Origin of the sequence: Enterobacter sp. PL1 (assembly GCF_945957325.1) — a bacterium.
Lineage (GTDB): Bacteria > Pseudomonadota > Gammaproteobacteria > Enterobacterales > Enterobacteriaceae > Enterobacter > Enterobacter roggenkampii.
Genome location: NZ_CAMFKT010000006.1, coordinates 1 through 57,671, shown reverse-complemented (window position 1 = coordinate 57,671; position 57,671 = coordinate 1). Strand labels below are relative to the sequence as shown.

The 57,671-nt window shown below is 54.5% G+C and carries 45 protein-coding genes and 2 pseudogenes (1 of these 47 running past the window's edge); 18 read left to right on the top strand and 29 right to left on the bottom strand.

Features of this window, described 5'->3' with window-relative positions; translation table 11 throughout:
- On the bottom strand, positions 1–468 hold the 5' portion of the coding sequence (gene pcoA, locus N6P30_RS07440; RefSeq protein WP_001378117.1) for a multicopper oxidase PcoA. 1,350 nt of this gene lie to the left of the window's left edge; 468 of the gene's 1,818 nt are visible here — the first part of the coding sequence; its start codon is at positions 466–468; its stop codon lies beyond the left edge, outside the window.
- A gap of 234 nt (positions 469–702) precedes the next feature.
- Here pcoA and N6P30_RS07435 point away from each other — a divergent pair, with 234 nt between their 5' ends.
- Entirely contained in the window at positions 703–1,152 is a 450-nt protein-coding gene (locus tag N6P30_RS07435) for a copper resistance protein (RefSeq protein WP_001023257.1), read from the top strand.
- Positions 1,153–1,440: 288 nt separating this feature from the next.
- Entirely contained in the window at positions 1,441–2,178 is a 738-nt protein-coding gene (locus N6P30_RS07430; RefSeq protein ID WP_000287501.1) for a peptidoglycan DD-metalloendopeptidase family protein, read from the top strand.
- Positions 2,179–2,211: 33 nt separating this feature from the next.
- Here the strand turns inward: N6P30_RS07430 and N6P30_RS07425 are convergent, their stop codons facing one another.
- The 7 genes from N6P30_RS07425 to silC all read right to left on the bottom strand — a co-directional run bounded on the left by N6P30_RS07425 (position 2,212) and on the right by silC (position 11,880).
- Positions 2,212–2,409, bottom strand: coding sequence for a DUF2933 domain-containing protein (locus N6P30_RS07425; protein WP_000843494.1), 198 nt, complete (start codon positions 2,407–2,409; stop codon positions 2,212–2,214).
- 40 nt (positions 2,410–2,449) lie between these two features.
- Positions 2,450–4,897 carry an Ag(+)-translocating P-type ATPase SilP gene (gene silP / locus N6P30_RS07420; RefSeq protein ID WP_001353604.1) on the bottom strand — a complete coding sequence of 816 codons (2,448 nt, stop codon included), beginning with the start codon at positions 4,895–4,897 and terminating at the stop codon, positions 2,450–2,452.
- A 126-nt stretch (positions 4,898–5,023) separates the two neighbouring features.
- On the bottom strand, positions 5,024–5,464 hold the full coding sequence (locus tag N6P30_RS07415; protein ID WP_000758224.1) for a DUF411 domain-containing protein: 441 nt from the start codon (positions 5,462–5,464) through the stop codon (positions 5,024–5,026).
- Positions 5,465–5,550: 86 nt separating this feature from the next.
- A complete protein-coding gene (gene silA, locus N6P30_RS07410) occupies positions 5,551–8,697 on the bottom strand; it encodes a Cu(+)/Ag(+) efflux RND transporter permease subunit SilA (RefSeq protein ID WP_000574029.1) in 3,147 nt (1,048 codons plus the stop codon).
- Between the two features lie 10 nt (positions 8,698–8,707).
- On the bottom strand, positions 8,708–10,000 hold the full coding sequence (gene silB / locus N6P30_RS07405; RefSeq protein ID WP_000157620.1) for a Cu(+)/Ag(+) efflux RND transporter periplasmic adaptor subunit SilB: 1,293 nt from the start codon (positions 9,998–10,000) through the stop codon (positions 8,708–8,710).
- A 113-nt stretch (positions 10,001–10,113) separates the two neighbouring features.
- The gene (gene cusF, locus N6P30_RS07400) at positions 10,114–10,467 is read right to left on the bottom strand and encodes a cation efflux system protein CusF (protein ID WP_001246155.1); all 354 of its coding nucleotides are present in this window, start codon (positions 10,465–10,467) and stop codon (positions 10,114–10,116) included.
- A 27-nt stretch (positions 10,468–10,494) separates the two neighbouring features.
- Positions 10,495–11,880: a Cu(+)/Ag(+) efflux RND transporter outer membrane channel SilC gene (gene silC / locus N6P30_RS07395; RefSeq protein ID WP_000475506.1), complete on the bottom strand. Its 1,386-nt coding sequence runs from the start codon at positions 11,878–11,880 to the stop codon at positions 10,495–10,497.
- A gap of 189 nt (positions 11,881–12,069) precedes the next feature.
- Here silC and silR point away from each other — a divergent pair, with 189 nt between their 5' ends.
- The 4 genes from silR to N6P30_RS07375 all read left to right on the top strand — a co-directional run bounded on the left by silR (position 12,070) and on the right by N6P30_RS07375 (position 15,397).
- The gene (gene silR / locus N6P30_RS07390; protein ID WP_000697968.1) at positions 12,070–12,750 is read left to right on the top strand and encodes a copper/silver response regulator transcription factor SilR; all 681 of its coding nucleotides are present in this window, start codon (positions 12,070–12,072) and stop codon (positions 12,748–12,750) included.
- Positions 12,743–14,224 (top strand): copper/silver sensor histidine kinase SilS, encoded by a 1,482-nt coding sequence (silS, locus tag N6P30_RS07385; RefSeq protein ID WP_001377740.1) that lies wholly within the window; start codon positions 12,743–12,745, stop codon positions 14,222–14,224. The genes silR and silS overlap by 8 nt, the downstream gene beginning before the upstream one ends.
- A 244-nt stretch (positions 14,225–14,468) precedes the next feature.
- Positions 14,469–14,900, top strand: coding sequence for a silver-binding protein SilE (silE, locus tag N6P30_RS07380; protein ID WP_000790485.1), 432 nt, complete (start codon positions 14,469–14,471; stop codon positions 14,898–14,900).
- A gap of 146 nt (positions 14,901–15,046) precedes the next feature.
- Positions 15,047–15,397 (top strand): DUF305 domain-containing protein, encoded by a 351-nt coding sequence (locus N6P30_RS07375; protein WP_000647571.1) that lies wholly within the window; start codon positions 15,047–15,049, stop codon positions 15,395–15,397.
- A 168-nt stretch (positions 15,398–15,565) separates the two neighbouring features.
- Here N6P30_RS07375 and N6P30_RS07370 read toward each other — a convergent pair.
- From N6P30_RS07370 to N6P30_RS07355, 4 genes and pseudogenes are all read right to left on the bottom strand, one after another.
- A pseudogene (locus tag N6P30_RS07370) lies at positions 15,566–15,691 on the bottom strand (ATP-dependent endonuclease); the annotation flags it as partial.
- Positions 15,691–16,824 (bottom strand): annotated as a pseudogene (locus N6P30_RS07365) (hypothetical protein); the annotation flags it as partial. The pseudogenes N6P30_RS07370 and N6P30_RS07365, both read right to left, overlap by 1 nt.
- Complete coding sequence (locus N6P30_RS07360) at positions 16,811–17,653, bottom strand: TnsA endonuclease N-terminal domain-containing protein (RefSeq protein WP_000090707.1); 843 nt, start codon at positions 17,651–17,653, stop codon at positions 16,811–16,813. The gene N6P30_RS07360 and the pseudogene N6P30_RS07365, both read right to left, overlap by 14 nt.
- A 143-nt stretch (positions 17,654–17,796) precedes the next feature.
- Positions 17,797–18,999, bottom strand: coding sequence for an NAD(P)/FAD-dependent oxidoreductase (locus tag N6P30_RS07355; RefSeq protein ID WP_023294754.1), 1,203 nt, complete (start codon positions 18,997–18,999; stop codon positions 17,797–17,799).
- 228 nt (positions 19,000–19,227) lie between these two features.
- On the opposite strand from N6P30_RS07355, the gene pitA reads away from it, so the two are divergent.
- Both pitA and N6P30_RS07345 read left to right on the top strand, forming a co-directional pair.
- Complete coding sequence (gene pitA, locus N6P30_RS07350) at positions 19,228–20,727, top strand: inorganic phosphate transporter PitA (protein WP_008503116.1); 1,500 nt, start codon at positions 19,228–19,230, stop codon at positions 20,725–20,727.
- Positions 20,728–20,906: 179 nt separating this feature from the next.
- Positions 20,907–21,314 (top strand): hypothetical protein, encoded by a 408-nt coding sequence (locus tag N6P30_RS07345; RefSeq protein WP_023294755.1) that lies wholly within the window; start codon positions 20,907–20,909, stop codon positions 21,312–21,314.
- A gap of 43 nt (positions 21,315–21,357) precedes the next feature.
- On the opposite strand, the gene uspB is transcribed toward N6P30_RS07345, so the two are convergent.
- A complete protein-coding gene (gene uspB / locus N6P30_RS07340; protein WP_003861224.1) occupies positions 21,358–21,693 on the bottom strand; it encodes a universal stress protein UspB in 336 nt (111 codons plus the stop codon).
- Positions 21,694–21,975: 282 nt separating this feature from the next.
- Here uspB and uspA point away from each other — a divergent pair, with 282 nt between their 5' ends.
- The gene (gene uspA / locus N6P30_RS07335; protein WP_003861223.1) at positions 21,976–22,413 is read left to right on the top strand and encodes a universal stress protein UspA; all 438 of its coding nucleotides are present in this window, start codon (positions 21,976–21,978) and stop codon (positions 22,411–22,413) included.
- A gap of 91 nt (positions 22,414–22,504) precedes the next feature.
- Here the strand turns inward: uspA and rsmJ are convergent, their stop codons facing one another.
- Both rsmJ and prlC read right to left on the bottom strand, forming a co-directional pair.
- Positions 22,505–23,257: a 16S rRNA (guanine(1516)-N(2))-methyltransferase RsmJ gene (rsmJ, locus tag N6P30_RS07330; protein WP_021242153.1), complete on the bottom strand. Its 753-nt coding sequence runs from the start codon at positions 23,255–23,257 to the stop codon at positions 22,505–22,507.
- Between the two features lie 7 nt (positions 23,258–23,264).
- Positions 23,265–25,307, bottom strand: a complete 2,043-nt coding sequence (prlC, locus tag N6P30_RS07325) for an oligopeptidase A (RefSeq protein ID WP_023294757.1) — start codon at positions 25,305–25,307, stop codon at positions 23,265–23,267.
- 207 nt (positions 25,308–25,514) lie between these two features.
- Between prlC and N6P30_RS07320 the strand changes: the two genes are divergently transcribed.
- The 3 genes from N6P30_RS07320 (at position 25,515) to N6P30_RS07310 (ending at position 29,614) form a co-directional block, all read left to right on the top strand.
- Positions 25,515–26,357: a 23S rRNA (adenine(2030)-N(6))-methyltransferase RlmJ gene (locus N6P30_RS07320; protein ID WP_021242151.1), complete on the top strand. Its 843-nt coding sequence runs from the start codon at positions 25,515–25,517 to the stop codon at positions 26,355–26,357.
- Between the two features lie 71 nt (positions 26,358–26,428).
- Positions 26,429–27,781, top strand: coding sequence for a glutathione-disulfide reductase (gene gorA, locus N6P30_RS07315; protein WP_023294758.1), 1,353 nt, complete (start codon positions 26,429–26,431; stop codon positions 27,779–27,781).
- 183 nt (positions 27,782–27,964) lie between these two features.
- Positions 27,965–29,614 carry an alpha,alpha-trehalase gene (locus N6P30_RS07310; protein ID WP_008503121.1) on the top strand — a complete coding sequence of 550 codons (1,650 nt, stop codon included), beginning with the start codon at positions 27,965–27,967 and terminating at the stop codon, positions 29,612–29,614.
- A 59-nt stretch (positions 29,615–29,673) separates the two neighbouring features.
- Here the strand turns inward: N6P30_RS07310 and N6P30_RS07305 are convergent, their stop codons facing one another.
- Positions 29,674–31,263: an STY4199 family HEPN domain-containing protein gene (locus tag N6P30_RS07305; RefSeq protein ID WP_023294759.1), complete on the bottom strand. Its 1,590-nt coding sequence runs from the start codon at positions 31,261–31,263 to the stop codon at positions 29,674–29,676.
- Between the two features lie 147 nt (positions 31,264–31,410).
- Between N6P30_RS07305 and N6P30_RS07300 the strand changes: the two genes are divergently transcribed.
- Positions 31,411–31,950 (top strand): GNAT family N-acetyltransferase, encoded by a 540-nt coding sequence (locus N6P30_RS07300; protein WP_023294760.1) that lies wholly within the window; start codon positions 31,411–31,413, stop codon positions 31,948–31,950.
- Positions 31,951–32,021: 71 nt separating this feature from the next.
- A complete protein-coding gene (locus tag N6P30_RS07295) occupies positions 32,022–32,360 on the top strand; it encodes a lysozyme (RefSeq protein ID WP_008503124.1) in 339 nt (112 codons plus the stop codon).
- On the opposite strand, the gene N6P30_RS07290 is transcribed toward N6P30_RS07295, so the two are convergent.
- Complete coding sequence (locus N6P30_RS07290; RefSeq protein ID WP_023294761.1) at positions 32,339–32,941, bottom strand: response regulator transcription factor; 603 nt, start codon at positions 32,939–32,941, stop codon at positions 32,339–32,341. The genes N6P30_RS07295 and N6P30_RS07290 overlap by 22 nt on opposite strands.
- 154 nt (positions 32,942–33,095) lie before the next feature.
- Positions 33,096–33,854 (bottom strand): SDR family NAD(P)-dependent oxidoreductase, encoded by a 759-nt coding sequence (locus tag N6P30_RS07285; protein WP_023294762.1) that lies wholly within the window; start codon positions 33,852–33,854, stop codon positions 33,096–33,098.
- A gap of 119 nt (positions 33,855–33,973) precedes the next feature.
- On the opposite strand from N6P30_RS07285, the gene N6P30_RS07280 reads away from it, so the two are divergent.
- The 3 genes from N6P30_RS07280 to N6P30_RS07270 all read left to right on the top strand — a co-directional run bounded on the left by N6P30_RS07280 (position 33,974) and on the right by N6P30_RS07270 (position 37,532).
- Positions 33,974–34,873 (top strand): LysR family transcriptional regulator, encoded by a 900-nt coding sequence (locus N6P30_RS07280; RefSeq protein WP_008503127.1) that lies wholly within the window; start codon positions 33,974–33,976, stop codon positions 34,871–34,873.
- Between the two features lie 50 nt (positions 34,874–34,923).
- Positions 34,924–35,949, top strand: coding sequence for an inner membrane protein YhjD (gene yhjD, locus N6P30_RS07275; RefSeq protein ID WP_008503128.1), 1,026 nt, complete (start codon positions 34,924–34,926; stop codon positions 35,947–35,949).
- Positions 35,950–36,209: 260 nt separating this feature from the next.
- Complete coding sequence (locus N6P30_RS07270; RefSeq protein ID WP_008503129.1) at positions 36,210–37,532, top strand: MFS transporter; 1,323 nt, start codon at positions 36,210–36,212, stop codon at positions 37,530–37,532.
- Positions 37,533–37,625: 93 nt separating this feature from the next.
- Here the strand turns inward: N6P30_RS07270 and N6P30_RS07265 are convergent, their stop codons facing one another.
- Both N6P30_RS07265 and pdeH read right to left on the bottom strand, forming a co-directional pair.
- The gene (locus tag N6P30_RS07265) at positions 37,626–39,668 is read right to left on the bottom strand and encodes an AsmA family protein (RefSeq protein ID WP_023294763.1); all 2,043 of its coding nucleotides are present in this window, start codon (positions 39,666–39,668) and stop codon (positions 37,626–37,628) included.
- A gap of 65 nt (positions 39,669–39,733) precedes the next feature.
- Positions 39,734–40,507 (bottom strand): cyclic-guanylate-specific phosphodiesterase, encoded by a 774-nt coding sequence (gene pdeH / locus N6P30_RS07260; RefSeq protein ID WP_021242143.1) that lies wholly within the window; start codon positions 40,505–40,507, stop codon positions 39,734–39,736.
- Between the two features lie 229 nt (positions 40,508–40,736).
- Here pdeH and N6P30_RS07255 point away from each other — a divergent pair, with 229 nt between their 5' ends.
- Positions 40,737–41,666, top strand: coding sequence for a sugar kinase (locus tag N6P30_RS07255; protein ID WP_023294764.1), 930 nt, complete (start codon positions 40,737–40,739; stop codon positions 41,664–41,666).
- A 57-nt stretch (positions 41,667–41,723) separates the two neighbouring features.
- Here the strand turns inward: N6P30_RS07255 and N6P30_RS07250 are convergent, their stop codons facing one another.
- From N6P30_RS07250 to bcsR, 9 genes are all read right to left on the bottom strand, one after another.
- Positions 41,724–43,217 (bottom strand): M16 family metallopeptidase, encoded by a 1,494-nt coding sequence (locus tag N6P30_RS07250; RefSeq protein ID WP_008503229.1) that lies wholly within the window; start codon positions 43,215–43,217, stop codon positions 41,724–41,726.
- Positions 43,218–43,444: 227 nt separating this feature from the next.
- Positions 43,445–44,731: a dicarboxylate/amino acid:cation symporter gene (locus N6P30_RS07245; RefSeq protein WP_058673454.1), complete on the bottom strand. Its 1,287-nt coding sequence runs from the start codon at positions 44,729–44,731 to the stop codon at positions 43,445–43,447.
- 159 nt (positions 44,732–44,890) lie between these two features.
- The gene (gene hmsP / locus N6P30_RS07240; RefSeq protein WP_023294766.1) at positions 44,891–46,897 is read right to left on the bottom strand and encodes a biofilm formation regulator HmsP; all 2,007 of its coding nucleotides are present in this window, start codon (positions 46,895–46,897) and stop codon (positions 44,891–44,893) included.
- 119 nt (positions 46,898–47,016) lie between these two features.
- The gene (gene bcsC / locus N6P30_RS07235; RefSeq protein WP_023294767.1) at positions 47,017–50,499 is read right to left on the bottom strand and encodes a cellulose synthase complex outer membrane protein BcsC; all 3,483 of its coding nucleotides are present in this window, start codon (positions 50,497–50,499) and stop codon (positions 47,017–47,019) included.
- Positions 50,481–51,587: a cellulose synthase complex periplasmic endoglucanase BcsZ gene (gene bcsZ, locus N6P30_RS07230; RefSeq protein WP_023294768.1), complete on the bottom strand. Its 1,107-nt coding sequence runs from the start codon at positions 51,585–51,587 to the stop codon at positions 50,481–50,483. The genes bcsC and bcsZ overlap by 19 nt, the downstream gene beginning before the upstream one ends.
- Positions 51,588–51,593: 6 nt before the next feature.
- Positions 51,594–54,014, bottom strand: coding sequence for a cellulose biosynthesis cyclic di-GMP-binding regulatory protein BcsB (gene bcsB / locus N6P30_RS07225; protein WP_050488817.1), 2,421 nt, complete (start codon positions 54,012–54,014; stop codon positions 51,594–51,596).
- 10 nt (positions 54,015–54,024) lie between these two features.
- A complete protein-coding gene (gene bcsA / locus N6P30_RS07220; protein WP_021242136.1) occupies positions 54,025–56,640 on the bottom strand; it encodes a UDP-forming cellulose synthase catalytic subunit in 2,616 nt (871 codons plus the stop codon).
- On the bottom strand, positions 56,637–57,389 hold the full coding sequence (gene bcsQ, locus N6P30_RS07215) for a cellulose biosynthesis protein BcsQ (RefSeq protein WP_008503236.1): 753 nt from the start codon (positions 57,387–57,389) through the stop codon (positions 56,637–56,639). Before bcsQ ends, bcsA begins: the two co-directional genes overlap by 4 nt.
- Positions 57,390–57,400: 11 nt before the next feature.
- Positions 57,401–57,589, bottom strand: coding sequence for a cellulose biosynthesis protein BcsR (bcsR, locus tag N6P30_RS07210; RefSeq protein WP_008503237.1), 189 nt, complete (start codon positions 57,587–57,589; stop codon positions 57,401–57,403).
- Between the last annotated feature and the right edge of the window lie 82 nt (positions 57,590–57,671).

Genomic DNA, 57,671 nt, shown 5'->3' with positions numbered 1-57,671 from the left:
GGCACCGTATACCCCCTCCTGTTCCTGCAGACCGGAATGGCTGTGGTACCAGTAAGTCCCGTTCTGCTTAACCTTAAAGGTGTAAACGTAGGTATCATCAGGCTCTATGCCCATAAAACTCAGCCCCGGAACACCATCCATATTGGCCGGAAGAATAATGCCGTGCCAGTGAATGGACGTCTGTTCATTAAGACGGTTTTTGACCTTCAGGGTAATGGTGTCACCTTCTTTCCAGCGAAGAACGGGCCCCGGCAGGCCTCCATTGATTGTTTTGGCCTGACGCTCACTGCCCGTGATATTGACGGCCGTTTCACCAATGGTCAGGTCAAACTGAGTACCCTGCAGGGATGCGGCAACTGGCAGGCTCAGACTGGAACGCGCATTGAAACTCCATACGCCAAGACTTCCGGCTACGCCAGAGAGGGTTAACCCCTTCAGGAAAGTTCGTCGAGACGTTTTCAACAGCATGCGCATTCCCTTATTTAAAGTATGGTTACTGACAGAATTCGAGAACCGATTTAAATTAAATTACTGGTTCATCCACTTACAATGAAATGAATCTAGCACACCTTAAGAAACAAATTCATTACAATCGTGTAATGTACATAGCTGTATTACATTTACGTCATCTTCCCCACAGGTTGATTATTTTTATATATGATCATAAGGACATCTTTTATGTACCTCAGAAGGTAATTACACATGAATATATTAATCACGACCACTGCGTTTACAGCTTTATTTTGTGGGGCAGCTTTTGCTCAGTCCAGTGATATTGCCCATGAAGCACATCGATTTGTTAATAATGCCTCAGCCGTCAGTCATGTGAATTCCTCGACGCATGAAAACTTACCGGACAGGGTTAATAAAAACAACACGCCCTCATTCTCTGAAATGAATGAACATGAAAGGGCCATTGTTGCTCATTCATTTATGAACAACAGCGCGTCCTATGCGCATCAGAAAATGATTGAGGAACATAAAAAAATGCTGTCCGGCAGTGATGCAAATTCAAAGACCTCGTCTTCTTCTTTTAACGAACTGAATGCCGGAGAAAAAGCCGCTCTCGTGCATGAGCAGGTCAATAATGCCGGTGCGGAAGCACATCAGACGCAGGCAAGAAAGCTTCGCGGGCTGTATTCGACCAGGTAACTGCAGGCGGGTTAGTGCTTAGCGTCAGGTGCGCAACAGGGCTTTACTGACGGGTTACGTAGCAGGACATGAGCCCCATATTGCTCTGCCGTAACCTGTTTCAGTCCCGTTAATCATCACCGTCGGGCTGGTCATACAGTTCCCAGAGCTTCAGGAGCAAACGGGAAACAAGATATGTTACAAAAATGACGACCATCAACGGTGCTCCCGATTAACTGACAGATGACACGCCTCCTGAAAACCCCTAGCATACGCCGCAGTGTTCATGCTAACGGCGAATTCCAGTAAATGTATTCTACCGATGTCGTAAAAGAAAATGCCTACCTTTCAGCCACCCGCTCGGGGCTGGAATCGAACGAGATCGCTACTCTTCAGCGCTCCTTGCCTTCCCGGTTTAATCTGCGGCATTTGAAAAAAAATGAATCATTAAAACTCGTACTGCAAAAGAAAGCGGGAAAATCACGTGTCGTGGCCTATAAATTTACGTCCGGTTCATTTAATTACACGGCGTATCGTATATCAGATAAAAAGTTCTATAACCTTTCCGATACTTCCGGGAAAGGCAGTCTCGATTATCCGTTACCGGCCACAGCAAGACTCAGTTCGCCTTTCAATCCTGCAAGACTTAACCCGGTATCGGGAAAAGTGAGTCCCCATAATGGCATTGATTATTCCATGCCCATGAACACGAAAATAGTCAGCGTCATCGACGGAAAAATCACCCGGGCCGAATACAACAGTACCATGGGATATTTTGTTGAAGTAACGGGAAAAGCCGGTGTTAAAACTCGCTATCTCCACCTCAATAAAATACTCGTTACTAAAGGGGCCAGGGTTACACGGGGAGGTGCTATTGCGTTATCCGGTAACAGCGGACGTTCATCCGGTCCTCATCTGCATTACGAGCTGGTCATCAATAACAACCCTGTTAACTCTCTGGCGTTCCGGGCAGCGGCACCCGCTGATAACAAACTCGAACAGCATGCCTTTGCGCATGCCAGAGACTACGAACGATACCTGGACTGATAACGGGACCGCGACGCGGCCCCGTCTGCCGGATTAATTTTTTTTATCGTTTTCACTTCCGTGATGTTGATGATCTCCATGCCCTCCGTGGCCGTGGAAAAGATGCATTAGCGGGCAGACCAGCAATAACAGATATGGCCAGTAACCTGCCACATGTGACCAGTGTTCGCGCAGGAGGGCAAATGCCGCGATCGCGGCGACAGCAATAAGCGCATAGGTGGTACTTTTCATACTGGACTCCTTCTGTTCGTAACTGACCCTTCACTCAGTGTTATTTCCCGAGCCTGACACTTTTCAGACGCAACGCATTCACAATGACGCTGACGGAGGAAAGAGCCATGGCCGCCGCCGCAATAACTGGCGACAGCAGTATTCCATACACAGGATAAAGCAGACCTGCAGCCACAGGCACGCCAAGTGCGTTGTAGATAAATGCAAAAAACAGATTCTGACGGATATTTTTCATGGTGATCTCTGACAGATGACGGGCCCTGTTCAGTATCATCAAGTCGCCTTTGAGAAGGGTGACTCCGGCACTTTCAATTGCCACATCTGTACCCGTTCCCATGGCTATACCCACGTCAGCCGCTGCCAGCGCCGGGGCATCATTCACACCGTCTCCGGCCATCGCAACCACATGGCCAGACTCTTTCAGTCGGGTTATCACTGCTTTTTTGCCATCCGGCAGAATTCCGGCTTCAACCTCATCTATTCCCAGTTTCCGTGCGACTGCTTCAGCAGTAAGCTGGTTATCCCCGGTGAGCATAACGATGCGGATCCCCGCCTGACGCAAAGCTTTAAGCGCATCCGGCGTGGTTGTTTTCACGGGATCCGAGATAGCTATCAGGCCTGCAAGGTCCCCGTCTGTGGCCACATAGATAACGGTAGCGCCTTCCATCCGCAACGTATCCGCAACGGCCTTTTGATTATCAATAACTATACTGTTTTCCTGCATAGCCAGTTCATTACCAATAACAACCCGTTGACCTTCGACATCGCCTGAGACACCTTTACCCGACGGTGCATCGAAATGAGTGACTGCGGGTATTGCGATCCCCTTTTCCTGTGCTGCTTTAACTACTGCCATACCCAGCGGATGCTGCGAGCCTTTTTCCACTGCGGCTGTTACACGCAAAAGAGATGTTTCCCCACCCGGATTGAGACTGATAATCCCTGTCACCGTAGGCGAACCTTCCGTGAGCGTGCCTGTTTTGTCGACAACCAGCGTGTCCACTTTTTCAAGACGCTCAAGGGCTTCGGCATTCCTGATTAACACCCCGGCCTGGGCTCCTTTGCCCACCCCCACCATTATCGACATCGGCGTGGCCAGCCCCAGCGCGCAGGGACAGGCAATAATCAGGACCGACACAGCCGCAATGAGACCGTGCGCCATCCTGGGCTCGGGCCCCCAGACAGACCAGATCACGAAAGCAACAACCGCGATAAGTATCACCAGAGGAACAAACCAGCCTGAAACGCTGTCAGCCATTCTCTGGATGGGGGCACGCGAACGCTGTGCATCAGCGACCATCTGAACAATTCGTGAGAGCATTGTTTCATCACCGACTTTCTCTGCACGGATGATGAGACTCCCTGTCTGATTAATGGTCCCCCCGATGACAGGGTCACCCTCCGTTTTGGTAACCGGCATAGATTCCCCGGTCACCATCGATTCATCAACGGTTGTTTTGCCTTCGATCACGATACCGTCGACCGGAATACTCTCTCCAGGTCTGATGCGGAGCTTATCGCCAGGCAGGACATCTTCCGCATTAATATCCGTTTCATGACCGTCATGATCCAGCCGTCTGGCGGTTTTGGGGGCAAGGTTCAGAAGCGCAGTAATGGCGCCTGAGGTTTGTTCCCGTGCCCGCAGCTCAAGAACCTGTCCCAGCAGAACAAGCACCGTAATAACTGCTGCGGCTTCAAAATAAACGGCCACCAGGCCATCCATGTTTCTGAACGATGCAGGAAACCAGGAGGGGAAGACGGTTGCAATGACGCTGTAAACCCAGGCTACGCCGGTCCCCATTGCAACAAGGGTAAACATATTCAGGGAGCGGTTACGTAACGACATTCCGGCCCGGGCGAAGAATGGCCAGCCACACCACAACACGACAGGGGAGGCCAGAAGCAGCTGCAGCCATGTGTTGTACTGTGGCGGTACTGTATTCCTCAACTCGGGAAACAGATGAGATCCCATTTCGAGTACCAGAACCGGAAACGCCAGCAACAACCCCAGCCAGAAGCGTCTTGTCATGTCGTGAAGTTCATCACTCGGCCCCGTGGATGCCGTAGCTACGAGCGGCTCCAGTGCCATTCCACAGACAGGACAGCTTCCGGGACCACTGCGGCGTATCTCCGGGTGCATCGGACATGTCCACACACCTTCAGAATTCTCTTTTTCCGCCTGGTGGTGAGGCTGTTTTATCTGATCAGGGCTAACTTCGTGATGATCGTGGTGATGGTGATGGGAATGTTCACTGGCATCTTCGGTAAGATAACGATCGGGATGGGCTTTAAATTTACTCTCACAGCTGGCGGAGCAGAAATAAAGTTGATGGTCCTGGTATCGAATGCTGCTGTGCGCCCTGTCGGGCAGGATGGCCATCCCGCACACGGGATCTCTCACCTTATGCAATACGTGGCCCTCGTCCGGGGATAATGTCTGCTCAGAAGCAGTCTGGTTGTTGTGTTGCACTGCATTGTCATTTTTCACAGTAACTCTCCTTATGCATACCGAAGCATCTTCTGTCTTCAGGGTATGTCATGGATGCGATTACCACGAATATCGCCGGCACAGGAGTGCCTGCTACCGGCGTCCCGTTATCAGCCGTTCCGCTGACTATTCGATTCGCTGGAAGACTTTTTTACTTCCATCCGGTGAGAATGCGATAACATCGTAAGCCTCTTTTCGGGCTCCCATCTCCATTCCAGGACTTCCTGCTGGCATACCGGGGGTGGCGAGACCGTATATACCTGAACCAGACTGCATTGCCTTATGTATCGTTGTCGCAGGCACATGGCCTTCAATGATCAAATTACCGGCAACCGCGGTATGACAACTTCGCAGTCCTGCAGGAATAGCATGCTTTTCTTTCAGGGCTGACAGCGCCTGATCATTCATGACGTGAGTTCGTACTTCAAACCCGTCTTTTTCCATCGCCTTGCCCCACAGGGAACAACAGCCACAGTTGTCAGATTTGTACATATCAATCACTTTTTCACTCGCCATCGCGGGCAGTGAAAGGCCGAGAGCCAGCGCCATCAGAACCACTTTTTTCATACTCACCTCTGTATATTATCGATTTAAACCCTGACGTCAGGGTGAATCAGTAAAGAAGGACACCCACAGGGGGTGCCCTTTCAGGTTCAGGACACGCTTTTTTTATGTCTGCGCAGCCAGATTAATTTGTAGGCGGCAGGAATAATGAACAGGGACAGCAGCGGAGCCGTGATCATCCCACCAATCATGGGTGCCGCGATACGGCTCATGACTTCTGAACCTGCACCGGTTCCCCAGAGTATTGGCAGCAGACCCGCAATGATCACCGCCACGGTCATGGCTTTCGGCCGGACACGCAGTACGGCACCATGATAGAGGGCTTCATCAAGGCCTTCCGGTGTGAACGTCTCTTTACGGGACAATTCCGGGTGCGCTTCAATGGCATGACGCAGATACATCAGCATGACCACGCCAAACTCTGCTGCCACCCCGGCCAGAGCGATAAACCCCGTTCCGGTTGCGACAGACATATGGAAGCCCTGCCAGTACAGGAACCATATCCCGCCAACCAGGGCGAACGGCAGGCTCATCAGGATCAGCAGGGCTTCATCAACCCGGCGGAATGCCAGATACAACAGGATGAAGATGATCATCACCGTCATCGGCACCATCAGCTTCAGTTTCTTGTTGGCATGCTCAAGCAGTTCAAACTGTCCGGAGAATGACACGCTGGTACCCGGTCTCAGTTTCACTTTCTGACTGATCGCCGTTTTAATGTCATTAACCACCGACACCATATCCCTGCCGCGCGCGTCAATGTAAATCCAGCTGGCTGGACGGGCATTTTCCGTTTTCAGCATAGTCGGCCCGGAAACGACCTTAATATCCGCAACATCGCCCAGCGTGATCTGCTGCTTCATCGGGGTCAGGATCGGCATCTGTTTCAGGGCCTGCGGGCTGTTCCGGTAATCCTGCGGATAGCGGATATTAATCGGGTACCGGGCCACGCCTTCAACCGTTTCCCCTACCGTCGCGCCGCCGATGGCTGATGAGATGAACAGCTGCACATCGCCCACCGTCATTCCGTAGCGGGAGGCTTTTTCCCGGTTGATATCCACATCAATGTAGCGCCCGCCTTCCAGTCGCTCTGCGAGAGCAGACACTACGCCGGGTACGGTTTTGGCGACCGCTTCGATACTCTGCGCCGTTGCATCGATATCGGACAGAACCGTTCCGGACACCTTGATACCTATCGGGCTTTTGATCCCGGTTGAGAGCATATCAATACGGTTACGGATTGGCGGCACCCAGAGGTTTGCCAGCCCCGGTAAACGGACGGTCCTGTCGAGTTCTTCAATAATCTTGTCAATCGTCATGCCTGGACGCCACTGATCCTCAGGTTTGAGCTGGATCGTGGTTTCAACCATTTCGAGCGGTGCGGAATCCGTGGCGGTCTCTGCTTTACCGGTCTTGCCAAATACAGAGGCCACTTCAGGAACGCTTTTGATTAACTTGTCCGTCGTCTGCAGGAGCGCTGCAGCTTCAGCCGGAGAGACACCCGGCAGGGTCGACGGCATATACAACAGGTCGCCCTCGTTAATCTTCGGCAGAAACTCACCGCCCACCTGGCTCAGCGGCCAGATAACGGTGAAAATGGACAAGGCCGCAACCAGCAGGGTTGTTTTTGGCCAGTGGAGAACCCGCAACAGCAATGGATGATACGCTTTGATCAGTACCCGGTTCAGGGGGTTACTGGTCTCTGCAGGAATTTTCCCCCGGATCCAGAATCCCATCAGAATCGGAATGACGATGATGGCCAGCGCGGCCGCGCCCGCCATGGAGTACGTTTTCGTGAATGCCAGCGGGCCAAACAGACGTCCTTCCTGACCTTCCAGGGTAAAGATAGGAATAAAGGACAGGGTGATGATCAGCAGGCTGATAAACAGTGCGGGTCCCACTTCAACGGAGGCATCGGTAATCACCTTCCAGCGGGTGGCGTTGTCAATCTGCTCACCCGGATGCTGATGATCCCACTCCTCAAGCCGCTTATGCGCATTCTCAATCATCACAATGGCGGCATCCACCATCGCACCGACGGCAATCGCTATCCCTCCCAGCGACATGATATTGGCGTTCAGTCCCTGGAAGTGCATGACGATAAAGGCGATACACAGACCAAGCGGCAGAGAGATAATCGCCACCAGGGCAGAACGTACGTGCCACAGGAACAGGGCACAGACGATGGCCACCACGATAAACTCTTCCAGAAGTTTGGAACTGAGGTTATCAATCGCCCGGTCGATGAGCTGGCTGCGATCGTAGGTGGTCACGATTTCAACGCCTTCCGGCAGGCTGGCCTTCAGCGTCTCAAGTTTATCCCTCACTGCCGTGATAACGTCGCGTGCATTTTTACCCGACCGCAGGATCACCACGCCGCCAGCGACTTCGCCCTGGCCGTTCAGCTCGGCAATACCACGCCGCATTTCAGGCCCGGTCTGCACGCGGGCAACATCCCGCAGATAAACCGGCACGCCGTTCTCGCCTGTTTTCAGGACGATGTTATTAAAATCATCAATGCTCTGAAGATAACCGCTGGCACGGACCATATACTCAGCTTCGGCCATTTCAACGGATGAGCCACCGGCCTCCTGGTTAGACGATTCAAGGGCCTGTTTCACTTCGGGCAGGCTGATACCATACTGAGACAATTTTACCGGATTGACCTGAATCTGGTACTGTTTCACCACGCCGCCAACCGAAGCGACCTCAGCCACGTTCGGGATGGTTTTCAGCTCAAATTTCAGGAACCAGTCCTGCAGAGAACGCAGTTCTGAAAGGTCGTGTTTTCCGCTGCGATCGACAAGGGCATATTCAAATATCCAGCCCACCCCCGTGGCGTCCGGACCGATTTCAGAACTCACACCGGCGGGCAGTTTTCCCTGTACCTGGTTCAGGTACTCCAGCACGCGGGAACGGGCCCAGTACAGATCGGTGCCGTCTTCAAAAATGACATACACATACGAATCACCGAACTGTGAAAAACCACGCACGGTTTTTGCGCCAGGCACGGACAGCATGGTGGTGGTAAGTGGATAGGTGACCTGGTTTTCTACAATCTGCGGGGCCTGGCCGGGATAGCTGGTTTTGATAATGACCTGCACATCTGACAGGTCAGGCAAGGCATCGACAGGCGTGTTAATAATCGTCCATGTGCCCCAGATGCTGAGAAACAGGGCCCCCATCATGACTAGGAAACGGTTGGCGACAGAGCGCCGGATAATCCATTCAATCATCGTCGTCTCCTCAGTGCCCTGAATGCATATTTACAGGCTGGTCAGACATTGCTGGCATACTGCTTTCTGTTTTTTCAGGGTGGCGCATACGTTCCAGTGCGCCCGTAATATTGGCTTCAGAGTCAATGAGGAACAGGCCACTGACCACCACGGTATCGCCTTCATTCAGGCCGGAGCCGATGCCGGACTGTTGCTGTGACTCATGCAGAACGTGGATCTGTTTCGGCACAAACTTGCCTTCATCATCAACAGTAATCACGCGCTGTTCTTTGCCGGTATCGATAACGGCCTGGCTTGGTATCAGCAGCATCTCCTGGCTTCTGGTATTCAGTTTCAGATAGGCATTCATGCCCGGCTTGAGAAACTCATCCTTATTAGAAACCTGGAGACGGACCTGAAGCGTACGGGTTGTCTGATCCACGCTGGGAAGAATATTCCATTTTTCGACATGGAATGTTTTATCCGGATAAGCCGGTACCGAAATTTCAAACTGCGACGTATCTTTCAGCAGATAGGCGATAGATTCTGGCACTGCAGCGCTGATCCAGACCGGGTCCATTCCCTGAATCTGAGCCACCACCTTATCTTTCGAAATATTCATGCCGGTGCGCAGGTCAAATGCAGTAATGACACCATCAATAGGTGCTTTAATGGTAAAACGGGTCTGAATGCTCCGGGTAGAACGCAGTCTCTGAATATCCTCTTCCGGCATACCTGCCAGGCGAAGCCGTTCCAGAACGCCTTTAATTTGCGTGGAAGTACCACCGGTGCTGGATAACAGAAGGAATTCACTCTGTGCTTCCACCCAGTCCGGAATGGTAATATCGATAAGTGGCGTCCCCTTCTTCACATGATCGCCAATCGTCATGGGGTAGACTTTTTCGACAAACCCGTCAGAACGCGCCTGCACAATAACAAACTGATACTCGTTATAGCTGACATTAGCCGGGATTGTCTGAGAATAATTCAGCATTCCTCGCGTGACTTTTTGCGTTTTTAATCCCAGATTCTGAACCTGGGTTGGGTCGATACGGATCCCGCCACTGCTTTTATCGCCACTGTCATCAGCATATTTTGGCACCAGGTCCATATCCATAAAGGGCGATTTTCCGGGTTTATCAAATTTGGTATCCGGTTTCATTGGGTCATACCAGAAAAGCACCTTTCGTTCCGGTGCCTTTTGTTCTGTTTTTTCTGTCTTTTGTGCTGAGTTTACATACTGCCAGGCAGTAACCGATATCAGCCCCCCTGCTATGAGGCTGCTGATAATTATTGCAGCATATTTTATCTTTAAAGAAGCCATACAATTTTCCGCTAAAAAATCAAAACACCTGGCATATGCGCCTGACGGTTAACTCACACATATACCTATGTGAATGTACAGGCGCACAGGATGTAATCGCTCCGGACAGCCAATCAGGACTGCGTCACGTTAATGCTTTTGAGTAAGGAGATATTGCCCTGCTGAATAAACGAGAAATCGACATGGTTGCCTGTTTTCAGGGCATTAATAGCATCGTCTGCATTAACAAAAGTAAAGCGCATGGTCATTGCAGGCCAGCCCACCGCTGGAATTGCTTCATGCGAAATGGTGATTTTCTTAGTATTCATATCAATGTCTTTAACGACACCGGTGCCCTTGATAACTTGCTGTACCGAAGCATCACTGGCAGTATTCATATCGCCATGCTGATGTGTTTCAGCATGAAGACCGGCAGAAAACATGACAGAGAAGGCACCAAATAAAACGGCTTTAAGTGAATTACGCATTTTAATTTCCTGATTAATTAAATAAATTTACTCTACCCAACCGCCACCCAGCGCGGTAAACAGATTAATTTCGTTAACCTGCCGGGAATAGGTAAGATCGAGAATGGTTTGCTGGGTAGCGAAGAGGGAACGTTCTGCATCCAGCACTTCGATGTAACTGACAGCACCACTTGCATACAATCCTCTGGCACGCTGGAGAGTTATCTGAAGTGAATCAAGATAACGCTGCTGTGACTCAAGTTGCTGGCTAAGGCTGTCGCGCAGCGCAAGCGTGTCGGAAACATCCTTAAAGGCTGACTGAATTTTTTGTTCGTAATTAACCACCGACTGTTGCTGGCGAATTTCAGCCAGCTTCAGATTGGCTTTATTCCTGCCAGCATTAAATATAGGAATTTCAATTTTAGGGATAAAATTCCACATTCCACTTCCTGACGTAAACAGGCTGGACAGCTCCGTACTGCTTGCGGAAAGACCACTGGTCAGGGTAATTGAGGGGAAAAAGGCCGCTCGCGCTGCGCCAATATTGGCATCAGCCGCTTTCAGCTGATATTCCGCTTCCATAATATCCGGTCGCTGCAGCAAAATTTGTGAAGACAGATTTGGTGGCAATTTTACTGGGGCTATCTCCCCGCCTTTCATCCCTTTTTCTGACGGAAGTGCGCGGTACGTTCCCAGCACCAGTTGCAGGGCATTGTTTGCCTGAGCCAGATCGCCTTCTCGTTTGGCTATTTCGGCGCGGGTACTTTCGATTTGTCCTCGCGCCTGTTCAAGTGCCAGAACGTTCGTACTCCCGGTCACGAGCTGCTGCTCAACGAAAGCATAGGACTGTTGATAATTTTTCAGCGTTTCCCGCGCAATACGAAGTTGTTCGTACGCCAGTTGCTGGCTGAAATAGCTTTGTGAAACGTTGGATACCAGCAGGATGTGTACGGCCCGACGGGCTTCTTCGCTGGCAAAGTAGTTCTGGCGATCAGCATCACTCATGTTCTTAAGTTTGCCGAAAAAATCGAGCTCATAGCTGAGCTCCAGTCTCGCGTCGTACTCCTGTGTGGTCGGCTTGTCACCTTTCAGACCACCGCTGTATGTTATCCCGGATGAGGCATTCAGCTGGGGATAACGATCTGCATCCGTGACGTTGAACTGGGCTCGGGCCTCTTCAACCTTCAGGGCAGCCATTCTCAAATCACGGTTATTAGTCAGAGCTTCACCGATCAACCGGGTAACCTGGGGATCGACAAAAAAGTTACGCCAGCCCGTATCCTGATAGCCATTTACCGCTGGCGTCAGGCTGTTATGGGACAGTGAAAACTGCTGGGGTACCGGTGCTGCGGGCCGCTGATATTCAGGCGCAAGCGACACGCAGCCTGCCAGGATGAATATCGTGCTAATGCTGAGTAATTTTAATTTGAACATAACGCTTCTCGTCCAGGCAGACCTGGTAAATGGTTCAAATGAAGTCCAGAGTATTGATAGGGGTACTTTACCTAACGCTCTCTGTTTGCCGGGTGACAGGATAATGACAATGTTGTCATTTTTGCTGTAATCCGTTGATAACGATCGTGGGCGAAATAGAATGACATTAGCAGCCAGCCGGGGAGCAAGATGAAAATATTGATCGTCGAAGACGAAATTAAAACAGGTGAATATCTCAGCAAAGGGCTTACAGAGGCAGGGTTCGTAGTGGATCACGCTGATAATGGTCTTACCGGATATCATCTCGCCATGACAGCCGAGTATGATTTAGTCATTCTGGATATCATGCTACCTGATGTGAACGGCTGGGATATCATCCGCATGCTGCGCACTGCCGGAAAGGGTATGCCGGTCTTACTGCTGACAGCCCTCGGCACGATCGAACATAGGGTCAAAGGACTGGAACTGGGTGCGGACGATTATCTGGTTAAACCCTTTGCGTTTGCCGAACTGCTCGCCCGGGTGAGAACCCTTCTGAGGCGGGGAAACACGATGATCACGGAAAGCCAGTTTAAGGTGGCTGACCTCTCGATTGATCTCGTATCCAGAAAAGTCAGTCGCGCCGGAAACCGCATTGTGCTCACCAGTAAAGAGTTCAGCCTGCTGGAATTCTTCATTCGCCATCAGGGAGAGGTTCTTCCCCGCTCCCTGATTGCCTCTCAGGTCTGGGACATGAATTTTGACAGCGACACTAATGCGATCGATGTCGCAGTAAAGCGACTCCGCGCTAAAATAGACAACGATTACGAGACAAAGCTGATCCAGACAGTCCGGGGCGTGGGCTACATGCTGGAGGTCCCGGATGCATAGCAAACCTTCCAGACGCCCTTTCTCACTCGCTCTGCGGCTGACCTTTTTTATCAGCCTGTCCACGATACTGGCTTTTATCGCATTCACCTGGTTTATGCTGCATTCTGTTGAAAATCATTTTGCCGAGCAGGATGTCAGCGATCTTCAACAAATCAGCACCACACTGAACCGTATACTGCAGTCCCCGGTGGATCCGGATGATAAAAAAATAAGCAAAATAAAGGAATCAATTGCCAGCTACCGCAACGTTGCCCTTTTGCTCCTCAATCCCAGGGGGGAAGTGCTCTTTAGCTCAGCTCAGGGGGCGGCACTACGCCCGGCAGTGAATTCAGCAGATTTTAGCGAGCACAGCCGCGCACGGGATGTCTTTCTCTGGACGGTGGAGGATCCTGCGGGACCGATGGATACCGGGTCCAAAATGAAGATGGAAACATACAGGATTATCGCCTCCTCTGGTCAGGCGATATTTCAGGGCAAACAGCAGAACTATGTCATGCTGACTGGCCTATCCATTAATTTCCATCTCCATTACCTCGATGCGCTGAAAAAGAACCTGATTGCGATTGCCGTCGTGATAAGCCTGTTGATTGTTCTGATCATTCGAATCGCTGTCCGTCAGGGGCACCTGCCCCTTCGTAATGTCAGCAATGCCATTAAAAACATCACCTCCGAGAATCTTGATGCGCGACTGGAACCGACACGCGTTCCCATTGAGCTGGAGCAACTGGTTATCTCGTTCAATCATATGATTGGAAAGATTGAGGATGTCTTTACCCGCCAGGCCAATTTCTCTGCCGATATCGCGCATGAGATCAGAACGCCCATCACCAATCTGGTGACGCAGACTGAAATCGCACTGAGTCAGGATCGAACACAGAGGGAACTTGAGGATGTCCTCTATTCCAGTCTTGAAGAGTATAACCGGATGACCAAAATGGTCAGCGATATGCTGTTCCTGGCACAGGCAGATAATAATCAGCTGATACCTGACAGGGTCATGTTTGACCTCAGAGCGGAAGTCATGAAAGTCTTCGAGTTTTTCGAAGCCTGGGCCGAAGAACGCAATATCACGCTCAAATTTAACGGGATGCCCTGCCTGGTTGAGGGAGATCCACAAATGTTCAGAAGGGCGATCAATAATCTGTTATCCAATGCCCTGCGTTATACCCCGGAGGGACAGGCAATCACCGTCTCAATAAGAGAGCAGGAGAGCTTTTTTGACCTTGTGATTGAAAATCCGGGGAAACCAATCCCTGAAGAGCATTTATCAAGGTTGTTTGACCGTTTTTATCGGGTGGATCCGTCCAGACAACGAAAAGGAGAAGGCAGCGGCATCGGCCTTGCGATTGTGAAGTCAATCGTGGAAGCACATCACGGAAGAGTGCAGGTGGAATCGGACGTACACTCAACGCGTTTTATCTTATCCGTGCCCAGACTGGAGAAAATGATTCCGGACACCCAGTGCTGGGAATAAAGATTTAAATGACAAAGATGTCATTAGCCTGTCATGCAGCAAACAGAAGCCATTCGATATAATTAGTGCAACTTATCAGGAAGGCTGGATTGCTTTATCAATATCCGGCGTCAGTGGACGCCAGGAAATGAATATCCAGTCCCCTCCCGGAGAAATAAACACTTCCGAACCTGTTTCAGTTATGGAACTGAAAACACCGGTTGTACTCCCCCGGACATCACTAATTAAGAAATGGAGAGTTATCATGAAAAATATCGTATTAGCATCCTTGCTGGGCTTTGGCTTAATTTCTTCGGCCTGGGCCACTGAAACCGTGAATATCCATGAGCGGGTCAACAATGCACAGGCACCTGCTCACCAGATGCAGTCTGCTGCGGCTCCTGTCGGGATCCAGGGGACTGCACCTCGTATGGCCGGTATGGACCAGCATGAACAGGCCATTATTGCTCATGAAACCATGACGAACGGGTCGGCGGATGCGCACCAGAAAATGGTGGAAAGTCATCAGAGGATGATGGGAAGTCAGACCGTTTCCCCTACCGGGCCGTCGAAGTCATTAGCGGCAATGAATGAGCATGAAAGAGCTGCAGTTGCCCATGAATTTATGAATAACGGTCAGTCTGGCCCACATCAGGCCATGGCCGAAGCGCATCGTCGCATGCTCAGTGCAGGCTGACGGCGAGGGAAGTATCTGTGCTGTCCTTATTTCCTTGATAGATTTTTCCGTAACCGGATATATGGCAACATCTTTGCCCCCTACAGGGGCATTTTTATCAGATTCTGCTACAGTTAACGGGCATCAACGCTAAAAGGATATTTTTTATGAAAGCCAGAAACACTTTATTTGCAGTATTAATGTTATCCCTGCCAGCGATTTCAGCAGAACATTCAGAAATGAAAATGACTGATATGTCTACCTCGGCTTCGTCACAGGAATATATGGCTGGCATGAAAGACATGCATGACAAAATGATGGCTGCCGTAAATGAGTCCGATCCCGACAAGGCTTTTGCGAAAGGCATGGTAGCGCACCATGAAGGGGCAATAGCAATGGCTGAGACCGAGCTCAAATACGGAAAAGATCCGAAAATGAGAAAGCTCGCGCAGGACATCATTAAAGCTCAAAAAGGTGAAATTGAGCAGATGAATAAATGGCTTGATAGTCAAAAGTAAACATTGTAGAAATGTCACGACAAGCGTGATTTTACATCGTTCCTGGGCGCGGGAGTCGGTTAATCTTTATATAATTCAAACCCGATTAATTTCGGGTTTTTACTACTCTGTACTCCGGTCCTTTGTTGAGGACCGGAATATATGCACCTGAGATGCTTATTTAATACATTATCTCGTCATGGATACAATGTCGCTCAGGATCTCAACCAGCTCGCTTCTCTCCTGCGTTCCGTCATGATAGGTTGATCTTGAGATGATTCTTTCTGATGTCATCTGAGGCCAGAATTTATCTAGGGAATGTGAGAACAAGGCCAATCATCATCAGTAATAGAGATTCCAAATAATCTACAATATTCTTTTTTTGGCATAAAGCAATTTGCTAACGCTTGTCGGGCGGCTCGCCATGAAGCATGGTATAAAGAAACATGAAGGCCAACAATCATTCTTGTTGCACGATCCACCACTGTATAAATAGTAGGACGCCCAATGACTTTTCGTCTGTTTAAACTCGAAATAAGATGTACATCAGCGACAGTTGAGTCTATTTCGAAAACATCACCCGGCAAAACAGTTGTATTAGCCACACTACCTAAAAGCGCCCGCATTTTGAGGTCTATTTCTTTTTTCGTGTTCTTCTTATTTATCGAGAAATCTTTAGTGAAGAGTTTTTTATTCCAGTATGAAAATTGTTTTAAAGAAGGAACATATGGAGCTCTATTTTCTAGGTTTGCTGTTTTAATTTCATCCCTAAAATACAAATCAATATGTCTCTCTAATGTTTTCTTTATCGTATCTCCGTTAACTTTATAATGATACGTAATGAGAGATTTTCTAATATTATTTATATCTCTTTCATTAAGAATGAAAACACGTGATCGTTCATTAGGTAATGCTCTGTTTTTTTTGGAATTCCCAAGTTTAATTTCATGTTTGATTCTACTTTTCCCAGCGGCGCCACAGTTCGAGAATGCGGGTAGCAATGCATAAATATCCTGCCCATGTCGCCAATACAACGCCAGAAGCGTTCTGATAGTATATTGTGATATTTTTTTATTTCTTGAGTAATCCATTAAAAGGTGCGACTTTTTATGTAATGCATAGTCGAACAGAAACATTCTGTCATCTACAAGATCTTTAATGATATTGTAATTTTCATCTCGCCTTCCTCTGTCTTTATCTGTTAATTCTTTCTCATCTACTAACATATATGAAGGATATATATAATCTTTACAAGTTATGCTATTTGATTCAATATAATATTTAAACATTGAAAATGAGAAAGGGATTGGCTTACCCGTTCTTTCTGATTTTATTTTAAACAAAATTAACAAATCGACCTTTCTGTCAAAATCCAAAACACGGTAAAGTCCCTCTGCAAGCAAATCAGTGCCTTGAGAGAGCCAGACTGAATTCCTAATAATATCCATTTGCGTTCAGTCCTATATAGTGGTCATTGGAAATTATCTTTATCAGACCGGTTTCGAGTATTGGATATGATAAATCAACATTTATCATTTTTAATCCAATCATTGCCTGCAATAACATCATCGCTTCTTGTGCATCTACCCCAAAGATTGATGAAATCATTGCACGTAGTCCTACTATGGGATAAACATCTGGTTTAAGCTTCCATAGGATTTTATCAAGAGGATATTTATCATAAAATTCAGAACCATCTCTTAATACAGAAGTAGCCCAGCAAATGTTTTTACCGACGACGTTATTGAGTTCCGAGCCAACATAAATTTGAAACTCAACATCAATCAACTGCCAAAACATCCTCTCTATTTCAAGTTTTTGGGCTTCGCGTTCAGGTATGCTCTCGTTATGTTTTACTGCTATAGCTTTGTATCGAAGTCCGCCTTCAGGAGTTCTCAAGGTCAGTAAAAAATCGGTTGTCATAACATTCAGAACTTCGACAGGTACTCCTCTTACTCCCCTCACCATAGGATGTTGAAAATGTAGATGATTTGCTATTTGTTGGGTAAGCCGGAGAGGAAAGAGTGGGAATTGTTCCCGGATATCAATCACCGAGTCATTAAACTCAGCCAGATAGAAAAAGTTACTTTCGACAGAAGAAAGGAGATGATGGTTTCGAAACGTCTTAAGGCCAAAGACTATCGAACGGTTTCCACGGGATTTAACGTCCTGAGCTCTAAGCCAGGGCTGATAACTTTGGCCATAGCCCACTCCTATGCCGTCACCTAGCGCATTTTCATAATCCAAATAGGATTTGAGACGCCTACCCCTAGCCATGATCGTACCCTAAAAACGACATTGATACGTACCTATATGTGTATTTTATAGTCTCCAACCCTATAACCACACATTCAGTAATGTATACAACATTAGCGTCGTTTTTTGAGAATGGTTACAACTTTAGTGCTTTGTGTACAACTTTATTGTCCTCGGACATCTGCCAGCGCCTGAGCACACGCCCAGGCACTTGCCCAGGCCCACTGGAAGTTATACCCGCCGAGCCAGCCGGTCACGTCCATCACTTCACCGATGAAGTAGAGCCCCGGCACGTTGCGCGCTTCCATGGTACGGGAAGAGAGTTCATTCGTGTCGACTCCGCCCAGCGTGACTTCCGCCGTGCGGTAGCCCTCCGTGCCGTTTGGCTGCACGCGCCAGTTTGTTAGCGTCTCGACCAGCGTTTCCTGCTCGCGGCTGTTAAGCTGCTTTAGCGACACGTCGGGGATCTGCCCCAGCACCTGCAAACATTCTACCAGACGCTTCGGCAGCTGCATTGCCAGGGTGTTTTTCAGGCTCTGATTCGGGTGCGCCGCACGCTGCTCGTTGAGGAAGGCATCCAGATCGCAATCGGGGAGCAGGTTAACCGTGACAAACTCCCCCGGCTGCCAGTAGCTGGAGATTTGCAGGACCGCCGGGCCGGAGAGGCCGCGATGGGTAAAGAGCAGGTTTTCGCGAAACACCGTGCCGTCTTCGGCGGTGATAACGGCGGGAACGGACACGCCAGACAGCGTCTGAAGCTGTTCCAGAAGCGGTTTATGCAGCGTGAACGGCACCAGCCCGGCGCGCGTAGGCAGGACTTTCAGGCCAAACTGCTCGGCGATTTTATAGCCGAACGGGGAAGCGCCCAGCCCAGGCATAGACAGGCCGCCGCTGGCAATCACCAGATTATCGGCGCTGACGGTTTCACCGTTGAGCTGCAGCGTGTAGCCCTGGTCATCGCGGGAAACGTCCAGCACTTCGGTGCGCAGGCGCATGACCACGCCGCCCTTCTCGCACTCGGCCACCAGCATATCGACAATCTGCTGGGCGGAGTCGTCGCAGAACAGCTGGCCCAGCGTCTTCTCATGCCATGCGATACCGTGCTTACCCACCAGGTCGATAAAGTCCCACTGGGTATAACGCGCCAGCGCAGATTTACAAAAATGACGGTTTTGGCTCAAATAGGCCGCGGGTTCAACATACAGGTTAGTAAAGTTGCAGCGCCCGCCGCCGGACATCAGGATCTTGCGGCCTGGCTTTTTACCGTTATCCAGCAGCAGCACGCGACGACCCGCCTGTCCGGCCATTGCCGCACAAAACATACCCGCCGCACCGGCGCCAATTACCACGGCATCAAACCTTTCCACGTCAAAACCCTCTTTGTTAACTGCCGCGGATTGTAAAGTTTCCTCTGTGGTCACACCAGCGTAAAAAGATATTACAAAGCCATTCCATTGAAATTTAAAGAATATCCTTTCAGGCACTTTTCTCAAATCAGGTGGTATGTCAAAAAAAGTCTATATTTCACTTTGCCCGTTGCGCATTTGTCCTGGATAATGCGCCGCGTTCATGTCCTCAAAATGGCGTAACGTCCTATGCTACATTTGTTTGCCGGCCTGGATTTACATACCGGGCTTTTACTCTTGCTTGCTCTGGTTTTTGTACTGTTTTACGAAGCGATCAACGGCTTCCACGACACTGCAAACGCAGTAGCGACGGTTATCTACACTCGCGCAATGCGATCGCAGCTTGCGGTTGTTATGGCGGCGGTATTTAACTTTTTTGGTGTCCTCCTGGGCGGACTGAGCGTTGCGTATGCGATTGTGCATATGCTGCCAACAGATCTGCTGCTTAACGTAAGTTCTGGCCATGGCCTCGCTATGGTGTTCTCAATGCTGCTTGCTGCAATTATCTGGAACCTCGGTACCTGGTATTTCGGCCTGCCTGCATCCAGTTCTCACACCCTCATCGGCGCGATTATCGGTATCGGGTTAACCAACGCCCTCATGACCGGTACATCGGTTGTTGATGCGTTAAATATTCCGAAAGTACTGGGGATCTTTGCCTCTCTCATCGTCTCCCCTATCGTGGGTCTGGTGGTGGCGGGCGGGCTGATCTTCATCCTGCGTCGTTACTGGAGCAATACCAAAAAACGCTCCCGTATTCACCTGACGCCGGCAGAGCGTGAAAAGAAAGACGGCAAGAAAAAGCCGCCATTCTGGACGCGTATTGCCCTGATCATTTCCGCTATCGGTGTGGCTTTCTCACACGGCGCGAACGATGGTCAGAAAGGCATTGGTCTGGTGATGCTGGTACTGATCGGTGTTGCTCCGGCAGGCTTCGTGGTTAACATGAACGCCTCCGGCTACGAAATCACCCGTACCCGCGATGCGGTCAACAACGTTGAAACTTATTTCCAGCAGCACCCTGAGCTGCTGAAAAAAGCGACCGGCGTTGACCAGTTAATCCCGTCTCCGGAAGCCGGTGCCACGACTGCACCTGGCGAATTCCACTGCCATCCGGCTAACGCGATTAACGCGCTGGAACGTGCCAAAGGCATGCTGGGCAATATCGAAAGTTATGACAAACTGACCGTTGAGCAGCGTGGTCAGCTGCGTCGCATTATGCTGTGCATCTCTGATGTGACGGATAAAGTGGCGAAGCTGCCAGACGTGAATGCTGACGACCAGCGTCTCCTGAAGAAACTGAAAGGCGATATGCTCAACACCATTGAGTACGCGCCAATCTGGATCATCATGGCGGTCGCGCTGGCACTCGGTATCGGTACGATGATTGGCTGGCGCCGCGTGGCGACCACCATCGGCGAGAAGATCGGTAAGAAAGGCATGACCTATGCGCAGGGTATGTCCGCGCAGATGACGGCGGCAGTGTCTATCGGTCTGGCGAGCTACACCGGTATGCCGGTATCCACCACCCACGTACTCTCCTCGTCCGTGGCAGGTACCATGATTGTTGACGGTGGCGGCCTGCAGCGCAAAACCGTGACCAACATTCTGATGGCCTGGGTGTTCACCCTTCCGGCGTCCATCCTGCTGTCTGGCGGGCTGTACTGGATTTCGCTGAAGCTGATTTAATCGGTTAAAGGCGACAAAAAAGCGGGTCAGGAAACTGACCCGCTTTTTTTATGGCTATTGTGCTACTTAATCCATTACTGTGATTAGGAAAATCTGAACACAATCTGTTCAGATTTTTACTGCACAAATAACTATTATCCCCGCGAATGATCTCAGTTCCCCTCATGACGGAAAAAACTATGCCATTCAAAACGGCGACTAAATGGATTCATCGCCTTGTTACCGTTTCGCTTCTGGCGCTGGTCATTGGATTTTTGTGGCTCAACCACCAGCCCAACCGGCAAGAGAGCGATGAATTACAACACGTTTATAAATTATCTGACAGCGTCTGGCTCTATATGACCGTGAACAATCAGGGTGACGCAACCGTACCCACAATCTACCGTTACTATCTTTCGGAAAAGATAACAGGGAAAGACACCGACATTATCCATCAGTTGGCTAAGAAGCATCCTGTCATTGAAGGTACGGGTACAATTACTGCGGCCAGCATTGATACAAACGGAGACGTTAACATCGCCTATAGCGGGAAGGTTACTTCGATTGAGACCAATATCTCCAATCTGCGGTTCTCAGTGAAGCCCTGAACCAGAGGAAAGAAGGCGGGGCTGACCCCGCCTGGTGTGGTAATCAGTGCCAAATCATCAATGCAATCATGCTGACCACGACCAGCCCGCACAGGGCACTGGTCAAAATGAACTGACGACGCAGGCGCTCGCAGCGACGGATAAATTCTTCATCGTGATGATCGCGGTAGCGCTGGTAGTAGATATATCCCACCAGACGCATCTGTTTGCTGGGCTGTCCATGCGAGGTGAAGAACCCTCCACCGTCCACATACTGATAAAGCAACGGATCGCAACCACGAAGTACCACTAACAGCGCACGTAACGATGAGAAGTAGCGCGCCATATTCACTATGCAAACTACGCATAACGCCCAAAACAATGCGACGGTGCTAATCATACATCCTCCCCGGCGTCCGCCCACGAAGCAAGGCTTCTGAGCTACCGCACCCCAATGCCCTGACAGACGTTCAGTGAAAGAATGACCAAAAGTCGATCCGGTTCGCGTTTTAATATCCGAACGGCTCATTTAATAGTGTAGGAGATCCGTTAATTTTTTTGCCACAAGGTTAATCGTTATCAACACCAAAGCTTGAAAAATATGTTTAACTGGGCCGTAATGAAAGCATCAGACGACGGCTTTCCCATTTAGTCATCGATAACTTAAGGAAGGAGTAACACTATGGCTTACAAACACATTCTCATCGCGGTAGACCTCTCCCCCGAGAGCAAAGTGCTGGTTGATAAAGCGGTATCCATGGCACGTCCCTACAACGCGAAAGTTTCGCTGATTCACGTTGATGTGAATTACTCCGACCTCTACACCGGTCTGATCGACGTCAATCTGGGCGATATGCAGAAGCGTATCTCCGAAGAGACGCACCACGCCCTGAGCGAACTGTCCACCAACGCGGGCTACCCGATTACCGAAACCCTGAGCGGCAGCGGCGACCTGGGCCAGGTATTGGTTGATGCGATCAAGAAATACGACATGGACCTGGTGGTGTGCGGTCACCACCAGGACTTCTGGAGCAAGCTGATGTCTTCCGCTCGCCAGCTGATTAATACCGTTCACGTGGATATGCTGATTGTTCCGCTGCGTGACGAAGAAGACGAGTAAGTGCAAAAAAGCCCGGTGCGCTAACGCTTACCGGGCCTACAGGCGGCACGAAATGTAGGCCCGGTAAGGCGAAGCCGCCACCCGGCTTTTTTTATTCCGGTGTCCCCGAATAAATATCAAACCGGTGCCCTTTGGTGGTCACCGCGTTGGTCGTGGCAACGTCCGCCAGAGGCGGCGCATAGTCAGGGCGCTTGACCACCACCCGCTTCGTCGCCAGCTGACGAGCCGGTTCCAGCAGGCCATCCGCATCCAGATCAGGCCCCACCAGAGACTGAAACACCCGCATCTCTTTCTTCACCAGCGCGCTTTTCTGCTTGTGCGGAAACATCGGGTCGAGATAGACGACCTGCGGGCGCGGGGTGATATCGGTCAGCGCCGTCAGGCTCGAGGCATGGATCAGCTGCAATCGTTCCTGCAACCACGGCCCGATTTCCGGGTCCGCGTAGCCACGCGTCAGACCATCGTCCAGCAACGCGGCCACCACCGGATTACGTTCCAGCATCCGCACATGACAGCCGACAGACGCCAGCACAAACGCATCGCGCCCCAGCCCCGCCGTGGCATCCACCACGTCCGGCAGATAGCTTCCTTTAATCCCAACCGCTTTCGCCACCGCTTCGCCGCGACCGCCGCCGAACTTGCGCCGGTGCGCCATGGCCCCGCCGACAAAATCGACAAAAATCCCGCCGAGCTTCGGTTCGTCGCGCTTACGTAATTCGAGATGTTCTGGTGTCATCACCAGCGCCATCAGGTTATCTTCATCGTGCTCCAGCCCCCAGCGGGCGGCCAGAACAGATAAGGCGCCGTCTCCGGCGCCTGTTTCATCCACTAAGCAGATCTTCACGTAACAATCAGCCTTTGATCCCGTAATGCTCAAGCATCGCGTCCAGCTGCGGCTCGCGCCCGCGGAAGCGTTTGAACAGCACCATTGGCTCTTCGGAACCGCCGCGGGTCAGGATGTTGTCGAGGAACGACTGGCCGGTTTCGCGGTTGAAAATCCCCTCTTCTTCGAAACGAGAGAAGGCATCCGCCGCCAGCACGTCGGCCCACAGGTAGCTGTAGTACCCCGCCGCATAGCCGCCTGCGAAGATGTGGCTGAACGCGTGCGGGAAACGACCCCAGGTTGGCCCAGGGATCACCGCGACCTGCTTTTTAATCTCCGCCAGGGTTTCAAGGATTTTCGCCCCCTGCTCCGGGCTGAACTCGGCGTGCAGGCGGAAGTCGAACAGGCCGAACTCCAGCTGGCGCAGGATAAACATCGCCGCCTGGTAGTTCTTCGCCGCCAGCATTTTATCCAGCAGTTCTTTCGGCAGCGGTTCACCGGTCTCGTAGTGGCCGGAGATAAACGCCAGCGCGTCCGGCTCCCAGCACCAGTTTTCCATAAACTGGCTCGGCAGCTCGACCGCATCCCACGGCACACCGCTGATGCCGGCGACGCCTGCGGTTTCGATGCGGGTCAGCATATGGTGCAGACCGTGACCGAACTCGTGGAACAGGGTGATCACTTCGTCGTGGGTGAACAGCGCAGGTTTGCCGTTCACCGGACGGTTGAAGTTACAGGTCAGGTAGGCGACCGGCTTCTGCAGGGAACCGTCTGCTTTACGCATCTGGCCCACGCAGTCGTCCATCCACGCCCCGCCGCGCTTGTTCTCACGCGCGTAGAGATCGAGGTAGAAGCTGCCGCGCAGTTCGTTTTTCTCGTCATACAGCTCGAAGAAGCGCACGTCCGGATGCCAGACGTCGATATCGGTACGCTCTTTGGCGGTGATGCCATAGATGCGCTTCACCACTTCAAACAGGCCGTTAACGGCTTTGTTTTCCGGGAAGTACGGGCGCAGCTGCTCGTCGCTGATGCTGTAGAGGTGCTGCTTCTGTTTTTCGCTGTAGTAAGCAATGTCCCACGGCTGCAGCTCGTCCACGCCGAACTCCGCTTTCGCGAAGGCGCGCAGCTGGGCCAGCTCTTTTTCACCCTGCGGACGGGCGCGTTTCGCCAGATCGGTCAGGAAGTCGAGCACCTGCTGCGGGTTTTCCGCCATTTTGGTGGCGAGAGATTTGTCGGCGTAGTTTTCAAAGCCCAGCAGCTGCGCCAGCTCGTGGCGCAGGGCGAGGATTTCCGCCATGACCGGGCTGTTGTCCCACTTACCGGCATTCGGCCCCTGATCGGAGGCGCGGGTGCTGTAGGCGCGGTACATCTCTTCGCGAAGCGCCTGGTTTTCGCAGTAGGTCATCACCGGCAGATAGCTTGGGATATCCAGGGTTAACAGGTAGCCGTCCTGCTCTTTCGCTTCGGCCTGCGCTTTTGCCGCCGCCAGCGCGCTTTCCGGCATGCCGGAAAGCATAGCTTCGTCGGTAATCAGCTTCGTCCAGCCCATGGTGGCGTCAAGGACGTTGTTGCTGTACTGGTTGCCCAGCTCGGACAGGCGCGCGGCGATTTCACCGTAGCGGGTCTGCTTCTCTTTTGGCAGGCCAATCCCGGACAGCTCAAAATCACGCAGGGCGTTATCGACCGATTTTTTCTGCGCGGTATTCAGCTCGGCGTAGTGATCGCCGTCGCGCAGGTCGCGGTAGGCTTTGTAGAGCCCTTCGTGCTGGCCGACCCAGGTGCTGTACTCAGAGAGCAGCGGCAGGGTTTGCTCGTAGGCTTCGCGCAGCTCCGGGCTGTTTTTTACCGAGTTCAGGTGGCTCACCGGGGAGAAGATACGCCCCAGCACGTCGTCCACTTCGGCCAGCGGCTGACACAGATTTTCCCAGGTGTACGGCCCGCCCTGCGCGACCACGCTTTCTACCGCCGCGCGGCAGTTGTCCAGCGATTGCGTAACCGCTGGAACCACATGCTCGGGGAGGATTTTAGAAAACGGTGGCAACGAAAAAGGCGTCAGTAATGGATTGGTCATAAACGCTGTCCTGTTGAAAGAGGTGAATGAAGCGCGCATCCGGCGCTGTGCATATGCGATCTAGAATGGGGTTAAGTGTAGAGGATTTCAATGCCAGACGTGGCGGAAAAGAGCCCGGTGGCGCTGCGCTTACCGGGCCTGCGGGTAATCTGCGCCGTTCTGCTGTAAACTGTGGCAAATCGTCAATTCAGCGGAATATCATTACCCATGCTCAGTTATCGCCACAGCTTCCACGCAGGCAACCACGCCGACGTCCTTAAACACACCGTTCAGAGCCTGATCATCGAATCGCTCAAAGAGAAAGAAAAGCCGTTTCTCTATCTGGACACGCACGCGGGCGCGGGCCGTTATCAGCTGAGCGGCGAGCATGCCGAGCGTACCGGTGAATATCTGGAAGGGATCGCCCGCATCTGGCAGCAGGACGACCTGCCTGCCGAGCTGGAGCCGTACATCGGCGTGGTGAACCACTTCAACCGCAACGGCCAGCTGCGTTACTACCCGGGATCCCCGCTGATTGCCCGCCAGCTGCTGCGCGAGCAGGACAGCATCCAGCTGACCGAGCTGCACCCGAGCGACTTCCCGCTGCTGCGTTCTGAATTCCAGAAAGACAGCCGCGCCCGCGTGGAAAAAGCCGACGGCTATCAGCAGCTGAAAGCCAAGCTGCCGCCGGTTTCCCGTCGTGGCCTGATACTGATCGACCCGCCGTACGAAATCAAAACCGACTATCAGGCGGTGGTGACGGGTATTCACGAAGGCTACAAACGCTTCGCCACCGGGACATACGCCCTGTGGTATCCGGTGGTGCTGCGCGCGCAAATCAAACGCATGATCAAAGACCTGGAAGCCACCGGCATCCGCAAAATCCTGCAGATCGAGCTGGCCGTGCGTCCGGACAGCGACCAGCGCGGCATGACCGCCTCGGGCATGATCGTCATTAACCCGCCGTGGAAGCTCGAAGCGCAGATGAACAACGTGCTGCCGTGGCTGCACAAAACGCTGGTGCCAGCCGGTACGGGCCATACCTCCGTCAGTTGGATCGTGCCGGAGTAATCGCAGCCATCGGTGGAAACTATTGATTTCAGGTATACAATCGCGGCAATTCACGATTAAGGACAAAAGCTATGACTAAGCATTATGACTACATCGCCATCGGCGGCGGCAGCGGCGGCATCGCCTCCATCAACCGCGCGGCCATGTACGGCCAGAAGTGTGCGCTGATTGAAGCCAAAGCGCTGGGCGGCACCTGCGTGAACGTGGGTTGTGTACCGAAAAAGGTGATGTGGCATGCGGCGCAAATCCGTGAAGCTATCCATATGTATGGCCCGGACTACGGCTTTGACACCACCATCAACCACTTCGACTGGGACAAACTGATCGCCAGCCGTACCGCCTACATCGACCGTATTCACACCTCCTACGACAACGTGCTGGGTAAAAATAACGTCGACGTTATCCACGGTTTCGCCCGCTTTGTGGACGCGAAAACGATCGAAGTGAACGGTGAGACGATCACCGCCGATCACATCCTGATCGCCACCGGCGGCCGTCCGAGCCACCCGAACATCCCGGGCGTGGAATACGGCATCGACTCTGACGGTTTCTTCGAACTGCCTGCCCTGCCTAAGCGCGTTGCCGTGGTGGGCGCGGGTTACATCGCGGTGGAGCTGGCTGGCGTGATTAACGGTCTGGGTGCCGAAGCGCACCTGTTCGTGCGTAAACACGCGCCGCTGCGCAGCTTCGATCCGCTGATCGTTGATACGCTGGTTGAAGTGATGAACACCGAAGGCCCAACCCTGCATACCAACGCCGTGCCAAAAGCGGTGGTGAAAAATGCAGACGGCAGCCTGACGCTGGAGCTGGAGGATGGCCGCAGCCAGACCGTCGATTGCCTGATCTGGGCGATTGGCCGTGAACCGGCGAACGATAACTTCAATCTGGGCGTGACCGGCGTGAAAACCGACGAAAAAGGGTACATCGTCGTCGATAAATTCCAGAACACCAGCGTACCGGGCATTTATGCGGTCGGCGATAACACCGGTGCCGTTGAGCTGACCCCGGTTGCCGTTGCGGCGGGTCGTCGTCTTTCCGAGCGCCTGTTTAACAACAAGCCGGACGAGCATCTGGACTACAGCAACATCCCGACCGTGGTCTTCAGCCACCCGCCAATCGGCACCGTCGGCTTAACCGAGCCGCAGGCGCGCGAGCAGTATGGCGACGACCAGGTGAAAGTGTATAAATCCGCGTTTACCGCGATGTATACCGCCGTTACCTCCCACCGCCAGCCGTGCCGCATGAAGCTGGTCTGCGTCGGCCCGGACGAGAAGATTGTCGGTATTCACGGCGTCGGCTTCGGCATGGATGAGATCCTGCAGGGCTTTGCGGTAGCGCTGAAGATGGGCGCGACCAAGAAAGACTTCGACAACACCGTGGCGATCCACCCTACGGCGGCGGAAGAGTTTGTCACCATGCGTTAATGCATAAGCCCCTCTCCGGAGGGGCTTTTTTTATTCACATTCATAAATCGTTGCAAAACGAATGCTCCGAAAAGAGTGATCTACCGCACATATCCCTCCACATCTACCGAAGCGAATGTCTACGCTTATAAGACGCCCGGATAAACCTGTCTTTTGAACACACAACCGGAGGTCCCTATCACCATGTTCAACCAGAAACTACAGGCTACCGAGAACATCGAATTCGAGATTGCAGAAGAGCTGCGCTACGAGACCGATCCCTGCGAGTTGAAACTGGATGAAATGATTGAGGCGGAGCCGGAACCCGAGATGATCGAGGGGCTACCCGCCTCCGATGCACTGACGCCCGCAGACCGCTATCTTGAACTGTTTGAGCACGTGCAGTCCTCGCGCCTGTTCACGGACAGCAAAACCTTTCCCGACTGCGCACCGAAGATGGATCCGCTGGATATCCTGATCCGCTACCGCAAGGTCAGACGCCACCGGGATTTCGACCTGCGCCAGTTTGTGGAAAACCACTTCTGGCTGCCGGAGACCTACAGTACGGAATATGTCTCCGACCCCGGTCTGTCCCTCAAAGAGCACATTGACAGCCTGTGGCCGGTGCTGACGCGCGAGCCGCAGGATCATATTCCCTGGTCTTCCCTGCTGGCGCTGCCCCAAGCCTATATCGTTCCCGGCGGACGATTCAGCGAGACCTACTACTGGGATTCCTATTTCTCCATGCTGGGGCTGGCGGAGAGCGGTCGTAACGATCTGCTGAAATGTATGGCGGATAACTTCGCCTGGCTGATTGAACGCTACGGGCATATTCCCAACGGCAACCGTACCTATTATCTCAGCCGCTCCCAGCCGCCGGTCTTTGCGCTGATGGTGGAGCTGTTTGAGGAGGACGGCGTTCGCGGTGCGAAACGCTATCTGGAACACCTCAAAATGGAGTACGCCTTCTGGATGGACGGCGCGGAGTCGCTCCTGCTTAACCAGGCCTACCGCAGCGCCGTGCGTATGCCGGACGGCTCGTTGCTCAACCGCTACTGGGATGACCGTGATACCCCGCGCGATGAATCGTGGATTGAGGATGTGGAAACTGCCCGCCATTCGGGCCGTCCGCCAAACGAGGTGTATCGCGACCTGCGCGCCGGGGCGGCGTCCGGCTGGGACTATTCCTCCCGCTGGCTGCGCGATCCGTCGCGGCTCGCCAGCATCCGCACGACGCAGTTTATCCCCATCGATCTGAACGCCTTCCTGTACAAGCTGGAAAGCGCAATCGCCAACATCTCGGCGTCGAAAGGGGATAAAGAGACGGCAGACCTGTTCCGCCAGAAAGCCAGCGATCGCCGCGAGGCGGTGAACCGCTATCTGTGGGACGAGGAGAGCGGCTGTTACCGCGACTACGACTGGCGACGCGAAGAGCTGGCGCTGTTTTCTGCCGCCAGCATTGTGCCGCTGTATGTCGGCATGGCGACCCATGAGCAGGCCGAGCGCCTGTCGGATGCGGTCAAGGCGCGACTGCTGACGCCGGGCGGGATTCTGGCGACCGAGTACGAAACCGGCGAGCAGTGGGATAAACCCAACGGCTGGGCGCCGCTGCAGTGGATGGCGATCCAGGGGTTCAAGCAGTACGGCAACGACTCGCTGGGGGATGAAATCGCCTGGAGCTGGCTGCATACGGTGAACCATTTTTATCAGACGCATCATAAGCTGATTGAGAAGTACCACATCGCCAGCAGCACGCCGCGCGAAGGGGGCGGGGGTGAGTATCCGCTGCAGGATGGTTTCGGCTGGACGAACGGCGTGGTGCGGCGGCTGATTGGGTTGTATGGGGAGCCTTGAATAGGGTGCGGTCTGGTGCCCTCACCCCGGCCCTCTCCCACGGGGAGAGGGAGGAGAAATCAGCGAATCACCTCATAAATGGCGCTCTGAATAGACTGCCATTTTTTGGTGGTGGCATCCGGCTGTGACTTCGCACGGCGTGTGGCCATGTCGAGATCGTGCTGCTGGCGTTTCACCACCGCTGGCACGGTGCAGAAAGCTTTGAGGTACTCTTTACGTACCGAGGTCAGAGACTCGCCGTTCGACATCGCGTGGCTGAGCGTGTTGATGAAGCGCCGACACGGCTTCTCCTCCACCATGTTTTGCCGGTAGCGTAGCATCAGCTCCAGCACGTCGTCATAGCCTGCCGACATCGCCTCTTCGGTCCAGGACAGCTTCCAGTCCATACCGCCCTGCAAAAAGAGCTGGGTCACGCGGGTGTCGTTGCGGTTAATGGCCGAGCGGAAATTATTCTCGTCCCAGGTCACTCCCATGCGCGTGAGCGTTTCGCGCGAGGAAGGTGTCTCACGCATTTCCTGTGGCGGCGCCGCTTCAGCCGCGCTGACGGCCGCAGGCTGCGGTTTACTGCTGGTCACCAGCCAGAAGCCTCCCGCCACGATGGCAATCACCATAACGCCAACCGCCCCCCATAACGCACCGGAAATGAGCTGCTCGCGTTGTTCGGGGGTGCGCGGCGCGCGCTGGGTCGGCTTTTCAATGGTGTCACGGACTTCAAACAGATCCCCACCGGTGACCCGATCCATTTTCTGCGCCTTTTCCCAGAAGGTATGCAGTTCGCTGGCATCTACCGCCATGAATCCCGCCGGATTGACGCGCGTTCTCCCCTCTTCAAACGCGCGTTGAACGGGCCGCGCGATCTGCGCATAGTAGTTATCCAGCAGCTGGATTTGCGCCGAGCTTAACGTTTTCTGGACGGTGATGTTGTTACGGATTTGCCGAATGTCATCGAGGAAGGTTTGCAGCGTTTTACGCGGTTCAACCAGCAGCGTCAGCATGGACGGGTCGCTGAACAGCGAAGCGTAATAGCGGCTGAACTCTTTTTTATCCACCAGCATTTGCGCCAGTTCGCTGAACATCATGCCGCTCAGGACATCGTTGATCTCGCCCAACTTCAGCCAGCGCCGTACGCGATCGGCGTTAAACAAAGTCTTGAGATGGTTATTCAGCCTTACCTGATCGGGCCAGGCCTGCTGGATGAGCCCTTTTATCATGAGCTCTATCGCCCGCACCTGCTTATGCGCCTGCTGCTGCTGGAGTTCGCTGCCCGGAGCCAGCTCCGTGCTGTAGGTCAACAGCGGCTGCTGCAGGCGAAGGTGCTCCAGCGCGGTGACAAAGCGCATCGCCGCAATCAGCTGGTTTTCACTCACATCCTGTCCGCTTTCATACTGCGGCACGCGCTGCTGCAGCAGGCGCAGCTGGAGCGTAAATTCCGACATCTCGGCATCATTCAGGTTGAGCTTTTTCGCCACGGCTCCCCAGCCGCCCAGGGCTAATCGCGCGCTGTCCAGTTGTTCCAGAAACCAGCGTGGATCTTTGCCCTCAGAAGCATGTACATTCAGAAGAAGCAAAATTTCCACCGACGCATGGCGAATGACCGCCAGACAGTGTTCGAACTGTTCGCGAACATGATGTGATGTGCTGAGAGTCATTGTTTTCCTTAAGCGACAACGAAGACATCCGGGTTGGCACGTAACGGCCTTTTTTCTTTTTATTTATACGCGGTTAACCATACCTGACTTTCTGTTGAAATAAAGTGACAACCCTAAAATCATTTAAAATGTTTCAGGAGAATCTGAATGCCGGTTTTAATTACCCCTCGCCTGAACTGCTCGCCTTTACAAGAAGAAGACTGGCCCTTTTTTCTGGCGCTACAGCAGCATCCCGACGTCATGCGCTTTGTGGCGGAAGACCGCCCCGTCGCGGCGATCCGCGAGGCGTTTGATTCGCGCCTGACGCCCTGGACGCCAGGGAGCGCGCACTGGCTGTGCCTCGTCGTGCGTGACGCCGCTTCCAGGGCTCCGTTGGGCGTCACCGGGTATATTCATCGGGAGGAGGATTGCGCTGAGGTCGGTTTTCTTTTCGCTCCCGAGGCACAGGGGAAAGGTTACGGCTTTGAATCCCTGAAAGCGCTTTGCGATTACGCTTTTCATCAGGGCGGTATACGTCGACTTACCGCCACCGTCACCGCCGGGAATATCGCCTCACGACGTCTGCTGGAAAAAGCCCGCTTTTGCCTGGAGGGCGAATTACGCGAGAGCTATTACCTTGCGGGACGTTGGCATAATGACTGGTTATTTGGTTTATTGCGGCAGGAATATCTGAATAACAATCCCTGATCAATAGCCATTTGGCGGATATTTCTCGTACCTCATTTCCTCTACAGTGTCGCCATTAAGAGGAAATGAATATGAAAGAGCATGCGCTGAAAATATCTTCTGCCGCCATCGCGTTAATAAAGAAACATCAGGGTCTTTCTCTGGAAAAATATCGTGACGAAAAAGGATTATGGGTTATCGGCTATGGCCACGTTATCCGCGATCAGGAGCATTTTCACGGCCCTGTCACACCTCTGGAGGCTGAGACTTTGTTGCGCGAAGATATCCGGTTGTGTGAAGCGCTGCTGCGGGAAAATATGACACGTCCATTAACCCAACAGCAGCATGATGCGCTGGTGATGATGATATTCAGTTTCGGAGAGATAACGTCGCTCCCAAACGCGCTTTTTCAGGCCGTCGCCCGGGTATAATACATGGCTGCCTGCGTTCTGTTTTTCACGTCCAGCCGCCGGAAAAGCGCCTCGAGGTGCGCTTTTACCGTGGCCGCACTGATGTTTAGATTGCGGCCAATCTCTTTATTCGACTCCCCCGCCGCCAGCAATTTCAAGACTTCGCGCTGGCGCTCGCTCAAGGATAATAATGCCTGAGGCGACGTCGGCTCTCTGACCCACTCTCCGGGAAAACAGACCATCCCTCTGGATACCGAATCCAGTACGGCGGAAAACCGTTCGGGATTGGCGTTTCGGGGAACAATGGCCATGACGTTTCGCTGCCGCAGCTGCTCAGCACATTTGGCCTCTTTTTTCGCCAAAATCAGAATCACACGTATCGCCGGAAAGCGATGCAGGATCGCTTCCAGCAAAGTGCTCCCTTCGTCCTGAATTAAATTCCCATCAATCATGACGATAGCCGACGGTGAAGCAGAAATCTGAGTCCATAAATCTTCTGCCTGACAGGTCCCAGTTATATTTATTTCCGGAATCAACCTCTGAAGACTGTGTATCGCTCCGTGAATAAAGAGTGACTGCCTGTCAAACATGATTACTCGCATCGTTTTTTCCCCTCTGAGAATAGCGAAGGGGGATTCTACAGAGGCATTATTTAAGAAAAAACTCAACGAATGGATACGTTACAAATCCCCGGTGTTCTTTATATCTGTCAGTATTTAGACACATTTATCTTAAGGATTTACTCAAGCGCATACCTCACAGGAACATACCTCCTGATACTTCAATACGTTGCGCATTCATCCAGCCCAGTTTGTCGCTGAGCAGTGCCGCAATGGCATCGCCGATATCGTCAGGCAGCCCCACCCGCCCCAGCGCCGTCTGGGACGCCAGCATCTGGTTGAGCTCCGCGTTGTCGCGCACGTGTCCGCCGCCAAAGTCGGTTTCTATCGCGCCAGGCGCAATGATATTGACGGAGATGCCGCGCGCGCCCAGCTCTTTCGCCTGATAACGCGTCAACACTTCCATTGCTCCTTTCATCGCCGCGTAGGTCGCCGATCCCGGCTGGGTAAAACGGGCCAGCCCGCTGGAGACGTTGAGGATCCGTCCGCCGTCGTTAAGCAGCGGCAGCAGGCGCTGCGTCAGGAAGAAAGGTCCTTTGAAATGAATGTTCAGCGCCTCATCAAACTGGGCTTCCGTCGTGTCGGTATAAGGCGCATATAAACCCGTCCCGGCATTGTTCAATAAATAGTCAAACGTTTCACGCTGCCAGACGCTCTTAAGGGTCTCATGAAGCTGTTGGGCAAAATGCTCAAAACTCGTCATATCCCCGACGTTGAGCTGCAATGCCGCCGCGTTAACGCCTTTTTCCTGAATTTCATGCACAACGTCCAGCGCTTCCTGCTGGCTGCGGTTGTAGGTCAGCACAATTCCCGTGCCGTCTGCCGCCAGCTTTAAGGCAGCGTTTTTACCCAAACCACGGCTACCACCCGTCACTAATGCGATACGTTCAGTCATCATAAACCTCGTTTTGGCTGTTATGGAGATTGAGTAAGAGCTTATTAGGTGATAGAAAATCAATAAAGATGAGTTAAAACGCTTCACTGTTTCAGCACAAACAACAATGAGCTACATCTATGGATAAAATTCACGCAATGCAGCTGTTTGTTCGCGTCGCGGAACTGGAGAGTTTTTCCCGCGCGGCAGAAACATTAACGTTGCCGAAAGGCAGCGTGTCACGACAGATTCAGGCCCTCGAAAACCGGCTTGGCACCCAGCTATTGCACCGCACCACCCGCCGCGTCAGCCTGACGCAGGACGGTATGGTCTATTACGAACGGGCAAAAGATCTGCTGGCAAACCTCGATGAGCTGGACGGTATGTTTCTGCACGATCCCTCCAGCATCAGCGGACGGCTCCGCGTGGATATGCCCGTCGCCGTAGCTCGAAATTTAGTCATCCCCAAACTCCCTGCTTTTCTGCAGCATTATCCGGGCATCGAGCTGGAGCTCAGCAGCAGCGATCGTCTGGTGGATGTGATCCGCGAAGGGTTTGACTGCGTGGTACGCGTCGGCACCCTGAAAGATTCAGGGCTTATTGCCCGACCGTTGGGCAAGCTGTCGGTGATTAACTGCGCCAGCCCGGATTATCTGGCGCGTTTTGGCTACCCGGAAACGCTGGACGATTTAGGCTCCCACGCCGTCATTCACTACACCGCTACGCTGGGAACTCGCCCACAGGGCTTTGAGTTTTATAACGGCAGTACGACGCAGTGGATAAAAACGGGAGGGGTGTTAACTGTTAACAGCACCGAAACTTACCAGGCTGCCTGCCTCGCCGGGCTGGGCATCATTCAGGTTCCGCGGGTTGGGGTGCGAGATTTACTGCGCGCGAAGAAACTGATTGAAATTCTCCCGCAATACCGGGCCGAACCAATGCCTGTCTCCCTGATTTATCCCCACCGGCGCAACCTCTCCCGCCGGGTACATCTGTTCATGGAGTGGCTGACCGAACTCACAAAAGCTTACGTGGACTAGTCGCAAGCTATAATTCAGTAACATCCAGCCAAACGAAAAGGAAAAGACGCGTGACGCCGGAAAATAACCCGCAACGACCCACCCAACATTTAGAGTATGAACCCATCAAGAAGATGGAGACCGAGCCGGAAGAGACCAGGTCTCCAGGTACCGCCAGCAAAGCGCTGGGGACCGTCACCGGCATTATCGCCAGAATTCAGCAGTTTCCCATGATTGCGCATCTGATACGTGCGACCGAACGCTTTAATGACCGCATGGGAAACCAGTTTGGTGCCGCCATCACCTATTTTTCCTTCCTGTCGATGATCCCAATCCTGATGGTGTCGTTTGCGGCGGCCGGTTTTGTGCTCGCGTCGCACCCGACGCTGTTGCAGGATATCTTTAACAAAATCCTGAATAACGTCAGTGATCCAACTCTTGCCAGCACGCTCAAAAGCACCATCAATACCGCCGTCCAGCAGCGCACTACCGTCGGTATCGTCGGTTTGCTGATTGCCCTTTACTCCGGCGTTAACTGGATGGGCAACCTGCGCGAGGCCATTCGCGCCCAGTCGCGCGATGTCTGGGAGCGTAAGCCGCAGGACCAGGAGAAGATTTGGGTGAAGTATCTCCGCGACTTTGTTTCGCTGATTGGCCTGCTCGTCGCGCTCATCGTGACGCTGTCCATTACCTCCGTGGCGGGCTCGGCGCAGCAGATGATCATCTCCGCGCTCTACCTTGATTACATCGAATGGCTGAAGCCCGCCTGGCGCAGCATTGGGCTGGCCATTTCCATCTTCGCCAACTACCTGCTGTTCTTCTGGATCTTCTGGCGCTTGCCGCGCCATCGTCCGCGCAAGAAGGCGCTGATCAGAGGGACACTGATCGCGGCGATAGGCTTTGAGGTGATTAAAATCGTGATGACCTACACCCTGCCCTCGCTGGTGAAATCCCCTTCCGGCGCGGCGTTCGGCTCGGTGCTGGGGTTAATGGCGTTCTTCTACTTCTTCGCACGTTTAACCCTGTTCTGCGCCGCGTGGATCGCCACTGCCGAGTACAAAGACGACCCGCGAATGCCGGGCAAAACGCACCGTTAACCCCTCTCCCGGGCTGAAATTTCAGCCCGATTCATCATTTCAGCATATAAATCCAGTCCGTAACTTTTATTTAACCGAAAACCAGTGTTATTGACTGATATTTAAAATCTGTGAAGCATTTCATAGACGTGTTTTGGCTGGCCTGAAAATTATCCGCTTTTTGTTGCTTTTATCACCAGGCCGCGGCTTTGTTACAGATTGAAATGTCGCTTTTGCTGTGCGTAATATGGCCTTTCGTTCGACAAAAATAAGAAAATATTATGCAAGCAACCGCCACCACACTCGACTCAGAAACGGAAAACGTTCCGGTAAATTCGCGCAATAAAGTTGTCGTCGCCTCGCTGATTGGCACCGCCATCGAGTTCTTCGACTTTTACATTTACGCCACCGCGGCGGTCATCGTCTTCCCGCACATTTTCTTCCCGCAGGGCGATCCGACGGCGGCCACGCTGCAGTCTCTGGCGACCTTTGCTATCGCGTTTGTTGCGCGTCCGATTGGCTCTGCGCTGTTTGGACACTTTGGCGATCGCATCGGACGCAAAGTCACGCTGGTGGCCTCGCTGCTGACGATGGGGATCTCCACCGTGGCCATCGGCCTGCTGCCGACGTATGAGACCATCGGCATTCTGGCGCCGGTCCTGCTGGCGCTGGCGCGTTTTGGTCAGGGTCTGGGACTGGGTGGTGAATGGGGTGGCGCGGCGCTGCTGGCCACCGAGAACGCCCCGGCGCGCAAGCGCGCACTGTATGGTTCCTTCCCGCAGCTTGGCGCACCGATTGGCTTCTTCTTCGCCAACGGGACGTTCCTGCTGCTCTCCTGGCTGCTGACGGATGAACAGTTCATGAGCTGGGGCTGGCGTATCCCGTTTGTCTTCTCAGCCGTGCTGGTGCTGATTGGCCTGTACGTGCGTGTTTCTCTGCATGAGACCCCTGTTTTCGCGAAAGTGGCCGCGGCGAACAAGCAGGTGAAGGTACCGCTGGGCACGCTGCTGACCAAACACGTCCGCGTGACCGTACTGGGCACGTTTATCATGCTGGCCACCTACACGCTGTTCTACATCATGACCGTTTACTCCATGACCTTCAGTACCGCCGCCGCGCCGGTTGGGCTGGGTCTGCCGCGTAACGAAGTGCTGTGGATGCTGATGATGGCGGTGATCGGATTTGGCGTGATGGTTCCGATTGCGGGCCTGCTCGCGGATAAGTTCGGTCGTCGCGCAAGCATGATCACCATCACCACGCTGATCGTTCTGTTTGCTCTGTTCGTCTTCCCGCCGCTGCTGGGTTCAGGCAGCCCGGCGCTGGTGATGGCCTACCTGCTGATTGGCCTGAGCCTGATGGGGCTGACCTTCGGCCCGATGGGTGCACTGCTGCCAGAGCTGTTCCCGACGGAAGTGCGTTATACCGGCGCGTCGTTCTCCTACAACGTCTCGTCTATTCTGGGCGCCTCCGTTGCGCCGTATATCGCCACCTGGCTGCAGGCAAATTACGGCCTGTTCTATGTGGGCGTTTATCTGGCGGCCATGGCGGCACTGACGCTGATTGCGCTACTGCTGACGCACGAGACGAAGCACCAGGCTCTGTAAGCTAATGCCGGGTGGCGGCTACGCCTTACCCGGCCTACGATTCAAATGTAGGCCGGGTAAGCGCAGCGCCACCCGGCAAAAACAGGCAGCTCCTTACTTCTTCATTTGCGACAAAATGGTCCGGCACTGATTCGCCTCTCCTTCTGACGGCGAAATCAACGCCAGCAGCGCTGCGGCGGGGGTAACCAGCGTCGCGAGGGCTGCGGCCACCGCGCCACGCGCAATCAGCGGTCCGGGCTTCACGCCCGCCTGCGGATTTTGGAAGGTTCCGCGCACGTACAGCGGCGAGCGCAGGGTGATGATACGGATCCCCTTACTTTCCGGATCGATGGTCAAATCCAGCTGTTCGGACGCCATGCTGGCGGTACCGGTCACGTTAATCACCGCATTTTCCGTGTCGAAGGCAAAAATCTGCGGACGCGCCACGCCGTTAACCAGATCCAGATTGGCCGCCGCGCAGTTCACCCGCACCTCATCATCACCGAAGATTTGCCCGATGATATAGTTCCCGACGTTCAGGCCCAGGATTTCCATCAGGTTGCGGCTCACCAGCCCGTCGTTCATCAGCAGCTTCAGGTTGCCATTACCGCTGCCCAGCAGCGCCGCCACGGAGTTCCCCACGCCGCGGATGTCGGCATCGCCGTTCATCTCGCCGAGCGTCTTCTGCATCAGCTCGACGTTCGGCATCAGCGCTTTCAGCTTAAGCCTGCGCGCCTGAATCTCCGCGCGCCCCTGCATCGGCTTTTTATCGCCTTCCAGGTGAATGTTGGAGGAAATCGTCCCGCCCGCCATGCCAAACTTCAGCGGCTGCAGGCGCAGGTCGGCGTTTTTGAGGATGATATGCGTCGAGAGATCGCTCAACGGCAACGTGCTGCCATGCTCAATCTTACGCCCTTTGAAGCGCACATCCGCATCCATCACGTTCCACTTATCGGTTTCAAAGCGATCGTAAGGCAGCACTTTTCCCGCAGGTTGAATGTCCTTTTTCACCTCTTTTGACTTCGTACCTTTACCGGAATCCACGCCGATCAGCGGGCCGAGATCGGCCAGACGCAGCTGGCGGGACTCAACGTCCCCTTCCAGCTTCGGTCTCGGTTTTCCGGTGGTGTAGGTCAGCGAGCCGTGGATATCGCTGTCGCCGATGCGGCCGTTAAAATCACGGTAGTCAAAAACCGACGATTTTTCGCTGTCGATTTTGGCGACCAGATGCCCGTCCGTTTCGAACGGCGGGGTATCCGGCAGCAGCACGCCGGTCAGCTCATACAGCTCGCCCAGCGAATCACCGGCAAATTTAAGCTGAAGATCGACGCCGCCCATGTTCATCGGGTCGTTAACCGTTCCCACGAACGCCACGCGGGTGTTACCGGAGCGGAAGTCCGCCTGCACCGGGAACGGCGTGCCTTCGCTCCGGAGCGCCAGCATGCCGCCTATTTTCCCTTTACCGGTGAGCGGCTGGTCGTTGTAGCGTCCTTTTGCCGTCAGGCCGAAGACATAGTCGCCCACGCTTGCCGTGTCACCTTTGGCTTTCGTCCCCGTGACCTCGCTAAACGGCAGCGGCTTGCCGAGCGGATCGACCAGGATCTCCACGTCGGCCTTGCTGACCTTATCGTCGATGGCGATCCGCCCGCGATCGAAGAGAATATTGTCGAGACGGAATGACCAGGAGGAAGGCTGGGCGTTCGGATCCTTTTCGCCATCGCTGGCAAGGTTGAACGTCCAGTTGTTGTTTTTTTCAGAGAGGCGGATCAGGCGCGCGTCGGGCTGCTGAAGTTTGATCCACGGCAGATAGACCGTTTTGGTCAGCAGCGCGAGCGGGGCCAGCGTGGCCTCAACGCGCGGCAGGTGGATCATGGTGACGTCCGGGATATCCGGCGGGTTACCGAGAATGATGTCGTCGGCGTGGACGTGCGGCCAGGGGATCCAGCTTCGCCAGCCGGGCTCCTCTTTCTGACGCTCCCACACGACCCCTAAATCACCGCGTATGGCGAAGGGGCGGTTCAGTTCGGTTGAGACTTTCTGGTTGATGGTCGGCTTAAGACGGTTCCAGTCAAACGTCGCGATAATGATGGCGACGACCACGATCAACAACAAGAAAATCCCTGCTGTCCAGGAGATCACCCTGGTTGTTCTTGTCATTTTTATCCCCTTTCCTGATGACCTGTCCTGTAAAACTATAGTCCAGACAAAGGGAAGCGGGCTTATCAGAGGGTAGTTATCACGCTATCGAGGCGATCCATGGGTACCGGTCGGGAGAGAAAATAGCCTTGCGCCGCCGCGGCAGGCGAGCTTTGCACATCACGCCACTCTTCCAGCGTTTCCACACCTTCAACAATCACGCCCTGGCAATAGCGGTTCATCAGCTGTAATAACAGCGTAAACAGGTTCCGCCCTTCCGGGGTCTGACGCAGCATAATGAACAGATCGCGGGCCACTTTAATGTAGTCATAACGCACTTCACTCAGAGCCGAAAAGTTCGCCATGCCGGTGCCAAAGTCATCCAGCCACAGCGGGCCGTATTCGCATATGGAGGCAAACGAGGAGTCCTGCGGCAGGCGGACATGCTCCACCAGCTCAAAGCGCACCCACGGCAGGGTGGCGATCAGCGCCTGCAATTTCGCGTTCTGACGCAGCGCCAGCAGAGTGGGGCCATCAACATTCACTGAGGCGAGGATATCGTGCTGTTCGAAAAAGGGCTGCTTCGTTGCAAGCATACGGAGCTGCTCTTCCAGCACGTCAAGACGCTGGCGAACGGCCACTTCGGCAAAATAGCGATCCGGTGCGATGCGCTGGGAAGGGTTTGAGGGATGCGTCACGACGGTCAAAATTTCAATGGCCATCAGTCGACCGTCTGTTCGGTATATCGGCTGATAGGTATACGCACGCTCACATTGCAGCCAGTAGCGATGCTCCTGCAAGTTCTCAATACTTGCCTCAGGCGTGGTGCTCAGCCGCTGGATAACCTGCTCTGACTTCATTTCAGATGTCCTGTTGTTGGGATGGCCTTTCTGGACTCGTCACAGGATTATCGGCGCGACAATTGAGAACTTTATGTTCAATTCACCGGGAAAATGAAATTAAGATGACAGAAATGCGCAGGAACACGCGCTGGCTCAAATAAAATAATGGAACGTTGTTTTAATATAGTTGACCTGTTAATTCACTCAGCGCACACTGCTGATCATTCTTCTGTTCAGGTTCACGATTATGTCTAAAAAAATTGCCGTGATTGGCGAATGCATGATTGAGCTGTCACAAAAAGGCGCGGAAGTGAGCCGCGGATTTGGTGGCGATACGTTAAACACCTCCGTTTATATTGCCCGCCAGGTTGCGCCTGAGGTGCTCACCGTGAACTACGTTACCGCTCTGGGGACGGACAGCTTCAGCCAGCAGATGCTGGAGGCCTGGCAAAGTGAACATATTGATACCTCGCTGATCCAGCGTATGGAAAACCGCCTGCCGGGTTTGTATTACATTGAGACCGACGACACCGGCGAACGCACGTTTTATTACTGGCGTAACGAAGCCGCGGCCAAATTCTGGCTGGAGAGCGAGGATGCCGCGGCCATCTGCGAAGCGCTGGCGACCTTCGACTACCTCTATCTGAGCGGGATCAGCCTGGCGATCCTGAGCCCCACCAGCCGTGAAAAGCTGCTCTCGCTGCTGCGCGAATGCCGTGCCAACGGCGGCAAGGTCATTTTCGATAACAACTACCGCCCGCGCCTGTGGGCCAGCCGTGAAGAGACGCAGCAGGTCTATCAGCAGATGCTGCAATGCACCGACATCGCCTTCCTGACGCTCGACGATGAAGACGCCCTCTGGGGGGAGAAACCGGTAGAGGACGTGATTGCACGCACGCAGGCGGCTGGCGTGAGCGAAGTGGTGATTAAGCGCGGTGCGGAGTCGTGCCTGGTCGCGACTACGGGTGAAGCGACGATTGAGGTCCCGGCGGTGAAGCTTGCCAAAGAGAAAGTGATTGATACCACGGCGGCGGGTGATTCATTCAGCGCGGGCTATCTGGCAGTACGCCTGACGGGCGGAACGCCGGAAGCGGCGGCACAGCGTGGACATCTGACGGCCAGCACGGTGATTCAGTATCGCGGGGCGATTATTCCGCGTGAGGCGATGCCTGTTTAAGTAGGGTGCGGGCTGATGCCCTAACCCTCTCCCACAGGGAGAGGGTTAGTCTACATATTACTGCCCTTGCGGGATATCCGTCGCGTCCGGGTGTAAATCATCAGCCGTCGCGGCCTGCGTCGGCTGCGGCGCGGTCGCCATGATGGAATCCCAGGTCTTCTGAAGTTCCTTCATGTCATATTCCGGCTCGCCCTTCGGCTGCAGAAGGATCAACGCCATCTCCTGCGACAGCTGCTGTCGGAGATCCTGGTTGAGCATTTCGACGGTCAGACCGTTCAGGAAATCCTGACGAAGCTTCTGGTACTGTTCCGGCGCAATATCCACCACCTGATTCTGCAGGGAACGAATACGCTGGCTGATCAGAATATCGGTATCGGCGCGCGCGTAGGTCGCAAACAGCTTCTGCAGCTCGAGTTTTTTCTGCGCCACAAGCGCGTTGAATTCCTCTTCGGAAAGCCCCTCTTTACGCACTTTTGCCAACTCTTTCGCGACGACACCCAGATTGGCATTCAGCTTATCGCCCGGTGATTCAACGTTAATGGCGCATTGCGCACGCTGGAACAGCACGCGGCAGTCAAAGCCAAGACCGATATTCTTCACGTTATTCTTACTGAGCGTCTGCTGAACGTGCCAGAACAGCGCTTCACGCGCCAGGTCGGCACGCCAGTATCGCAACAGCGCCGCGGACTCACGGATGGGCTGCCAGGCGTTATCCCACATCACGGAGAGTCGGTCCTGACGCACGGTGTCCGTCATAATGCTGACAGGCTCTGCACGCAGCGGGGAGAGTGTCGGAACAGGGGCAGGCGATTCACGCTTGCCTTTCAGATCGCCAAACGCTTTGTTGATCTGCTCCACCACCGCGCGGCTGTCCACGTTACCCACCACGATCAGCGTCATCGCGTCCGGGGTGTACCACTTCTGGTAGAACGATTTCACCTGTTCGGCGTCCACCGGCTGTTTTAGCGGCTCGGCAGGGTCATGTCCCAGCAACGTCGAGCCTTTCAGGCGGTAACGCCACCAGCCCTCTTTGGTATCACCAGGCCAGGTCGCCACCATGTCGCTGTTGCTCAACGCATAGTTGACGGTGTCCGGCGTAATTGCCAGATTGCCGGAGGCATCGGAGAGATACGTCAGGGCTTCTTTAAGCAGATCGTTGCGGTTATTAGGCAGGCTCAGGTTAAACATGGTGTAGTCATACGAGACCACAGCCGGAGGAAGCGGGCGTTTCGGATCGATGGCCTGTTGCCAGAGCGAACGCACCTGAACCGCTTGCAGGCTGCCGCTCTGCGTGAGCGCCAGCCGGGGAATAAAGTGGCTGAAACCGGTTTGCTGGGTGCTTTCCGTGAGGGAACCGGTATTAACAGACAGACGGATTTCAATACGGTCACTGGGACGTTGCGGCGTGGCTAACACCTGCCACTGAAAACCGTTCGCTAGTGTCCCTTGTTGCCAGGCCGGGTCTGGCTGGAGCGCATCTGCCTGCACATAACTGGCTGCTGCCATCATCAGCAAACCGCCGGTTAAGAGTCGAATTTTTGTGCCCTGCATGTGAACCCCTGATCAACATTCCTGGTTAAAAAAGAGTGCCTCGCGACGCGCTTCACTCTTAAAGATGACGATGAAAACACGTCGATTAGACCGCGCGTTCGGCAAAACGTCACGGTCCGAAGTGAAATATACCCAAAAAAAATCTTGTCGAATTATGACAGGTATGAACAGTTATTATGCGCAGGAGCCCGCATCCCCACAAGGGAATACGGGCTTTTGTGACAAGATTAAGAGGATAAGCCAGGATTTTTGCTGTCAGTTGAACGATTATTCAGAGTATCGTCGAGCTTTTTGTGATCCAGCTCTTTCACCCATTTCGCGACCACTACCGTTGCCACGCCGTTACCCACCAGGTTGGTTAACGCACGCGCCTCTGACATAAAGCGGTCAATACCGAGAATCAATGCCAGGCCCGCCACCGGCAGGTGCCCCACTGCAGAGATAGTGGCTGCCAGCACGATAAAGCCGCTGCCCGTTACGCCCGCCGCGCCTTTAGAGGAGAGCAGGAGAACCACCAGCAGAGTGATCTGATGGAAAATATCCATATGGCTGTTGGTCGCCTGTGCGATAAACACCGCCGCCATCGTCAGGTATATCGAGGTGCCGTCCAGGTTGAAGGAGTAGCCCGTCGGGATCACCAGCCCCACCACCGATTTACGACACCCGAGTTTCTCCATCTTATCGAGCATGCGCGGCAGCGCCGATTCTGACGAGGAGGTTCCCAGAACAATCAGCAGCTCTTCGCGGATGTAACGGATAAATTTGAAGATGCTGAAACCGGTCGCGCGGGCGATGGAGCCCAGCACCACCACCACGAAAAGAATACAGGTGATATAGAAACAGATAATCAGCTGACCCAACTGGACCAGCGTACCGACGCCATACTTACCGATGGTGAAGGCCATCGCACCGAAAGCACCGATGGGCGCCAGGCGCATGATCATATTGATGATGCCGAAGATGACCTGCGAGAAGCTTTCGATCACGTTAAAGATAAGCTGGCCTTTGCTCCCCAGGCGGTGCAGGGCAAAGCCAAACATCACGGCGAACAGCAGCACCTGGAGGATGTTTCCGCTGGCGAACGCGCCAATGACGCTGCCAGGAATGACGTCCAGCAGGAAGGCCACCACGCCCTGATCCTTCGCCTGTTCGGCATAGACCGCAACCGCTTTGGCATCCAGCGTCGAGGGATCGACGTTCATCCCCGCACCTGGGTGCACCACGTTAACGATGACCAGACCAATAATCAGCGCAAGGGTACTGACCACTTCAAAATAGAGAAGCGCCACTGCACCGGTACGGCCAACCGCCTTCATGCTTTCCATGCCAGCGATGCCCGTGACGACCGTACAGAAGATCACCGGAGCGATGACCATTTTGATGAGCTTAACGAACGCGTCGCCAAGCGGTTTCATTTGCGCGCCCAGTTCAGGGTAATAGTGACCCAGCAGAATACCGATGGCGATGGCTGTCAGGACCTGGAAATAAAGACTTTTGAAGAGTGAGGTTTTCATAGGGTGTCCTTGGGAAGAAAAACCACAGGCTTTGTAAGGTTATGGTTAACCTGCGGCTTTAAAATAACACCCGCATAACAGGACAGAAATAAACTCAGTTCAAATTTGAAACACAAATGTTAAGAAATTTGAGCTGGCTCGCACAAGCCAGCAACAAAATTACACTTTTGCGTTATTGTCAGCACCAGAAAGGTATCGTTCTTCAAAGACATCCGAAGGCACTGCGGGGGCAAACAGGAAACCCTGCCCGCTCTCCACGCCCGCCTCTGCCAGCCAGGCGCGTTGCGCGTCGGTTTCAATTCCCTCGGCAATAAGATGCAGGTTGAGGCTGCGCGCCATCTGGATAATCGCCTGCACCATGCTGCTGTCGTCCGGCAGACCGTCGACAAACGCTTTGTCAATTTTCAGCACATCCACCGGAAGCGTCTTCATGTGCTGAAGCTGGCGCAGCCCGGCGTACCCCATGCCAAAATCGTCCAGGGCAATGCGAATGCCGGCATTACGCAGCGGCTTAAGAATCGCGACCGCCTCATTGGGGTCGTCAATGCGTCGACTCTCCGTCACTTCCAGGGTCAAGGTATCCGGTTTGATGCGGTAACGATGGATCAGCTCCAGCATCTCAGAAACCATGGTCGGGTGCATAAGCTGCATGGCAGACAAATTGACCGACAGCGGCAGCGTTACGCCGCGCTCCTGCCAGGCGGCAAGCTGACGACAGGACTCTTCGAGCACCCAGTAGCCGACGGTGACCATCAGGCCGCAGGACTCGATGCGCTCAATCAGCCCTTCCGGCAGCTCCCATGTGCCATCCGGCTGCTGCAGACGCAGCAGGGCCTCGGCGCTTTTTACCTCTCCCGTCCGCAGATCCACCTGCGGCTGCAGCCAGAGGGCAAACTGGCGGTTATCCAGCGCGGTCAGGATATCACTCTCTTCCGTCAGGCGCTGCTGCGCCTTTTCCATCTGCGCCGGGTCGAAGAACTGGATTTGGTTTTTCCCTTTGCGCCGGGCGGTAAAGGCCGCCGAGAAGGCGCGGCGATAAAGCTGTTCCGCGGTCAGGTCGCCATAGAACATGGCAATCCCGATACTGGCACTCGGGCGAAGCTGGATACCCTGAATCGGCAGCCGCTCATTAATGACAGTGAGTACTTGCTGACCTAACGTGATCGCATGCCAGGGTTCTTTTACGCCGTTGGCAATCACCACCAGGTCGTAACCGCTGACCTGGGTCAGCACCATGCGCGGGGCAAGGACAGATTTGATCTTTTCCACCAGGGTGAGCAGCAGCATCTCTCGCTGGCTCTCCTGAAGCACGCCAGCCGTGTCCTGCAGGGTTTCACAGGCAATGACCATCAGCGCGGTGGTTTGCTGGCGCTCAACGGTTTGCTCCAGCATCGCCATCAGGAACGCTTTATTGGGAAGCTCCGATACCGGAAAACGGGTGGCGCTACTGTTCATCTCATCCTGCTGACGCTGGATGCGCTGCTGGTTGAGGTTGTAGCTGCGCACCAGCATGCCGATCTCATCGTCATGATGCAGACGCGGCAGCTCAAGCTGGTGTCCCATCTGATCCTGCGGCGCAAGCGTGTTCAGCTCGCGGGCGATACGGCGCAGGGGATGGACAATCAGCCGGTTAATGCACCAGGTCAGCGCCACGCTGAGAATAAGCGTCATAAGTAAGCAAGTGGTCACTAACGTAACCACCCAACTCATGACGAATTTATACATGCGGTAGGAGTCTGCCTGTAACACCAGGTAGGCCAGAGGCTGCGGATTGGCAGGGCGTTCGAGTGAATAAACGGGCAGCGAAATTTGCACCGGCAGTTCAAACAGGCGCATCACCATCATCGGGACGGGACGCTCCGGGATAAAGCTCATCCGCAGCGCCTGAAACTGATTGGGTAGCACGACGTCCGCCCGGCTCACAACACCGGCCGGCTGAATACGTTTCAGAATAGTTTCCGCTTCGGGGATATCCCCTTTCAGGATGGAGGCAGACAGCGGGCCGCGTACCGAGCGGGCGATACTTTCTAATTGCGAAGCCGTGTTATAGCGATTCTGCTGTACGGAATGAAACAGCAAAATTACGCAGAAGAGCAGGACAAACAGCATGGTGACGGCAGAGACCATCGCCATCTGTTTGATTGTTAAGGAACGGCTGACACGCAAAATGACTCTCCACAAAACTCTAAGCGCAGGGCGCGCCAGGGTGTAAACCTGGCGCGCCTGAGTATACCCGATTGCTGCGCTGTTAAGAGAGACTTACAAATGGATTAAGGAAAATCCGATTACCAGTCCGCGTAAGGGATGAGCGGTTGCGGCGGTAAGTCCATATCGCCCTGCCAGCCTGCAGCAGAGTAGCGCACATAGATCAGCGCATGGCTTGGGGTATAGTCTTTCGCTTCCTGAATGTCCACGCCCATGCCAACAAACCAGTTGGACGTAACCCGGCGCTCAATAATGGCCCGCGCGGTATAACCCGTGCCTGAGGAGCTGCTGCCGGTTTCCATCGCGCCCCGATCGGTATAGCGGTCTGGCTCATCGGTCGGGATCAGATTCTGGATCGGGTAGCGCAGCTCATCTTTGGTTTTAGAGTGGGACCAGGAGACCGAGCCCCCCAGCTCCCAGGACCAGTTTTCCGTGCGCTTACGCCAGGTCACCGGCAAGGCGAAGGAGACATACTCCTGCGGGCTGTAATAGCCGCCCTGACCCAGGGTATAACCGCTCAGGTCTTTGTCGTAGTGCCAGAGCATGTTGGAGACGCCGACCGTCAGGCGCTCATTGTTTTTATTAATGAGCTTGTAGTAGTAACCCGTCATCCAGCGGACGCGCCAGTTATCCTCCACATTTTTACCCGTCAGCGTTTCCGCGTTCAGGCTTGACCAGACGCCGTTCGCTTCCCCTTTGTCATAGCTGATGCTGACGCCGCCACCGGTCGCGCGTACGCCGCCCCAGGTGGTGCCGGTGTTGGTGTCTTTTTGCCCGCCGAAGGCCAGCAGAGAGCTGGAGATTGGCCGACGATGGGCGTTAACGGTATAGCCGATAGGGCCCAGATCGCTGCTGTAACTGATGCCGCCCACCACGTCGACGACGTCAAAGCCCATCGGCGTGGTGCCAATATCCATCGCCCAGGTTTTATTCTGCCAGCCGACAGCGACGCTTGCGCCATTGTCTGACTGATGGGTGTTACCGCTACACGGCGTTTCGTAGCAGGTTCCCCATTTAGGGTCGTAAGTCCCGTTCCTGGTATCGAATGACCCGACGTCCATATTGACCAGATCGCTTCTGAAGAACATGCGCCCGTCAGAGAGCGGCGCATCCACCTGCAGCATGGTGGTATGCGCTTTCAGATCGGAATAGCCGCCCGTGCCGCTGGAGCCCCAGTAATCGTGCTGCAGCGTGACGTTAACATCCTGCTGGCGGTACAACTCACCGGCATCACTGCGCACGCCGCGCTTCAGCCAGTCGTCTTTTTCATCGTTACGCGTCAGACGGGTGAAACTGTCGTTATCAGCCGGACGCGTCGTGGTGATACCCGTCGATACCATCGCATCTTTATAGGTTTCCAGCGCCTGCTGAGGCTGCCCGTTCTGCGCCTGGAAACGCGCGGCATCACGCAGCACCAGCGCGTTTTCCATGGATCCGGGCTGCGATTTAGCCTGCGGAATGATTTTACTGAAGGTCTGTTCTGCCGCGGCGGAATCACCCAGACCCGCCTGCGCCATCGCGATGCGGCGCTGCATGTTGAGCGACAGCGGCTGGCCGTTCTGCGCGGCGGGCAGCTTCGCCAGCTCCGCGCGCGCGGCATCTTTGTTACCCTGGGCGCTGTAAATCTCGGTCAGGCCGAGGATCGCGTCTTCGTTCTGCGGCTCACGCTGCAGGACGGCGTTGTACGTCGTTTTCGCGGAATTCAGATCGCCACGCTGCTGTGCCCAGTCCGCCAGCGTCAGGTCGATGCGGGTGGAGGTTGGCTGCTGGCGAAGAAGATTCTCCGCCTCCTGCTCTTTACCGCTGTCCCGCAGGCGGTTGGCGGTTTCCAGCACCTGATTGCTTTGCAGGCGGTCGGCAAGTTCCTGAATATTGCTGTTCCACTGGCTGCGCGGCAGCGTGTCCAGATGCGCCAGCGCGGCACGGTCCTGATCGTTTCCGGAAAGATAGAGCCCGCTGGCATAGACCTGATCCGGATCGGACGGTTTCTGGCGGGCAAGCTGACGCATCAGGGTATCTGCCTGGCTGCGCTGACCCGCGCTGTAGAGATCGCGCGACAGACGATAGGTTATCCACACGTCGCCAGGAGAGAGCGCCAGACGACGACGCTGGATTTCTGCTGCCTGGGCGTATTTCCCCTGATTTTCCAGCTGTTCGGCCTGGGCAGAGAGCTGCTCGTTGGTCAGACTACGCTCGATATCATCAATGCTCCGACGCTGGCTGGCGGAAAGCGACTGGATAAACTGCGAGGCTTTCTCCGGGGACTGCGCGCGGTAAATATTGGCCAGGCCGCGAACCGCGTTGCTGTTGCCGCTATCCATTCGCAGCGCCTGACGGTAATAACGCTCCGCCGCGTCGTTATCTTTACGCGCCGCGGCGGCGTCGCCCAGCCCCAGCACCGCGTAGCTGTCGGTATTGTCGATGTTACGCGCCTGCTGATAGTAACGCTCTGCCTGCGCCGGGTTATTCGCCTTCAGCGCCGCATCGCCCTGCTGGATCAGCAGCCAGTAGCGGTTAACCTTCAGAAGACTGTCCCATTTACCCCGGTTATCGCTCTGCGGATCGAGGGCAATCGCCTTTTCAAACTGCGCTACCGCGCGGGCACGGTCGCCCTTCTGGGAATACGCCTGCCCCAGGGCCCCCACCGCTTCACTGTCGGCATGGTTGGCGCTGACGGCTTTTTGCAGCTCGGCCACCGCCTTACTGCCCTGCCCGGCATCCACCGCCGCGAGCCCTTCCGCTTTCGCGCGGAACGCCGGATCGGCGAGCTGTTTTTGCTGCGCTTCAAGCTGGGCACGCGCCGCAGCGACGCTATCCCCGTCGCTAAATACGCTCAGATATTTTTGCAGCGCGCTGACGCTGGCGCTGCTGGCAGGCTGGTCTTTGATTTGGTCATACCACATATCAGACGCCTGGCTGCGGCCATTGGTGGATTTGGCCATCTCCTGCAGTACCGCAAAGCCTTCATCACGTCGTCCGCTCTGGAACAGAAGCTGGGCCAGCGTTGTCTGCAGCTGCGTATTCCCGGGGCTGCTGCTGTTAATTTTTTTCAGCTGGTTAATGGCCGCACCGCGGCGAGCTGGATCTTTCGCCACGACGTTCCAGTATTCCGTCGCCACGTCGCCACCCGGCGGGTTGCCGTCAAACAGCTTGTCATAGGCGGCAATCGCTTCCTGCGTGTGCCCCGTAGTGGCGAGCAGTCGCGCCTGCTGGAGCTGCTGTCGGCCATGCGGAGTAGAAAGCAGCATGGTGTTGCGTGAGGACTGGTAAGCGCTCGAATCCGGGGCGATCCCTTTCAGACGATCCAGCTCTTTTTGCGCGCCGGCGTTATCGCCCTGACGCAGCAGGTAGCGAAAGCGGGCGGCAATGACGTCAGGGTTGTTGGGGTCAATCAGCTCAAGGCGATAGAGCGACTGACGAACCAAATCCTCACGCTGTGTCGATTCGCCCAGCCTGACCTGCTCCAGCAGCTGTTTCTGCTGCGGAGAGTTGGCGGCCTGTGCCCACGGCATAAGCGCCAGGCCAAGCGATAAACTGAGTAGATTTACTGTGAACTTGCGCATTCCTGGCCCCAATCCGGTATTAATTCACCTTTTGCGGTGAAGCGAAAACGATGCTGATCCCATCCTTGCCCAAAAAGCGTCAGCACATAGCTGTAATAGGCATTGTTATCGGGAAAATGGTCTGCAACGCGCTGGCGCTGAACCGCCTGGGCATCACGTTGTTGTAAAAAAGGCAACATAGCGGCAGAGAACCCGACCGGGCCGTCACCGGTACGTTTCCCCGTCGCCACATCCACTTTCTCCGGCGGCACACCCCGTTTCACGGTCTTTGCCGCCATCGGCTGGAAGCGCGTCAGGAGCCGGGCTTTCTGAGGATCTTTATCACTCATCATGCCCACCCAGAGATACACGCGGATGGCGTCGTAGCCGCCCACCAGCGCTTTCTCCTGCTGTAACCGCCAGCCTTTGTTTTTCTGATACTGCACCCAGTCCGGCGAAAAACCTTTCGGCGCACTCTCAAGCAGCAGGCGCAGGTTAGTTTCACGAAGCTGGGTCCACGGGGAACCAAAGCGCGTGAAATAAGCCGCTAGCTGCGGAGGAAGATAGCTGGGGTTAAAACGCCAGGCGTTCTCATCGGCAAAACCGACTTTACCAGGAAGCAGCATTGCGCCGAGCCCCGGGACGTTGACCACTTCCTCGCTGACAATGCGTTTCAGCAGCGCCTTACCCGTGCGGGTATAGTCCCGATCTTTCCACAGCCGACCCGCTTCGAGCAGTGACCAGGCGATCCAGACATCGGCATCAGAGGCGGAGTTGGTATCAATCACCGCCCAGGCGTCTTTATCTTTCTGACCCCATAGCCAGGCAGGCAGATGGGCGTTGAGATCGCCGCTGGCGAGATTATCGCGCGTCCACGTCAGCAGCAGGTCAAAGGCTTTGCGATCGTTCGCCGCCAGGGCAAAGAACAGGGCGTAGCTTTGCCCTTCCGAGGTCGTAATTTTGCGCGTGTCACTGGGATCAATGACGCGCCCGCCTTCACTGATGTAGTCCTTTTTAAACTGCTCCCAGGCAGGCCAGGTACAGGCGGCGCGAAGAGGAAGCGCCGCCAGCATCACCGCTGCTAATACACACCAGCGAAAGGCTTTCATCACATCTTACTCATCCGGGTTCAGACGACGACGGCTGATGATTCGCAGCAGACGCCACAGCACCCATGCCAGCAAGACCACGCTGACCGCAGCCAGGATAGCGAGCAGAACCGGATGGTTAGCCAGCGCATACCACAGGCGTTCGAACCACGGCAGATGGCCCACGTAGTACACATCCCCCACGCGCAGGCTATTGACGCCGGACTCACGGATCACCGACACGGAACCAAACATCGCGGCACGTTTACCGCTGTCGTTCATGGCCGTATTGAGCAGTTCATAGCCGCGCGGGCTGTCCGCGAGGAGAGCCACCACGCTGCGCTGTTCGTTGTAAGGCGACTGGAAGCCCACCACCGCGGCCATCGCCCCCTGAGACGTTACCGTCGTCTGCGCGCTGGCCTGACGATCGTTCACATCCGGCATAATGCTCGGGAACTCGGTCTGTCGCAGCGGCGTATTGACCCAGGACTGAGCCGCTTTCACCAGCAGATCGATACGTTTGTCATCCTTCAGCTTATCCGGGATGGTCCCGATCACCATGATGTCAGCATCTTTGTTCTGAATCTGGCTGCCATCGTCCGTCAACGTGACGTTAATGGCCGGTAATCCTGTTTGTCCTCCAACGGTCGCCATGGTGTCGAGCAGAGTCGTAACCTGACCTTCGTTTGGCGTTTTTGGCATTACCACAATGGACTCAGAGAGATCGGCCATACGGCTGAACGGGAAGCCCGCGTTAGCAAAGGCGCGCAGGTCCGGCATCGCCAGGAAGTGATAGTACTTCGAGAAGTCGATGGTCGACTCATCGCCAATCACCACGTGGTTCTGCACCGGCTGGAAGGTGATGCAGTTTTCCGCCGAGCCGCCAGGCATCGGGTTCATGTACTGGAAATCAAAGCGCAGCTGGTTTATCGCACCCAGCTTCAGTGCCGGAATAGAAACATCCGTTTTACCGTCCAGCAGCCCCTGCAGCACCGGCAGGCGAAGCATCAGGCGGTTCGTATCCTGCGTGCTTTGCAGGCTGAAGGATTGCAGGAACTGGTTGTTCAGGCTGATATCCATGCGCGAGCTGTCTTTGGTGGCTGGCGCGGTATAGCGGTAGTTCAGATTGATATCAATGCCGTTGGTACGCAGCAGGTACAGATCCGGCGGCAGATTCAGCGACAGGCTAATCGGCGCTGGCTCAAGCCCCGTCGCCTGCAGCTGTTCTTCATAGGTTTTCAGCTCGCCAAAGGTGACCGCACGGTCGGTACGCACCCAGTTTGGCGCATCATAAGGTTTACGCGCCAGCAGCGGTTTGACCTCATCTATCACGACGCTGTTGCCGCGGAAAAGGACGTTGCCCTGGGCAATGGCTTTTGCTGCCTGAACCAGATCTTTATCATCACGACCAAAGACCACCAGCAGCTTCACGTACGGGTTTTCCGGGTGGCTTATCATCTCAACGGTCGGCGCTTTGACGTCCGGATGATCGCGCAGGAAGGCCGGACGTTTCGCATTGGTGGCAAACACAATGGCATTTCTGTCCGGCAGTTTGTCATACATCGCCGGGAAGCTCTGACCGCGCCAGCCCGCGCGTGAACCAAACCAGGAGGCCACAATGGTGGCCGCCAGCTGCTCGGTCACGTCCGGGGACGAGGCAAACACCATCGGCAGCGTGAGCGGGCGGTTATCACGCGGATCGAAGAACGGAACCGGGAAGGCCGAGAGATCGTTTTTCAGCGCCAGCGACTGGTAGGTCATCTGCAGCGAGGAGTTACGCCCGACGTCCATCCACAGCGTGTTGCTGGCCGGGTTTTCGCAGACATCGCGGTAGTGGCCGACAAACTCCAGGCGGATGCGGTTAAAGTCGGTGATGAACAGCGGGTTGATCGGCACCTGCGCCTGGGTTTTCTTGCCGAGCTGCTCTTTCGTGACCGGCAGAACGTCCATCAGCTCGTCATTCAGATAGACCTTCAGCTGAGACTGGGTCGGCAGCAGCGATGGCGACGGCGTGTATTCGAGATTCAGCACCGCATTAGAGACGACCTCGTCGCTGCGCATGCCAAATTCAATGCCGCCGTTAGGGTTGATGCCGCGCAGCACCATGCTGCCCGGAGGCGGCGCAATTTGCGCGAAGGTCAGCTTCACGTCCCGCGACGGCGCATTGTCCGCAACGACGGGCGCATTCGCCCCCCGGACGCCCGGCATTACCTGCCCGATGACCTGGCCGTCTGCCGGCAGGGTGTTCCCCTCCGTTGGCTGGTTCGGCATGATGTTTTCAGTTTGACCCGGTGCCGCGGTGACAACCGGATCGGTTGCTTGCGCGACGACAGGTACGGTTGGCGCAGGCGTTGCCGCTGCGTTACCCGGGGCTGCGTTAGCCATTGTTGCGGGGATCGCATTCATCCCCATTGCCACTGCACATAACCAGGAAAGTTTTGTTTTCATCGCGTTATCATCATTGTTGAGCCATAACCGGGTCCGCCTGCTTCGCCTCATCCCGCTCAGGACGACGAGGAATGAACGACACGACCCAGGAAACCAGCGAAGTAAGTGACCGGAAAATTAATTTCACCGACGACGGGGCAAATTCTGCAAGGTGACGATAGCCACGGAACCCCAGCTTCAGAATATCCAGCAGGCTTTCCAGAGGCTTATCCTCCGGGAAGCTGTCCTGCCAGAGAGCCCACGTATCCGCGCGGGCAAACGTACACTGCACAAAATCGATATGTTGCTTTTTGGTCAACGGCATCAGCTGCAGGCCGACTTCATTGCCCACCACGCGAACGACCTGTGTCGGGAAGACATACTCCTGCTGGCCGCGCTTAAGCAGCAGGTTAACTTTTTGCCCTTCCAGCACCTTCGCCTGGCCGTTGATTTTGATCCCCAGACCGCCGTCAGAGAAGTCGTGCACGGTACAGGAGAAGAGATGGCCATCTTCACGGGCGATCGCCGCTGGCATGCATATTTCCACGCGATGCGCGCGACGAACCTGTTTGCTCTCCACCGACACCGCCACCGCGCCGCCGAGGATAATCAGGTTGTAGAAGACCCACGCCATACTGACGAAGACGGTCAGGATTTCGTTTTCCGGACCGTAGAAGTAGCGCCAGATACCCGCAATGACGCCCACGATATTCAGCAGCACCAGGAAGATATACGGCCGGGAGATCACCCAGTCGACGTACTCCTCCTCCACCAGCCCGCCCTTCGCGGTGACGTTGAATTTCCCTTTGTGCGGGTTAATCAGCGCCACCATCGTCGGCGGCGCGATGTACCAGGCCAGCACCGTTTCGTAGATTTCACTCCAGAAGGAGTGGCGGTATTTACCCTGTATCTTCGAGTTCGTCAGGCTCGCGTGGATCATGTGCGGCAGAACAAACAGCGCAATCATCAGCGCGGGGGCGTAGATGATATAAGCGTGAAGGAGCAGGAACGCCAGCGGCGCGGTCAGGAAGATCAGCCGCGGAATACCGGACAAGAAGTGGAACATGGCGTTGACGTAGCAAAGACGCTGCGCCAGCTTGAGTCCTTTCCCGATCAGTGGGTTATCAAGACGGAAGATCTGCACCATGCCGCGCGCCCAGCGAATACGCTGACCAATGTGCGCCGACAGTGACTCGGTTGCCAGACCGGCCGCCTGCGGGATACGCATATAGGCAGAGGTATAGCCACGACGGTGCAGGCGCAGTGAGGTGTGCGCATCTTCAGTGACCGTTTCGACGGCGATACCGCCAATTTCATCCAGCGGTTTACGGCGGATAACCGCGCATGAGCCGCAGAAGAAGGTGGCGTCCCACATGTCGTTTCCGTCCTGTACCAGCCCATAGAACAGCGTGCCTTCGTTCGGAGTTTTGCGGAAGCGGCCAAGGTTACGTTCAAACGGGTCCGGCGAGAAGAAGTGGTGCGGCGTCTGCATCATCGCCAGCTCTTTCTCCTTCAGGAACCAGCCCATGGTCATCTGCAGGAACGAGCGCGTCGGCACGTGGTCGCAGTCAAAAATCGAGACAAACTCCCCGGTGGCATACTTCAACGCGTTGTTGATGTTCCCCGCCTTAGCGTGTTCGTGCGTCGGACGGGCGATGTACTCGACGCCAACCTCCTCCGCGAACTGGCGGAACGCCGGACGGTTGCCGTCATCCAGGATCCAGACCTTGAGCTTGTCTTTCGGCCAGTCGATGCCCAGCGCGGCATAGATGGTGTTCTTCACCACGCTCAGGTCTTCGTTGTAGGTCGGCACGAAGAGATCGACGGTTGGCCACTGGGTCGTGTCCTTTGGCAACGGAACCGGCTGGCGGTTGAGCGGCCAAATCACCTGGAAATAGCCCAGCACCAGCACAATCCAGGCATAGGTTTCAGCAAACAGCAGCACCAGGCCGCACACCAGACTCACCGGGTCGTCCCAGTTCAGCGTCGAGGTATAACGCCACCAGATGTAGCGGCAGGAGACGGTCAGCGACAACACGATCAGCATCAGCGCCGAGAAGCGACCCGGAATTCGGCGCACCAGCAGCGCCACGCCCCACAGCAGGATCAGGAAAGTGAACTGCGCCAGAGGGTTGAAAGGCTGCGTAATACAGACCAGCGCCAGAATGAGCGAGAACACGACGATTACGCCGAGGATAAAACGCCGCAGGCCCGGGTGGAGATGCCCGAGCTCTTTATGGTTATCCAGATGGCTGGTCTTATCGCTTACGCTGTCGGGCAGTCTGTCCAGCCACTGATGATAGCGTTCACGTAACTGCTGCACGCGGGAGAAGCTCCGCCAGTGCGGCGTTTTTGTCTCCGCGCGGGATGAGGTCGCCACCAGCCAGATGGCCTGAATGAGATAGCGCGCCGGATCCAGTGGACGCGGCCGGTCAGGATTAATGTGCGGATATAGCTCGCTGTGCCGTGCACGTATGCGCTGCCAGCGCGGGTGTTCAAGCGGTATAAACATCCAGGCCAGAATCATCCAGAAACAGCCGAGCGCGGCGCTAAATGCCGACGCACCGTGACGGCGAAAATGCCGGTAATGTTCGCTCAAACGCGAACTGACCGGTGGGATGAGTAACCAGCTGGCGAGACGACTCATACAGCACTCCCTGCATGCTCCGCCCTGTTGGCGAAGTTCAGCAGACACCAGTTAGCCAGCGTCAGGATCTCTTCTGCCGCCAGTGAATCGCTGCGGTATTCACCGAGCGGTTGCTTAGACGCAAGGCATTCCGCCATTCCCTCATCACGATGGATGACAATCGGAAGCAGGCGGCGCTGGCTTTGCAGCCAGACCTGATAGAGATCGTCCTGGATCTGGCTGCCAATGCGCAAATCGTTAATCAGGATATGGCCATTTTGAGGCAGTCCCTGCTGGTGCAGGCGGATATGGCAGTTCGCATCGACGTTAACGATCGAGAGGACATGATCGCACTGGGCGATAAGCTGTCGTGTCAGCGTGCCGGCACCGTGCGGCAGATCTAGCAAGATCCACTTGTAGTGCCCCTTTTCCCTCAGGCTCTGCAGCGCCAGCGTGAATTGTGAAAACAGGCGCTGGTACGCGGCTTCATTCTCGCGTTCCGTGGTGGTCAGTTGACCAAACGGCAGCAGGTCAAGAAGGGAGGTATAGCGCATACCTGCATCCTGCCAGTCTTTATCGTCAAGCAGCGCGCGGGCCCAGCCCTCTTCGCGAGTAAAGTCGACGTTAAACGACATACGCAGCAAATTATCGGCGCAGGCGTCAATAACCAGCACCGATTCACCTAAAAGCTGTAATGACCACGCCAGCGCCGCGGTAACAGATGTGGTACCCACACCCCCACGGACACCCTGTAATCCGAGTATGGCCATCAATGGCTCCCTTATTGTTGATGGGCGAATTCAGCTAATAACGGCCAGCGTTTAATAGCCGCAGCCAACTGTTCCCGCTGGGAAATATCGGTGTAATCTATTTCAGGTAAAGAAAAGGCCTGCGTCAGCGCCAGAAAATCGTTTTGGAATGTGTAACCCAGGGTCGAGTCGACTGGGGTTCCGGGTTCGTTATTATCCATTCTTTTTCCATCCCTTTGCGTAAAATCGCCAGTTCAGAAGTAGCGAGGCATCCTGCCCTATGAAATTTCATTTACATGCTAA

Bases quoted from the DNA above. Each gene is read 5' to 3' on its own strand.
- N6P30_RS07435 (WP_001023257.1), top strand. From the start codon at position 703: ATGAATATATTAATCACGACCACTGCGTTTACAGCTTTATTTTGTGGG.
- N6P30_RS07430 (WP_000287501.1), top strand. From the start codon at position 1,441: ATGTATTCTACCGATGTCGTAAAAGAAAATGCCTACCTTTCAGCCACC.
- N6P30_RS07425 (WP_000843494.1), bottom strand. From the start codon at position 2,409: ATGAAAAGTACCACCTATGCGCTTATTGCTGTCGCCGCGATCGCGGCA.
- N6P30_RS07415 (WP_000758224.1), bottom strand. From the start codon at position 5,464: ATGAAAAAAGTGGTTCTGATGGCGCTGGCTCTCGGCCTTTCACTGCCC.
- silA (WP_000574029.1), bottom strand. From the start codon at position 8,697: ATGATTGAATGGATTATCCGGCGCTCTGTCGCCAACCGTTTCCTAGTC.
- silB (WP_000157620.1), bottom strand. From the start codon at position 10,000: ATGGCTTCTTTAAAGATAAAATATGCTGCAATAATTATCAGCAGCCTC.
- cusF (WP_001246155.1), bottom strand. From the start codon at position 10,467: ATGCGTAATTCACTTAAAGCCGTTTTATTTGGTGCCTTCTCTGTCATG.
- silC (WP_000475506.1), bottom strand. From the start codon at position 11,880: ATGTTCAAATTAAAATTACTCAGCATTAGCACGATATTCATCCTGGCA.
- silR (WP_000697968.1), top strand. From the start codon at position 12,070: ATGAAAATATTGATCGTCGAAGACGAAATTAAAACAGGTGAATATCTC.
- silS (WP_001377740.1), top strand. From the start codon at position 12,743: ATGCATAGCAAACCTTCCAGACGCCCTTTCTCACTCGCTCTGCGGCTG.
- silE (WP_000790485.1), top strand. From the start codon at position 14,469: ATGAAAAATATCGTATTAGCATCCTTGCTGGGCTTTGGCTTAATTTCT.
- N6P30_RS07375 (WP_000647571.1), top strand. From the start codon at position 15,047: ATGAAAGCCAGAAACACTTTATTTGCAGTATTAATGTTATCCCTGCCA.
- N6P30_RS07360 (WP_000090707.1), bottom strand. From the start codon at position 17,653: ATGGCTAGGGGTAGGCGTCTCAAATCCTATTTGGATTATGAAAATGCG.
- pitA (WP_008503116.1), top strand. From the start codon at position 19,228: ATGCTACATTTGTTTGCCGGCCTGGATTTACATACCGGGCTTTTACTC.
- N6P30_RS07345 (WP_023294755.1), top strand. From the start codon at position 20,907: ATGCCATTCAAAACGGCGACTAAATGGATTCATCGCCTTGTTACCGTT.
- uspB (WP_003861224.1), bottom strand. From the start codon at position 21,693: ATGATTAGCACCGTCGCATTGTTTTGGGCGTTATGCGTAGTTTGCATA.
- uspA (WP_003861223.1), top strand. From the start codon at position 21,976: ATGGCTTACAAACACATTCTCATCGCGGTAGACCTCTCCCCCGAGAGC.
- prlC (WP_023294757.1), bottom strand. From the start codon at position 25,307: ATGACCAATCCATTACTGACGCCTTTTTCGTTGCCACCGTTTTCTAAA.
- N6P30_RS07320 (WP_021242151.1), top strand. From the start codon at position 25,515: ATGCTCAGTTATCGCCACAGCTTCCACGCAGGCAACCACGCCGACGTC.
- gorA (WP_023294758.1), top strand. From the start codon at position 26,429: ATGACTAAGCATTATGACTACATCGCCATCGGCGGCGGCAGCGGCGGC.
- N6P30_RS07310 (WP_008503121.1), top strand. From the start codon at position 27,965: ATGTTCAACCAGAAACTACAGGCTACCGAGAACATCGAATTCGAGATT.
- N6P30_RS07305 (WP_023294759.1), bottom strand. From the start codon at position 31,263: ATGACTCTCAGCACATCACATCATGTTCGCGAACAGTTCGAACACTGT.
- N6P30_RS07300 (WP_023294760.1), top strand. From the start codon at position 31,411: ATGCCGGTTTTAATTACCCCTCGCCTGAACTGCTCGCCTTTACAAGAA.
- N6P30_RS07295 (WP_008503124.1), top strand. From the start codon at position 32,022: ATGAAAGAGCATGCGCTGAAAATATCTTCTGCCGCCATCGCGTTAATA.
- N6P30_RS07290 (WP_023294761.1), bottom strand. From the start codon at position 32,941: ATGCGAGTAATCATGTTTGACAGGCAGTCACTCTTTATTCACGGAGCG.
- N6P30_RS07285 (WP_023294762.1), bottom strand. From the start codon at position 33,854: ATGACTGAACGTATCGCATTAGTGACGGGTGGTAGCCGTGGTTTGGGT.
- N6P30_RS07280 (WP_008503127.1), top strand. From the start codon at position 33,974: ATGGATAAAATTCACGCAATGCAGCTGTTTGTTCGCGTCGCGGAACTG.
- N6P30_RS07270 (WP_008503129.1), top strand. From the start codon at position 36,210: ATGCAAGCAACCGCCACCACACTCGACTCAGAAACGGAAAACGTTCCG.
- N6P30_RS07265 (WP_023294763.1), bottom strand. From the start codon at position 39,668: ATGACAAGAACAACCAGGGTGATCTCCTGGACAGCAGGGATTTTCTTG.
- pdeH (WP_021242143.1), bottom strand. From the start codon at position 40,507: ATGAAGTCAGAGCAGGTTATCCAGCGGCTGAGCACCACGCCTGAGGCA.
- N6P30_RS07255 (WP_023294764.1), top strand. From the start codon at position 40,737: ATGTCTAAAAAAATTGCCGTGATTGGCGAATGCATGATTGAGCTGTCA.
- N6P30_RS07250 (WP_008503229.1), bottom strand. From the start codon at position 43,217: ATGCAGGGCACAAAAATTCGACTCTTAACCGGCGGTTTGCTGATGATG.
- N6P30_RS07245 (WP_058673454.1), bottom strand. From the start codon at position 44,731: ATGAAAACCTCACTCTTCAAAAGTCTTTATTTCCAGGTCCTGACAGCC.
- bcsC (WP_023294767.1), bottom strand. From the start codon at position 50,499: ATGCGCAAGTTCACAGTAAATCTACTCAGTTTATCGCTTGGCCTGGCG.
- bcsZ (WP_023294768.1), bottom strand. From the start codon at position 51,587: ATGAAAGCCTTTCGCTGGTGTGTATTAGCAGCGGTGATGCTGGCGGCG.
- bcsB (WP_050488817.1), bottom strand. From the start codon at position 54,014: ATGAAAACAAAACTTTCCTGGTTATGTGCAGTGGCAATGGGGATGAAT.
- bcsA (WP_021242136.1), bottom strand. From the start codon at position 56,640: ATGAGTCGTCTCGCCAGCTGGTTACTCATCCCACCGGTCAGTTCGCGT.
- bcsQ (WP_008503236.1), bottom strand. From the start codon at position 57,389: ATGGCCATACTCGGATTACAGGGTGTCCGTGGGGGTGTGGGTACCACA.
- bcsR (WP_008503237.1), bottom strand. From the start codon at position 57,589: ATGGATAATAACGAACCCGGAACCCCAGTCGACTCGACCCTGGGTTAC.